A 46400-nucleotide genomic window follows, 5' to 3' on the forward strand; every position below is an offset into this window, starting at 1 on the left:
CTTTCTCCAACATTGGTGACCGCTTTTTACCAAAATCTCTCGTAACGGGCACCTCCCCGTTTTTTCTCGAAACCTCTCTTAACGGGAACCTTTCTTCACTATTGGTGACCGCTTTTTAGCAAAATCGCTCATGATGGGATCTTTCTCCCTAAACCTGACCGCTTTTAATGGAAACTACAAAAAGCGGGCACCAAGAGGGGTTCCAACGTTGCATACTTTCGTTTGATTAATAAGTGAACCTTCTGAACATCCCCTTGTTCTTAAAATACATCCCGCCTGTCCCCAACTAAAAACCCTCCACAAACACAAGAATCCGGCAGAATGAACGAATCGTTCTCTCTACCGGATTCATAAAAAAGGGGGTAATTGAACTATGGCATTATCAAACTTTGAACTATATTATTCAGGTCTTAGCATGTTAATCAAGGTTTATCTGAATTAGTACGCTTCTTCAACGCCTTTGATCATTGCTTTAATAGATTGTAGCCCTCCACCAGAAAGGTACCAGTAATCAGCATCCAAGTAGATAATTTTTCCGTCTTCATACGCTTTTGTCTTTTTCACAAGGTCATTTTCAATCGTTTCTTTGGCCGGTTCAGAGTCTTCTTCAATCGCAGCATTCCGGTCAATGACAAACAGAATATCTGGGTTGGTTTCTAAAATGTATTCGAATGAAATTCCCTGTCCATGTGGGGATACTTCAATATTTTCATCGGCTGCTTTAAATCCTAGAACATCATGGATCCAGCCAAATCTAGATTTAGGTCCGTAAGCACTCACTTTTCCTTCATTAGCCAAAACAATCAGCGCTTTTTTATCGATGGATTCCGCTTTTTCTTTTACACCTGCAATTTGATTGTCGACCTCTTCCAGTTCAGCTTTAACTTGGTCTTCCTTGCCGAAAATTTCACCAATCGTATTCATGTTCTTTTCAAAGGATTCCAGGTATTGATTAGTATCAACTCCCATGTATACAGTAGGAGCTATTTCTGCAAATTGGTCATACAATTCAGCCTGCCGTCCGGAAATGAAGATGACATCCGGCTTTAATTCATTGATAGCCTCAAAATCCGGCTCTTTCAAACTTCCAACGTTTGTATATTCATCTCCTGCATATTTTTCGAGGTAAGCAGGAATGGTCGCTTGTGGTACCCCGGTTACTTTGATTCCCAATTCATCCAATGTATCCAACACACCAAAATCGAAGACAACAACCTTTCCAGGATTTTTCTTGACTTTTGCTTCTCCATATTCATGCTTGATTGTTATCTCTTCCGCCTGCTTATTCGTGTCATTCTGCTCTTTCGCTCCGGATTTGCTTTCTTCTTTTGATCCACAAGCTGCAAAAACAGCTGCCATAGCTAAAAGCATAATGAATAAAGTCCACTTTTTCATTTGTCCATTCTCCTTTAATCCATTGAAATATGTAAAATGAAATCCATATAAGGAATGCCAGCAGAAAAAATATCTGCTGTTAAACCGCGTACCAGCAATCTCAGATCTATCTTATCAAGATAACATTTTCCAGATTCACCTACCCTGATTTAACGACAATGATAATCATTATCAGTTGAGCTCGTATTTATTATAACACCGCTTTCTCAAGTGTCAATAACTAATTGAGAATTTTTCTCATTTGTTTAATACAGAATTGTGATCACAAAACCCTCATAACCTAAACCTGCCGCCAATTATCGATAAGGGTACAATTGCTTCCTCCCAATCTTTGGCAATCTAATCCCAAACAATGACCTATTTTAGGTTATTCGGTTTTTTTATAATAATGTCACCTTATAAGTTCCTTACTAAAAAGTTTGTGACAAGGTTAGAAGCCGACAATGCTTTTCCCACCCTTGAACAGGGTCTGCCTGGTGATAAAGTCTTTCCCTGGATGGTTGAAGCTTCCTTCTTGCCATTAACTGTTCCAGGTATCACTTTTATAATTTTGAATAATCAGAAAACAACAACACAGGAAGTGGGGTAAAAACCCCACCTTCATATCCTTAGTCTATGTAGTAAATCAACACCATGGCTACCATCTCAATTAGTCAACATATAACTTATTCTTCAGAGTAACGTTCTGAGAGCTTCCTCTTATGAGAATGAAATACTTCTTCTAAAGAGATATTATATTTATTGGCAATAACCATTACGTTGCCTAATACGTCTCCTAACTCCTCTACCAATTCCTGTCTGTTTTCCTCAAATGATTCTGTTGCCTCGTCTGGTCTATCCCTACCGATTTCAAGGGCTCTTATAGCTCGTGCTACTTCTCCCGTTTCCTCTGCTAAAAAGCCGATTCGAATAAAAATGTCTAATTCAGACCAGCCCCTATTATCATAATAATCATTTACCCATTGTTGAAATTCAGCTACATCCAATTTTCTCACTCCTTAAATGCCGGTATGATAAAGTTTAACAAAGTATCGGGTTTTTTGTATAATGTAAACGCTGATTTCGCTAGGGGGAGATTATATGAAAAAGATAGCCATATTTTGAGGTTCCAGTAATGGAGCATCCAGTGTTTATATAGAAAACGCAAAAAAAATTGGTAAAGAACTAGCAAGGCGTAATATCACACTTGTTTATGGCGGAGCAAGTGTTGGCGTTATGGGGGCCGTTGCAAATTCCGTTTTAGAAGAAAACGGACAAGTCATTGGCGTTATAAATAAATGGAAGTATTAGAGATAGCATATTCCCAATGAACCAGTTCAATTCATCATCCGGAATCAAAGCGAACGCCAACAATCCCGATGTAAGTCCTACAATTATAGATATAAATGCCGCCCGGGTATTCAACGGGTACTATTCATGAAGGAAGGTGACCGGTTTGGGCTCAAGTTCGAAAAAACGGGTACTATTCGTGTGGAAAGGTGACCGGTTGGGGCACGTGTTTGAAAAAACGGGAACTAATCGTGAGGGAAGGTGACCGGTTGGGGCCCGTGTTCGAAAATACGGGAACTAATCGTGAGGAATGGTTCCCGGTTGGGGCCCGTGTTCGAAAATACGGGAACTAATCGTGTGGAAAGGTTACGGTTTGGGGCCGAGGTCGAAAAAACGGGTACTATTCGTGAAGAAGGTGACCGGTTTGGGCTCAAGTTCGAAAAAACGGGAACTAATCTTGAGGAAAGGTTACCGGTTCGGGCCGATGTTTGAAAAAACGGGTACTATTTATGAGGAAAGGTGACCGGTTGGGGCTCGAGGTCGAAAATACGGTAACTTATCGTAAAGGAAGATTCCCGTTTGGGGCCGGTGTTTGAAAAAACGGTAACTTATCGTGAAGGAAGGTTCCCATTTTGTGTCCCAGGTCGAAAAAACGGTAACTTATCGTGAAGGAAGATTCCCGTTTTGTGTCCTACAAATAAAAGAGTGAACCTGAGCAAGATAGCAGGCGGATGACAAATATTCAAGACAACACATAGAGCCCTTGGGAACATCGCCTAGATTTCCCAAGGGCTCATGAGTCTTATTCTACTATACGTTTAACAACTGTACTGAAGATGTGAGGGCAGGATTAACTGCCCTTTGAACCAGCATATCCCGGATCTTTGCCACCCCGGAAGTGGAATCCCCAAGTTAAGGGGTATATGTACCCGAAAACGGTAAGGCCCGAATTGATCCCCCAAACATCAATTATTTCACTTGGCCAGCTTTCCTTGTTTATAAGCCGCCTTGTATAGACCTTTATACTCTTTATACTTTTTAGGAACCCAGCTTGTCGAGAAGAACTTCTTACCTTTTTTGAACCCTGCTTTTCTAACTTCTGCAGCCTTTTTATTTGAGTCGAAGCCTTCCTTATACCATTTGGAATAGTCCTTATGATCCTTATACTGTTTTGGGATCTTCACACTATAATTAGTGTTTGCGGACTTTTTCCCTTCTTTTGTGATGGTTTTCTTTATACCAGCCTTATAGCCGTCATTGTAAGCTTCGACATATTGCTTTCTGTCTTTATTTCCAGGTTTAATTTCCTTCTTCTTTAATCCATGTTTTTTACCCAATTCATATTGTTCTTTTTTTATCTTTTTTACTCTTTCCTTATTCCCTTTCTTAAAGCCCTCTTCAAAAACACCTTGCCTTTTCTTGGGGACCTCTTTCAAATCCATTTTCTCTTGACTTAACCCTTGCTCATAACCTTGATCAAAGTACTCTTTTTGCTCTTCTTTTTCTTTCCATGCTGCTGCATAGCTCTTCTTAAAAGCTTTTGCATAATGAGGTGATTTACCTTTTATGTGCTTATCAGGATCTTTTTCTTCTTCATTCTCGAAGTCATCTTTCGCTTTCTCAGCACCTTCTTTTTCTCCCAACCCACGATCTTTTATCGCTTTTTGTCTAGCTTTTTGTCTAGCTTTCTCCTCTTCTTCCGCTCTTTTTCGCTCCAATTCCTCTTGTTTACGTTGTTCTTCTAATTTTTTTTGATCCACCTTTGGAGCTTGAGCAGGTGGTGGGGTCACCTTCTCGGTAGTTGCTGGAGCTGGAGGTGGGGTTTCCTTCTTCATAGCACCTCCACTTCCACCGGAGTTCCCTCCATTATGATAATGATACTCTCCATACTCCAATCCCCACTTTTCACAATTGGTCCTACAAGTATGACCTCCGTTTGCATCCGTTCTTCCAGGATGGGCACTGGACTGGCTTGGGATCAATAATAAGAAAATTAATAAGCCAAAAAATCCTATACAAACCTTTTTACCCATATTGTTTTTCTCCCCTTTCGCCATATATTCTGACATATTTCCTGGGAAAATGGGCCTGTTATTAGGGGAATTCGTTCGTCAAAAAATGACAAAATTCAATTTTGACGACTTTTTTTATATTAAAATTTAATTTTCCTCTAAATCTAATTAGAAATGGACTCAACGCCCGAAACACTATAACTTTGTGCATAATTCCGCTCGCACTTGTAACTATTTGGCAAATTGGATCATTAAGCATAAATTTAAAATGGCTACCGATCTTCCAACAGTAGATTATGTCCAGACCCGTACATGTCAACCTTTTAAAAAATGATATATTAATTACGGAGAACCTTATAAATTTTTATGAGATTAATTAAAGTAGATTGCTTTAGTAGACTAAAAAATAAGGGATAACTCATCTAACAAAACCAAACCGCAGCTAATCTAAATGAACTACTATCCAGCTATAAGCATTAACCTGAATTAAATTTTATTTATTTTCATTAAACCAAAAAAATCGGAGTATCATATGATACTCCGGCAAAATTTGATTATCCCACTTCCCTTTCTTCTACATCACAAGATTTTCTATCATATTCTACTTTATTGTTGCTCCCAAAAGTTTCATTTCTTAATGACTTGATGAATGAAACACACATCAACAAGACAACAACAGAAAATGGCAATCCTGCTACAGCTGAGACCGTTTGCAATGGCGTTAATCCTCCACTCAACAAGAGTGCAATAGCCACCCCGGCGATAACTACCCCCCACATAATTTTACTTTTGTTTGATGGATCCGTGTTTTCCTCACTATACATTCCAAGCACATATACAGTAGAATCTGCAGATGTAATAAAGAATATAATAAGGGAAACCATTGTCATGAAGATGAGAACCGGACTGAATGGGAACAGCTGCAAGAAATAAAATAACGCTGTATCCATATTTTCCAATATCCTGTTTGCCAGCTCGTTGTTACCTAAGTTTACAATATTGTATAGTGCACTTCCCCCAATGGTTGAATACCATATCATAGTGGCTAGACTCGGAATAAGCATGGCTCCGAAAATAAATTCCCGGATCGTCCGCCCTTTAGAAATTCGTGCAATAAAAAGACCGACGAAAACACCAAAGCTGATAGCCCAACCCCAGTAGAAAAAGTCCCAGCCTGCCTGCCATGTATAGTCATTAAGAAATGGCTCCAAATGAAAACTCATGCTAATGAAATTCTGCATATAATTGCCTGTAGTGTTTACAAGAATGCCAAGGATGTTGCGTGTCGGTCCGGCTATAAAAATAAACATCATAATCATCAGCGCCAACACGATATTAATATTGGACAACCACTTGATCCCACGTTTGATACCGGTACTGGCAGATATTATAAATAGCACGGTGAGAATTAAAATGAGTATGATTTGATTCGTAAAATTATTTTCTATTCCCCAGACATAATCAAATCCAGCACCCATTTGCTTGACGCCAAGCCCCAATGAGGTAGTAATACCACTTATTACCGCAAAGATAGCAAGTATATTAATAAATTTCCCGATTGGCCCGAAAGCTTTTTTTCCCAGCAAAGGTTCCAGACTTTCATTTATTAACGGCAATGTGTTCTTTCTATATTGAAAGTACGCCATGATTAAGCCGATAATGGCATAGGAGCCCCAGCTATGCAGCCCCCAGTGAAAAAAGGTATACTGCATTGCTGTTTTTGCTGATTCCTGTGTTTCCCCTGTGCCAAATGGCGGATCTATATACATAAGTACAGGCTCTGCTACACCCCAAAAGAACAAACTAATGGCCAATCCTGCGCTGTACAGCATGGCAATCCATGTAAACCGGTTAAATTCCGGTTTATCTGTATCCTTACCTAACCGAATATTTCCATATTTTGATAGAGCTACATATAAGCAAATGACGACAAATGTAAAAGCAGCGAGCATGTAGTACCAGCCAAAGTTCTCACTGATAAAGGTATTCAGAATATAACTAGCGGCCTGTCCCAATGTTTCAGGAGCAATGATCCCAAAGAGCACGAATATAAAAGTTAAAGTTAGTGCCCCTATGACCACAATATTTTTACCCATAAAACCCCTCCCTTTCTGCTATTCCTTTTCTTTCATTGCTGGTATAACCCATTCTTCTCCACGCTGTGTTGTCACATATTCCGGCCAACGGTAATGAATAGGCGGTTCATAATCACAAAGCGGAGCCTCCCACTTGCTTCCATTAATTCCTCCGCCAGTTCTCTCCTTAAACTCGTCCTGCGCCTTCTTTAATAATTCAGGCTGGGTAAGCAAATCAATGATGGTCATTCCAACCGTTTTGGATGCACTTACAATCATCGGATCGATACATTCCCGAATGCCTCCCAGCGCGTTCATCACCCAAGTTGGATAGGCATAGCCCGGTTTAGGAGACTTTAATGCTGGTCTTCCAATATACAATCTTACTGTAGGAGCATGCCAGCAGTATTCCGTATAATCGTCAGATGTGAAATGCTGCTGCCAAGCAGGTAATGACTCTCTTAGCTTCTTTTCCGCCTCTTCCGGCTCAATGAGTTGCTCTATTTCATCTATAAACGGCTTTTCCATCGGTTCAAAACCAAGTTTCTCCTGAATTTTTTGAGCAACCTTGATAGCCTGCTCATCAAACACAGGGGCACCGGCAATTTTTAGATTATTAAACGTTGTTTCTGCCATTGTGTGATTCGCCAATCCGGTCCGTGATTTCGTAATCCAGTTCCGCTTCCAGTTACAATGCGCAGCTTTTGCGGCACTTTCGGCATTCCGGTCAAGCACTTCCATGACTTTCTCGGCCATTTCAGTGTTGGGCACACGGATAAAATAGTAAATTTGCGCCATTTGCCCCGGAATATTATCTGCTGTTGCCTGTCCGGTGTTTAAAATGGTTTCGTTCATGGACCATCCCATTCCGTTAGAAAGCATGTGTTCCCGATACATTTTTGAAAGGGAGTACATGATTACAACCGCGTCGGTTGCACCGGGAGCTCGAGCTTCGGCATGAGATGCCGGGATTGGCGAGTCCGAACCGGACGACAGCCAGTTTTCTGGTTCATCGCAAGTAAACGTATACATAGCTGAGAATGCGACTGCACAATGGGTATCCCAACGTGCCGTGTTACATAGAGGCAGCATGTAGAAGGGATGAAAGCTGATTGCCGCATCTAGATCATCATAATATCCCTTCGCTGCGTGGATTGGCTTTGATCCTCTTAATTTCTCCGCAGGTTCACCAAAAAATTTCAACGTTCCTTTAATATCAAATTGTTCCATGACCGCTTTCGCTGCCAAAAATCCGCCAAGTGAGCCTACGCCTAATGCAGAATGCGGGTCTGTATGTCCTCCGGCATATTTACTCAATCCGTCTCGCGGCCGTTCAACCGTGTCAGCCGCCTGACAGTTTCCAGGAACAGCATCATACTCGGCATAACCGCCAATCACAGGTCCTTCCCCATTTTTCCAAGTGGCGCAGAAAGCAGTAGGCATGCCGCCACTGCCTTCTTCCACTTCGAATCCCTGTTCCCTTAACTGTTTTACATACCAAGCAGAAGATTTGTACTCCCTCCAGGCTGTTTCTCCATAATGCCAAATGGTTTGATTCCAGTCGGAGAGTGTATTTTTATTGTTCTCCACCCAATCCATTACTTGTTGTTTGTTTTTTGAAATCATTTGCTGACCACTCCCTCTTGCATTTCTTCTTTTGCGTATACTTTTTCTCCTGAAATCCAAGTTTCACAAACATCGATATTTTTTAATTCATTGATTTCAACTTCATATGGATCTTTTTCCAACACAACGAAATCCGCCAGCTTTCCTTCTTCGACGGAACCAATGATATTCTCTTTGTGAATCGCTTTTGCCGCTTCAATGGTATATCCCTTTAAAGCTTCAGTCAGTGAAATACGATGCTCTGCTCCAATGACATTACCTTGCAGCGTGTTGCGGGTAACAGCAGCATATACAGCAAGAATCGGATTTGGCGGTGCTACTGGTGCGTCTGATGAGAGAACAATCGGGATATTTTTCTCCTTGAACCAACCGTACGGTGAATAGTTAATGCCATGATCACCGACTGCCCTGACGACACCTTCCGCGAATTGGTAAACATGCTGTGGCTGCGGAACAGGCCAGATTTTAAGATCGGCCAGATCATTAATTTGTTCCTTGCTTGGCAGGCCGCAATGTTCGATCCGGTGCCGGATATCCTCTCTCAATAGCTGTTTCTGCGACTCTCTGACACTATCAATTACCACCTGAATGGCGCCGTCACCCTGTGCATGAGTAATCGTTTGAAAACCCTGTTTGTGCGCTTTAACAAACATCTCTTTAAACTCATCAGGTGAATGGTATAAGTATCCTTGGGTCCTTTTGCTGTCTGAATATCCAGAAGAAAGATAAGCTGTACCTGAATTAAGCGAGCCGTCCGCATAAAATTTTATCGACCCGATGGAGAGCTGGTCATCACCGAAGCCGGAACGGAAACCAAGGTCAATCAATTTATCTAAATAGGTTGATAGAAACGACATGATAATGCGCATCTTTAGCAAGCCGTTTTTCCGAGAACTTTCAAATGTTTCCAGCTCCTGCTTGGTCACTTGTGGATCGTTAATAGTCGTAACACCGGCTGCAAGACATTGCTCCTGCCCCACTTTCACAAGTGTTAACAAATTATCAGGAGTATCCGGCATGTGGATATTTGGCCCGTTATTGCCAATCACCACGCCGGCATTTTTGGCAAAAAAGTCGTTAGCGCTGTCATACAACTGTCCATTGGGCACTCCATTTTCATCTCTTCCAATAACCCCGCCTTCCGGATCTCCTGTATGTTCATCTACACCCAGTTGTTTAAGAAAATAATGGTTCACAACATTCGAGTGCCCACTGACATGCATGATTTGAACAGGAAAGTCGGTTGTGACCCGGTCCAGGTCATCTGCAGTGGGATAGCGCTTCTCGGCAAGGTTTCGCTGATCAAATCCAAATCCCCGGATAATGCCGCCATCTTTCAACGTATCTTTGAACTTGGAAAGCTCCATAACGATATCATCAATACTTTTTACTTTTGGATAGCTGAGATCAATCCATGTATGGCACATGCCAAGCATCATCAAATGGGCATGTGGATCAATGAAGCCCGGCATCAAGCAGCGGCCCTCTAAATCTATTTTTTCCACTTCATGTCCCGAAACCGCTTCTTCACACGCTTTCAATGAACCGGCAAAGATGATTTGATCCCCCCGGACTGCTACAGCTTCCACTTTTTCTTTCTCATCCATTGTTAAAATGGTTCCACCATAAAATATTTTAAATTCTTCGTGCATTCGTCAGTCCCCCTAGTTGTTTGGAATGAGTGTAATGATTGACTTCACATGTATATATTGCAATTAATATGCCAACACACACACCACAGCAAAATAAAGGGAACTCCTTGCATCATATCTTACTCTTTATTCAAAATTGTATAGAAAATAGTGGAATAACCTGTATATCCTATATAATATTTCTCTCTATACAAAATTGTATAACCTATACGAATGTGTATAATTGTAGTAATAATTAAGGTTGGGGGTATAGACGATGCCATTGGAGATAGGAGAGCGGTGGAAAGAAATTGTAGATGGACTCTATACGGATGTGATTATTACTGACAAAGAAGGAGTCATTGTATATGCGAACGAATCGACAGAGTACTGGTTCAATATGGAGAAAAGAGATATTATCGGAAATAGCGTATTTGAATTAGAAAAGAAAAAAATTTTTTACCCGTCCGTTGCAAGAATGGTATTAGAAAGCGGACAAAAACAAACCCTAATCCAACAAACAAGAAATGACAAGAAGCTGCTTGTAACCGGGAACATCATTTATGACAGCAAGCAAAATATTGAATATATTGTCTGCTATTCGCAAGATATTACAGAAATAGAAAAGCTGAAGTCTTATATCAAGAAAGTGGAAGGCGAACTGGAGAGCATCAAAAAAGAATTGCAATTCTACCAAAAACTTCAAATGGAAGATTCTCGCCTTGTTGCGAAAAGTCCTAAAATGCAAAAAGTATTATCGGTAATGGATCGTGTGGCCGATACTGATGCAACCGTACTTCTCACTGGGGAATCGGGTGTGGGAAAAAGCCTTCTGGCAGAACAGCTTCATAAGAAGAGTAATAGAAAGGGAGAGTTCGTGGCAATCAATTGCAGCAGCATCCCTGAATCTTTAATCGAGTCAGAGTTGTTTGGGTATAAGCCTGGGGCATTCACAGGCGCCAGCCAAAAAGGAAAAGTGGGCCTAGTGGAAAAAGCCCAAAATGGAACCCTTTTTCTTGATGAAATTGGTGAATTACCAATCAATGTACAAGCAAAATTATTGATGCTTATTCAAGAAAAGACGTTTTACCGAATCGGAGATTCGCAGCCAAGGGAAGTGAACTTCCGACTCGTGGCGGCAACCAATGTAAATCTGGAAGAACTCATCAAACAAGGAGCGTTTAGGAAGGATCTTTACTTTAGGCTATCCGTCATCCATATCTCCATTCCACCTTTAAGAGAAAGACAGGAAGATTTGCTGAACCTTTTAATGAATATGACCGAGAGGTTTAATAAACGATATGACAGGCATAAAGAATTAACTCATGAAACAATCGATTGCCTTCTTCGCTATTCCTGGCCCGGCAATGTACGTGAGCTCTCAAACATCGTCGAACGATTGGTATTAACAATTGAAGAAGATGTGTTACTGCCTGAACATCTTCCTGAAAATATAAATACAGGCCATCTGGCAGCACCATTAATTGGAATCGGCCATAAATCATTAAAAGAAATCGTGGAAGAGACAGAAATAAGGGTATTAAAGGATGCCCGTAAAAAATACATTAGCACAACAAAAATGGCCAAGATTTTAAAAGTCAGTCAGCCAACCATTGTGAGGAAGCTGAAAAAATACGGTTTATAGCTACCATTTACGTTTAGAAACGAACTTGAGATTAAAAGGATAAAACTTTGATGCCTTAAATTTCCTCCTTCTTAGAGCCCTCTTTGCAGACTCTCTTATAACACTTATCAAAAAACATATCGTCTTTGACAGCGTTATCTGATACAACCTAACTACTAAACCGTTTTAATAACAGAAAAACATCTATAACCTCCCCTCAAGCAAACGTTTCATTCTGCCTGCTTAAGGGAGAGGACCGAATCAATTGTTAAGTACGAAACTAAGATAGACCGCCAACATCCTATGTTTAGGCTACCACATCTTCATCAGTCTAAATTTTCTACGACTGTCGCAATACCCTGGCCAACCCCGATACACATAGTGGCGGCTCCGTATTTTACTCTTCTCCTTCTCATTTCATAGATCAACGTTGTAAGAATTCTGGCTCCGCTTGCCCCAAGCGGGTGCCCGTAGGCGATGGCTCCGCCGTTTACGTTGACAATATCCGGGTTCAGGTTAAGTTGTTTGATACATTCAAGGGACTGTGAAGCAAAGGCTTCGTTAAGCTCCACTAGACCCAAGTCTTCGACATTTAATCCGGCTCTATTCAACGCTTTTCTCATGGCGTAGATGGGGCCGAGTCCCATGACCGCAGGCTCTAATCCGGCGGTTGCTGAAACGACATATTTTGCCAATGGCTTAAGGTGATATTGCTCCGCTTTTTCTTTGCTCATTATCAATAGGACGGCTGCTCCGTCATTTATTCCAGATGCGTTACCGGCCGTCACCGTTCCGCCTGAAAAAAGTGGCCTTAGTTTGCTCAGCTTTTCTAAGGTCGTGTCGGGTCTCGGGTGTTCGTCTTTCTCTACATAAATGACGTTTCCCCGTCCATCTGAAACCGGCACGGGAACAATTTCCTCATCCAGTTTACCACTCTCCATTGCTTCTTTTGCTTTCATTTGGCTGTTAAAAGCAAATTCGTCCTGGGCTTTCCGCGAGATATTATAGCGTTTAGCTACGTTTTCCGCTGTCTGGGGCATGCTGCCCGTTCCAAATTTCTCGGCAATCGCTGGGTTTGGAAAACGCCAGCCAATCGTTGTATCTACCAATTCCATATTTCCTCTCGGAAACTCGACCTCAGGCTTCAACATGACAAACGGCGCTCTCGTCATACTCTCCGTTCCGCCGGCGATGAATACATCTCCTTCACCAACCAAAATTGCCCTAGCCGCGTAATTCACTGCATCCAGTCCGGAGCCGCAAAGGCGATTTAACGTTGTGCCGCCTGTTTCGATCGGAAGGCCGGCAATGAGGCTCGCCATTCTTCCGACATTACGGTTTTCTTCCCCGGCGCCATTTGCATTTCCCAAGACAACTTCTTCTATTTCCTCTGGATGCAGACCTGGATTTCTTTCCAACAATGCTTTAATGGCAATTGCTGCAAGATCATCAGGTCTGACCGTTTTTAATGCACCTTTGTATCTCCCTATTGGCGTTCGGACCGCATCGACAATATACACTTCTTGTGACACATTACTCCCCCTTAAAAGCGGCCTTTCTTTTTTCCAAAAAAGCGGCTGTTCCTTCTTTTTTATCCCCAGTGCTAAACAACACAGCCTGCAACGCTTTTTCCAACGCCAACCCCGCTGATAAATCAACGGTAGGACTTTCGTTAACCGCAATTTTGACCATTTTAATTGCTACTGGCGGTTTCCTTGCAATCTTTTCTGCGATCTCCATCACTTTGTCCATCAGCGAATTATCAGGTACGACATGGTTTAATAATCCGAGTCGCTGGGCTTCCTCAGCGGAGATGATATCTCCAGTAAAAATGAGTTCTTTCGCCTTGGCCAATCCAACGGTTTTTGCTAATTGCTGGGTTCCTCCGCCTGCGGGTAAAATCCCTAAATTAATTTCTGGCTGTCCGAACTTTGCTGACTCACAACCTATTCGAATATCGCAAGCGAGGGCAAGCTCACATCCTCCTCCCAAAGCGTAACCGTTTACCGCTGCAATAACCGGCTTTCCCGAACGATACACATTTAGCAGTACATCTTGTACGGCTAGTCCATAAATATCCAATGGCTTTCTGTCATGAATCCATTTAATATCCGCTCCGGCCACGAATGTTTTTTCGCGGCCTGTAATGATGATGACCCTAACGTTATCATCTAAATTTAACTCCTTGACTGCCTGATCAAGTTCAGCCCAACTGGCGGGATCCATTGCATTGCGCTTTTCAGGTCTTGAAATTTGAATGATGCCAATCTGATTGTCAATTGTTATATTCAGCGATGAATAATTCATTCTGTCACCCCAAGTTAATTATCTTTGTAGTCATATACACCTTTTCCGGTTTTTCTTCCAAGCCTGCCCGCCTTCACATACTTGATTAATAATGGGCTCGGACGAAAGCGCTCACCAAGTGTTTTATGAAGGTACTCCAAGTTATTCAATCTTGTATCAAGGCCAACAAGATCTCCTAATTTGAATGGTCCCATCGGGTAATTTAAACCAAGTTCTATTGCTTTGTCGATCTCCTCAGGCGTCCCTACACCTTCCATTAACATATTAAAAGCTTCATTGCCTACTAAACTGCTAATTCGGCTAGTAACAAATCCAGGAAATTCATTAATTCGTACTGTTTCTTTCCCCATTTTTTCGGCCACCCACTTCACGGTTGCAGCTGTCTCGTCGGTGGTCTCCAATCCTTTTACTATTTCTACTAGCTTCATTTTGGGAACCGGATTAAAAAAGTGCATTGCGATAACTTTCTCCGGCCTAGTCGTATAGGACCCGATTTCTGTTGGACTCATCGTTGATGTATTTGTTGCAAGAATCGTCTCCGGCCGTGTGTATTGATCCAGATTCTCAAAGACACTCTGTTTAATTTTTTGTAGTTCTGGAACCGCCTCGATCACAAAGTCTGCCTTTTCTGCACTCGCTTTCAAATCCGTTGTAAACTCGATCCGTTTTAAGGCTGCTTCTGCTTCGTCTGCCGTCAGCTTGTTTCTCTCCACGCCCTTTGACAGGGTATCTTCAATCGTTTTTTTGGATTTCTCCAGGCTCTCTTCCTGAATATCCTGAATCGTGGTTTGGAAGCCGCCAACACCACTGACATAACCGATCCCGCTTCCCATTAATCCTGAGCCTACTACGAGTAAGTTTTTGATTTCCATGTGTATCACGCCTCTTCAGTCGAATTCTAAATTATTTTTGAAAGATTGGATTTTCTAGTATCAACTTACCTATATACCTTCCTTCTTCCATAAATTCATGAGCTGTTTTCGCATCTGCAATAGAAAATATTTTGCCAATATGAGGGAAGAGATTTTTTCTTTGTAAGAATGCCACTACTTCAACGAAGTCTTTCAAATCTCCCATCCATGAACCGGTAATCGTGATTTGCTTACCAAAAATCAGACGCAAATCGACTTCTGTCATCGGCCCTGTCGTTACGCCGCAAAAAGCGAGCCTCCCTCCTCTGGCAAGCATTTGTAAACTGGTTGAAAATGTTTTTCTGCCAACATGATCCAAGACAATATCAGCCCCGCTTTTCCCGGTTAACTCACGGACTTTTCTTGGAATGTCTTCATCTCTTGTCATAAAATCAAATGTTTCAAATCCGTTCTTCTTTAAAAAGTCGATTTTACTTTGTTCTCCGACAATGCCAATTGCCTTCGCTCCGATACCTTTTGCGATTGACAGGGCAGCATAACCCAATCCTCCGGAGGCACCCCATATGACGGCGGTGTCATTAGCGGTCAGCTTTCCTTTCGTCACAAGGGCGTTCCATGCCGTTACGTAAGCAACAGGTACACCCGCCCATTGCTTGGTAAACTGATCGGGTATCTTTATGGCGCGCTTTTCTTCCGTCACTACATATTCTGCGTATCCACCGTCTATATGGTAGCCAAGAATTTGAAAACGCCGGCATAAAGTTTCTCTCCCGTTAATACAGGATGGGCAAGTACCGCAACCTTTCCCGGGGTATAAAACAACAAAATCACCTTTTTGGAGATATTTTACTTCGGTGCCGGTTTCAGTGACCCTTCCAACGACATCGCTCCCCGGAATGCGGGGCAATGTTAATTTATCACCCGTTCCACCTTTTCGCAGCCAAATATCCAGATGATTCATGCCGCAATATTCCACATTTACCAAAACCTCATTCGGCTTTATTTCAGGAACATCCGCCTCTTTCTTAAATAACAATTCTTCCGGCCCACCGTGGCTCTCCAGAACAATACCTGTCATTTTCTGTTCTCCCATGCTTATCGTCCTTCCTCCTATCGGCGATCTTCGAATCGTTTGAGCTTAGCCCGTATGCCATGTCCGGTTAATGGCTGTAACTCATCTTCATCAACAATGCTGACATTGATTTTTACGCCTACTTTTCTCTTTAAAAGCTCTTCCAGTTCTTTTTTTAGTAAGAAATAATCACTGCTCGCATGTTTTGCCTCTGCTATAACAGTCATTTCATCCCTTGCAGGAGAGCCGACTCTTTCTACATAGCAAAAGTACTCGCCGTTTACCTTCGGGTTTTCTTTAATGTATTCGCCGATCGCTTCAGGCCATATATTAATTCCTCTTAGCTTAATCATGTTATCGCTTCTGCCCTGGAAATAGTCAATCTTTTTATGCCAGCTACCGCAAGCACACTGTTTAACTTTATAACTTGCAGAAATATCTTGAATGTTGTAGCGGATTTGCTGGGTGCTTGTCTTGTACAAAGCCGTAACGACTATGTTTCCTCTATGCCCAGGAGGCAGCACTTCACCTGTTTCGAAATCGACAATTTCCACGATGAAAGCATCCTCAAATACGTGAAGGCCGTCCTCTGCTTCACATTCAGCTGCCACATACTGCACTTCGTGGAATGCATACGAATCGTAAACCGGGCAACCCCATACTTTCTTCACTTCTTCTTTCGGCCCAAAAGCTGACAGCGTTTTGATATTCAAGTCGACTTTCGGATCAAGGCCCATTTTCTTGGCTGTATTTCCGATATGAATTAAATAATCGGAAGTAGCCAAGATAGACGAAGCACCAAATGTTTTAACAAACTCCACTTGCTTCTCTGTCGGTGTCACTGCCCCTGTTCCTGTAGTAATTGGTGTGCAGCCGAGCCACTGCCAAAGCCCATGGTCCATAATCCAAGCTGCATTGTGTGTGGAGTATGCCCAAGAGTTCATGACTGCATCGCCGGGACGTATGCCATGCATATAAAACGTTCTCGCACTTAATATTGCGCCTATCTCTCTATCCCAGGCGGAGTAGATTGTTGGTCTCGGCGAACCTGTCGTTCCACCGCTTGTATAAAAACGGAGCGGCGTATGCTTGCCGTCTTCAAAATGATATTTTTGATAATCCCCAAACGGTGGGTCTAGATTGATGCTGTCTCTGATGTCATCGATCGTGTATGATGGGATTTTAGAAATATCATCTAGACTTTTTACATCTTTCGGAGAAAAATCACGCTTGGCCCATAACCGTTGGAAAAACGGAATCTCCGAACCTTTTGCCAGCGTCTCCTTTAATCTTTTTAATTGCGTTTCTTCAATTTTTTCCCGGCTCCACTTCCATGTGCCTTCCATAAACTCTAATGGTGGTTCATATTCTGTTACCAATTTTTCGAAGTCTACAGATTTATAATAGTAAGGAATTTTTGTCTCAACGTTCATTTTCCGTCTCCTTTATAATGTCAATATGTTTTATTCGGCAGAATATTCTGTAATTATTTACAGTGGCAAGAACGTTAAACCAATCGCCCAAATGACACCTACTGCAAGCAGGATAGGTAAGCAATAACCAAGAAAATCTCTTACTGTCAATCGAGTACCTACTGCAAGAATCGGAAAATACAACAATGCCCAAAATGGCTGAACCAAGTTTGTCCAAATATCTCCATACGTGATCGAAAGAATAGCTCTCGGAATTTCTACGCCAAGCTCCTCAGCTGCAGGAATGATAAATGCCGCCGTTGCTGTAAATTGTGATCCTGCAGAAGGGACAAACATGTTAATCACACCAGATATGAGGAACGTAAATAATGGAAATGTAGTTTCATTAGCAACACTAACAATCATCTGTGTAACTTTATCTGCCAAGCCTGATTGAATGAGTATTGCCGCTATACCTCCGTAAATAGGAAACTGCAATGCGATACTACTAGTTGCTGTAATATTTTTTGAAAAAGAATCCATGTAGGTCATGGGGTTTTTATGCACTAAAAATCCTAAAATGATTGCTATAAATGCCACCGAATTTAAATTCAAACCATCGATGCCATTTATCGCAAAGAAATAAAACAAATAGACTACACCTAACAGACCGATAATCAAGATGGCTGGACGAAAGTTATTGATTTTATCCGAAATAGATCCTTTCTGTACAAGGATGTCCTCGGTATTTTCCGCTGTTTCGATTGCAGCTGCAGTTTCACCTTCATGTTTAATGGCCAGGTCATGAAAAGTCACAATATCCTTCTTATTTTTTCCAATAACGTAAAAGATGGTGGTAGTTACAGCTACAATAGCTATTGCAGTTACCATATTTAAAGTTGAAAATGTAGTTGCCTGTAACGGATAAATCCCGCCTAAAATATCTGTAAAATTACCTTCAGTTGCCACAAACAATGGAATTGTTCCTGAAATTCCGGTTAATGAGATTGTAAAGGAGGCGTAAGATACCGCAGATAAAAGTCGGTAGTCCACTCCCTTAACGTTTTGGCCAATAGACCTTGCAAATAGAGCTGTAATTATCGGACCAATATACCAGCCAATAAAGGATGTAACTGCACCCACAATACTTACTGAAACATAGGCAGAAGTCGGTCTTTTTACCATGCTCGACATTTTTTTAATGATCCTTTGCATGACTGGTGTATCAACAAGGACCAATGCAGCAGCATAGGTAATAATTAACTGAAATGCAAAGGTGAATAGCATTGGTACACCTTCAAACCAATATCCTAAAATTGAGATAGGGCCTGAATCAGTGAACAAAACCGCAAACAACATAGCCAACAATGTCAAAACTAAAGCAAATATAAATGCGTCCGGAAAATATCTGCTATACCAATCTGCTACTCTTTCAGATAGACTTTTTCTCAAATCCGTTTCCCCCTTTTCTGACCCAAAATGTAAACGCTTACTAATAGAGTTCAGGTCTTTCAAAAAAGGAAAAAGACCTGAACCTTTCATTTTACATCAGTCATTTACGCCAATGGAGAACCGCAAACACCACAATGCTTAAAGTGCTCAGGAATGTCTTTTGCTCCACACTCGGAACACTCAAGCATTGGTGCTCCCCATAGATGCTCATAGGAGTCTCCTGTTGCCAAGCGGTTTCTAAGCATCTCATAATCAGGCATACGCTTTTGGTTAAATGCTCTCATCGCTTCGTGCGTCTCAAACGCGCCTGTATGAACAGTCAGCCAATCTCTCGCATGACCAACAGTCAAATCAAGGGACATCTTCTTCCAGAAGTTTGTCTGTTCTTTCGTATAACGTACACACTCCGGCAGCTTATTAAGAAGTTTCTTCGCCATTTCATTCACTGCATCATCAAGCTGCTCATAAGGGACAACTTGGTTTACAAGTCCCCAATCAAGTGCTTTTTCCGGACTGATTTCTTCGTTAAGCCACAAAATTTCTCTTGCACGGCGGTCACCCACCATAATCGGCAACCACTGAGTGGCTCCACCAGCTGCAACGCTTCCATGAGAGTTTCCAACTTGTCTAATGTATGCATGGTCAGCCATAATAGCCAAATCACAGTTCATATTAAACTCGTTTCCTCCACCAACGGCCATTCCATTTAATTTCGCGATTGTTGGCTTCCCAATATCTAGTAATCTCTTATGGGCTTCAATAAACTGCCCCATCCATTTCCAATAATTATGCGGGCGATCTAAAATTTCAGCGTTTTGTTCTTTCATATCGGCACCTGTACAGAAAGCTTTATCTCCTGCCCCCGTTAAAACAACGACTCCTACCTCGTCATCCCATGATGCATATTCGAACACTCTGCACATTTCTCTTAAAGTGCGGAAGTTCAGGCAGTTATACACCTTAGGACGATTTATCGTAACCGTTGCGATTCCATCTTTTTTCTCATACTTAACAAATTTGAGATCTAATTCCTCTGGCTGTGGTGGATTCAAGAAATGTTCCATTTAACATACCTCCTAAAATATTGTCTACTAGAATTATCGCAAGAAGCGTGCCAACATGCCAAACGCCAAGAATAGAGCGTTTTCAATAATAAATTTATATTAGTCGTTCATAAAATGAACGGTATTGTTTAACTAATGAACGAATCTAACTATTTTGAAGTTTATTTTACTGCTTGTTTTTGATGATGCAGTAAATATTTGTTATAATTTTTCTTAAACTTCTTTGTAATAAAATATTTTTAAAAATTTTCATATATAATACAGAAAATATGCAGGGAAAAAGAGGTGTCTGTAATGATTGGCGTCATCGCACCCTACTCTAAATTCAAAGGAGAAGTCGAAATAACCGCAAAAAGGTTAAACATTCCAATCGTTGCTGAGGTCGGCGCATTGAATTCAGGCTTAAGAAAAGCAAAAAATATGATCAAAACTCACAAAGTAAAGGTCATTATTGCAAGAGCTTCAACGGCTGACTACTTAAGAGAAAAACTGGATATACCGATCATCAAAATTGAAATTACCAATTTTGATGTCATAAAAACATTGAAAAGTACAGATATTACAGAGAGTTTTGTCGTATTATTGAACCATTTTACTGACCAGAATCGGATAGATATTCAAACAATCAGCGAAATAATGAATATCCAATTAGATGTAAAATACTTCGGGAATGAGCGTGATATCACCCGCCATCTCAATACCCTCGCCTCTCAAAATGACTTACAATCCATTGTCGGAACAGCTGAATGTGTCGCTGCAACCGCGGGTAGAAAAGGGATGCAATCTTTGGTTGTCTATACGCAGGAGGAATCGATCACGGAAGCATTGCTCCGGTCAAAAGAAGCGATGGAAAACTTACTAAAGGAAGAAATCAAGCAACGGCATTTGGAAACGATCATTTCCCATGCGTTTGATGGGGTGATATCGACGAACCAGGATGGTTATATTACTGTTTGTAACGATGTCGCAGCCAACTATATCGGTATTTTTGAAAACGAAATCATTCAACGTTATTACAAAAGCATTCATATCCCTCTATTAAAAAAGCTTTTTGGCGACGGCCAAAATATTACAAAACATATCATCAATAATGGAAACCAAAAGTTTGTTTTAAACCGCAATCATTTAGGTGAAGAAAGCTATGTTATTACCTTCCAAGAAGTCGAGACTCTCGTTGAATCAGATTCCAATATCCGAAGTAAATTGTATAACCGCGGATTTTTTGCCAAGTATCATTTTGAGGACATCATCCATAAAAGCAAGGAAATGAAACAAACGGTTTCTTTAGCAAAAGCTTACTCGAAATCAGAAGGAAATATTTTAATTTACGGCGAGAGCGGGACAGGAAAAGAATTATTCGCACAAAGCATTCATAATGAAAGCTTCAGATCAAAGGGACCTTTTGTGGCTATAAATTGTGCGGCCCTTCCGGAAAATCTGTTGGAGAGTGAGTTATTCGGCTATGATGAAGGGGCTTTTACCGGAGCAAAGAAGGGCGGGAAACCCGGACTATTTGAAATGGCCCATAAAGGAACGATTTTCCTCGATGAGATTGGAGAAGTTTCCCTATCCTTACAAGCACGTCTGCTAAGGGTACTACAAGAAAAGGAAGTTATGAGAATTGGAGGAGAGAAAATTATACCAGTCGATGTGCGAGTCATCGCCGCAACAAATAAGAACTTAAAGGATAGTGTCGAGAAACAAAAGTTTAGAGAGGACCTATATTACCGACTAAACATTTTGTATATCCACATCCCCCCTCTAAGAAAAAGAATAGAAGATATAGAGTTGCTTATAGACGCATTATTCGCCAAATATGGCGGTCAACCGGAATTTATTACAGATAAAATGAAAGAAGACTTTAAGAGATACAACTGGCCAGGAAATATTAGAGAACTAGAGAATTTTATTGAACGAATCATCACAATTAAACAACATCTCCATGAAGATGTTCCCCTCACCGTCATCAAACATGCCTTCCAACCGAATTTAGCGGAAGAAGCTGCAATGGATGATTATATTCGGGTAAAGGTTGGCAGTTTACAAGAAATGGAAACTGAAATCTACGAGCAGCTTCTTAACAAATTTGATGGAAACAAAACACTCGTTGCAAATAAGTTGGGCATCAGCCGAACAACCCTCTGGAAGAAGGTCAAAGAGGTGACTTAGGGTAAATGCCTCAGCCCGGACTAATCGGACTGAGGCAGTTTTAAATATTCAGGAATAATCACTGTCCTTATAAACAAGCTTTAGGAAGATTACAATATCATGTACTTATTCAACTTTCATACCAGAGAATTGGATCTACACCCTTGAAATATTCGCCTTTTCATATCCCCCATACGTAACTCTTACATGCCTTTGACACTCATTGAATAAGGTATCACTTGGTGTATTTATTTTGAACAAAAAAATAGCAAGCTGAGAAAAAAATTGCTCTTCCCCGCCTGCCTTTTATAACCCTAATAGTCCTATAAAGACGATTCTACAGGTTTACCTTCCTCATCATATACATAAAATCCTCTCCCTGTTTTTCTACCAAGATTTCCGGATTCGACCATCTTTTTCAAAAGAGGAGCAGGGCGATACTTTGAATCACTAAATCCTTCATACAAACCTTCCATAGTAGCCAGCAGAACGTCCAATCCTACAAAGTCAGCCAATGCGATAGGACCCATTCTATGATTAGCTCCCAGTTTCATGGCTTGGTCTACATCCTCAGGTTTCACGCCTTCCATCAAACAGAAAATCGCTTCATTGATCATGGGTACAAGAATCCGGTTAACTAAAAATCCCGGATAATCTTTACATTCAACCGGCTCCTTTTTTATGTCCCTGACAAATTGACTAGCAGTTTCATAAGTTTGTTTGTCAGTAAGTAATGAAGGTATCACTTCTACCAGTTTCATTACAGGCGCCGGGTAAAAAAAGTGCAGGCCTATCACTTTTTCCGGTCTTTTGGTAGCCGATCCGATGGCTGCTATGGAAAGGCCAGAAGTGTTAGAAGCAATAATGGCATCCTTCGCTGCATGCACTTCTATCTGACGGAATACTTGTTTCTTAAGATCCAAATTTTCCGGAACAGCTTCTATAATAAATGGAGCTTCCCGAATTTCTTCCATATCTGTCGTCCCCGATATCCGGGCTAACGTTTCATCCATGTACTCTTTTGTGCATTTTCCTTTTTTGACTTTTTTGCTTAAATTGTTTGATATGATTTCAAGGCTGTTATGTACCCTGCCTGAATCCACTTCCACTAAGCATACTTTTTTGCCGGCTTCCGCAATCACTTGTGCAATCCCAGATCCCATCAATCCTCCGCCAATCACCGCAACCGTTTTCATTCAAACAGATCCTCCTTCATTTATGATGAAACAAATAAATCGCACTCAACATCAAACAAAGAGCTATTCCCTTTTTCATGTCCAATGGAATTTTTGGAGCGCCAAACAATCCAAAATGATCAATCAGAGAGCTGATCAAGAGTTGGCCTGTTATCACTGCCACGAAAGACATTGAAACACCTATTCTCGGAACAGCAACTACAATAGTGGCTAAATAAAACGCACCTAAAATGCCGCCTGTCAATTGGTGTTTGGGTACCTCGGATACTGCAAGAATATTGCCTTTCCCCCAGAATACAACCATAAAAAACAATGCAGCTGTACCGATACAAAAAGAAATAAAGGTGGCTTCAATTGATCCCACCTTTTTTCCAAGACCACCGTTAATAGCTGCCTGCATTCCAACTGCAAGGCCGCCGGCTAAAGTTAGCAATAAATAAAACCATTTCATCTTTCCGCCTCCTCTTTCAAGAAGAGCAGCCCCTCGCCGATCCCAATAAAGAGCGTACAAGGAGGGGCCACTGGGCTGAACGAATTACTTTACTCTTTCAAAGAGAGCTGATATTCCTTGTCCACCGCCGATGCACATCGTAACGATTCCTTTATCCAAGTTGGACCTCTGCATTTCATACAAAAGTTTCACCGTCAAAATGGTACCGGTAGCACCTACAGGATGTCCCAAACTAATGGCACCGCCATTCACGTTGACCTTGGCAGGATCAATATCCAAATCTCTCACAACTGCGCACGCCTGTGAAGCGAATGCTTCATTCACCTCAAAAATATCGATTGATTTTAAATCCACGTTCAACTTTTTGGCCAGTTTTTCTGTCGACAGCTTTGGGGCATACCCCATTACATCCGGACTGTTTCCTGCTACGGCATATCCTTTTATGGCCAAAATCGGTTGAATTCCAAGCTCTTTTGCCTTCTCTCTTGACATCAATACTACGGCAGCCGCTCCATCATTGATCCCTGAAGAATTGGCAGCTGTCACAGACCCGCCTTCTTTAAAGGCAGGTTTCATTTTTGCCAGCTTTTCCATTGTCAGGCCTTCTCTAGGATGTTCGTCCGTATCCACAACGGTTACATTGCCTTTTCTATCTGTCACTTTGATCGGCACGATTTCATCCTTGAATACCCCTTCTTTGATGGCCCTTATCGCTTTTTCCTGGCTGTCAATAGAAAACTCATCTTGCTGCTCTCTTGTCACTTCATACTTATCAGCAACATTTTCAGCCGTAATCCCGTTATGATAAGGTCCGCCAGGCCATGTCAAAATCGTTAAAAGCCCATCTTCCAATACACCATTCCCCATTTTATATCCAAAACGGGAACCCTTGTCATAATACGGAAGCTGAGACATATTTTCGGTCCCGCACGCAATCACGACATCGGCATTTCCTGTTTGGATTTCAAGCATTCCGTCTACAATGGCCTGTAATCCCGATCCGCATTGTCTATTCACGGAGTAAGCAGTTGTTTCTTCGGGTAAATCAGATTTCAACGATACGACCCTGCCAATAAATCCGTTCTCTGCAATCTGTCCAACATTTCCGACAATCAGCTCATCAACCACATGTGAGTCAATGCCTGCTCTTTTGACTGCCTCTTTAACAGCATATGCCGCCAAATCAGTTGGATGAATATCCTTTAAACTGCCGCCGAATCTTCCAATGGGTGTTCTTGCACCAGATACAATTACTACTTCTTTCAAGTTGCTCATTGTACAACACTCCTTCTTTCTGCTTGATTAAAGAACCATTCCTCCGCCAACATTAATGACTTCACCAGTAATATAAGAGGCTTCATCTGATGCCAGGAAAGCAATCATGTTCGCTACATCAGAAGGGCTTCCCGCTCTTCCCATTGGAATTTTAGAGACCATAATATCCCATACTTTTTCAGGGACTCCTCTTGTCATGTCGGTATCAATGAAACCTGGGCAAATGGCATTGCATGTAACATTTTTCTTCGCCAATTCACGCGCGGCCGTTTTCATAAGGCCCACAACACCAGCTTTTGAAGCAGCATAGTTGGCTTGTCCATAGTTGCCAAGCCAGCTCGCTGAAGAAATGGAAATAATTCTCCCGTATTCTTTTTCGCGCATAATTTTGGCTGCTTCCTGTGTGCAGAAGAAAGTACCCGTCAAATTCACATCAATCACCTGCTGCCACTGTTCGGCAGTCATTTTATGGAGAGTCACATCTCTATTGATTCCGGCATTATTTACTAAAATATCAACCGTTCCGAAAGTTTCCAATGCGTACTTGAACAGCCCCTGTACTTCTTCCTGTTTTGCTATATTGGCAGTATAGTATGAAGCATTATACCCTTGTTCTGTAAACTCTTGTACTGCAGATTTGCAGCTTTCCTCATTCATATCTACCACAATCACATTTGCGCCTTCTTTTCCAAGCTTCTCAGCGATACCTTTTCCCAGTCCCCTGGCGGCACCTGTTACAATCGCCACTTTATTTTCTAATCTTCCCATTTCTTCTGCCTCCTTCATTACGCTACTCTTTTGTCATGAAATCTCTTAATCCGAATGGACCGTCTTTAAAGAGTTCGACATCCATAACTTTCAAATCCCGACTGACAATCGGCTCAAAGTCCATCATATCAAGCACATCTTTTTGCAAATCCACTCCGGGAGCAATTTCAATTAACATGACTCCTTCTTTGACCAGCTTGAAAACAGCCCGCTCTGTAACAAAAATTACTTGCTGCCCTTTCTCCCTTGCCAATTTTCCGTTGAAGGAGATTTGAGAGACTTTTGACACCATTTTTTTGATTGAGCCTTCCTGCTCGATGTTGATTTGGTTATTCTCAAAGTTGATTTTGGCACCACGGGTGCTGAATGTAGCACAAAAAACAACTTTTTTGGCATTTTGTGTAATGTCAATGAATCCGCCTGACCCCGTACATAATGGGCCCATCTTAGTCGCATTGACATTCCCTTCCCTGTCCAGTTCGCCAGCACCCATAAAAGTGACATCAACGCCCGTTCCATTATAGTAATCCATTTGCTGATCGTGGCTGATCATCGCGTATACATTTTGTCCGATTCCAAAATCGATGCCGCCCGCTTGAACTCCTCCGTAAATCCCGGACTCCACGGTAATCATCATCTCATCAGATATACCTTCTTCATTTGCGATATTCCCAATGACATCATTCGGTATGCCGGTTCCAAGATTGATGATGTCCCCTTTTTTGATTTCGTACATTGCTCTTCTGCCAATGAATTTTCGGATGTTCAATTCCAACGGCTTGATTGATGTCTGGGGAACTCTCAGACTTCCGGAATAAGAAGGGTCAAAGTACCAAGAGGACGTTTGTCTGTGATCCTCAAAAGGGTTTTCACATTCCACCACTACATCCACAAACACACCCGGAACCACAACATCTTTAGGATTTAACGTTCCTGTCTGGGCAACTCTTTTGACTTGGGCAATCACTTTTCCCCCAAACCTTTTTGTCGCCAGCACAGCAGGCAAAACCTCCAGTTTCATTGCTTCCTCTTCCATCGTGATATTGCCCATTTCATCCGCCGTTGTACCGCGAATGATACATACATCCAATGGAATTTTTTTATAGAACATATACTCTTCATTGTCATATTCTATAATTTCGGACAGATCCTCCAATGGCTCCGTACGATTATTCATCTTGCCGCCTTCCACCCTTGGATCGATAAAGGTCCCCAATCCCACTTTACTCATCTTTCCCGGAAGGCCGCAGGCCATTGACCTGTATAATTGAGCCATCTGCCCCTGCGGCAGACAATAAGCTTCCACTTTATTGTTGGCAATCATGTCCATCCATCTCGGCTGCAATCCCCAATGTGAGCCTATGATTCTTTTAACCAATCCTTCATGGGCAAAATGCTGAATTCCATCTTTGCGATCACTTTGCCCTGCGGAGTGAACAAGCGTGATATCTTTCGGATGCCCTGTTTCCAGATATCTGGTCTCAATCGCCTTTAAGACCGCTTCTGCGGCACCTACCAGCGTCATTCCGACCGTCGTGACTGTCTCGCCATCCTTTATCAGACCAGCAGCTTCTTCCGCCTTCATAAACTGTGCTTTCAAGTCATCTCTCTCCTTTAAGCCTTGTGAGGCGTTCCCTTATACCTTTTTTATCCACTTTCCCGTTAGGCGTTTTATCGACTTCCTCCACAAAGAAAAACTCAACAGGAATTTCATAACTTGCCAACCGGCTTTTTAAGCAGGACCGTATATCATCCTCCTCTACAAGATAACCGGCTTTTACTGAAACAACAGCGACCGGAACCTCTCCATACTTTTGATCTTTCCTTCCGACAACTGCCACTTCATGAATGCCATCAATCTTTCGTATTTCATTCTCGATGTCATAACTGAATATTTTTTCGCCGCCGCGATTGATCATGTCTTTTTTTCTATCTACAATAAAAAGATATCCGGCCTCGTTCACATAACCGATGTCGCCAGTCTTCAGCCATTTATCCGCGGATATTAAATCGGTCTCCCGCTTGTAATATTCTTCAACGACATTGGTTCCTTTTAAGTAGATTTCTCCAATGTCTCCATCTTTCACTTCCTCACCGGACTCATCCACTATTTTTAAACATAGACCCGGAATGGGAATACCGGAAGATCCAATATACTCGCTTTCAGATGCATCTTCTGGAAATATAGTGGCAGGAGAAGTGGTTTCTGATAGTCCGTAAATCGTGCGGAAAGACATTTGAGGCAGCCACTTCTTTAACTCGGCAATCATTTCACCAGGCATATTTCCACTTCCGCATCCTAAAGTTTTGAGAGTCGGAAGGTTCGGAAATTCATTTTTCTTTTCTAATAAAAGTGCAAAAACCGTAGGTGATGCATGATAAAAAGTGATGCTGTATTTCTCGATATACGTCAATAGCCGGGCTGCATCAAAAAACTTGTGCAAATAAACCGTTCCTTTACATTGCAGGAACAAGCACAATGTGGCTGCAAGCCCGGTAATATTATAAATTGGTATGGATAGAACGGTAGAATCGCTTTCTCCCAAGTTTAATATTTTCCTATATGAAATGACGGCATGTTGTAAATTGAAATTCCTGATAACAACTCCTTTGCTGAATGAAGTTGTTCCGGAAGTAAACATTATAATCGCCGTATCTTCCAATAAACCGCCATCCGTTGTTTCTGTATAATGGTATGGAATGTCACGCCATGATGGCTTGGTAAAAACAAAAACATGCTTGCCTTCATTTTTAAACTTTTCCATCCAAGGTTGAAATGTTTCATCAACAATAAGCAGATCACAATCACTCTTGGAGATTAAAGAATCAATGGCCGACTCTTTATATTTTGTTGGAAATGGAACGATGACCGCCCCCAATTTTTGAGCCGCTAAAAATGAGATCACAAACTCCATGGAATTATATAAAAGTAATCCGATGTGGCTCCCTTTTCGTATGTGATACTTTTCAGCAAAGTAAGCAGACAATCGATCTGTCAGAACCAACATGTCTTGATAGGAGTACGATTTTCCATCGATATCAATGATTCCAACTTTATTAGGGCATTCTTCCGCATTATCTTTGAGAACTTGGTACATATTGCTTTTCATGTCATTAAACGTATGATATTCTCTGTTATTCAATTTTCTAACCATCATTTCATCAGTTAAGCCTTTGCCCCAATAATCATTTCCCTTTATCAACGTATCCACCTCCAATCAATATTTGATCATGCAAGATGCAGCTTGGAACGCTCCCCTGGAGAGGAGCGTTCCAAGAACTAATAGGCCAGCCGTAATGGATGATAGTCTGTTCTGCCGGTGTTCAGATCCTCATGCAGTGTAGTCAAAATCTCTACAAACTGGTCTCTATTCCTTTTAAGTTCCTCCGGCGACATTGACATGGAAGCGACCACCATCCTTTTGGTTTCCTTGGAATAGAAGAATACCTGGAGTACTTTTACCAATTCGTCTTTTCCAAAAATCCGGTAAATGCTATGGTTTGCGACAAACTCGTTCTCCAATAAGCATCCCTCGGTTCCATTCATCTGGATTTTGGATTTGCTCACTATTTTGTACCGATCTTTACGGCGGCTTCTTTTTTCCTTCCACTTAAATTGTTTTTCCAGTTCTTCCACATATTCTTCAAGCGTGATATCATCCACCATTTTCGCCCAGCGAATGGATAAAGAAGCTTTGGCTTTCTGTGATCCCTTTACTTTATCAACCTTAATTAATCCTTCATCGAACGTGAACTTACTGTTTGGATTGACAAATACTTGCCAATCCACCGGATGGTTGATACGGATGCCATAAATGTTTAACGGTACACTATTAATCATTTTTAGCGACCTTTCTATTGTTTAATGATGATAAAGATGCATCCACAGCCGAATTGATTTCTGTACCGGAATTAATGATTGAGTCTATACGCACGATATATTTGTTGATAATTTCTTCCGGCGCTTTTGTCACAAGGCTGACCACAATATAGGCAGCAGTATTGGCAAGCAATGCCCATACTAGTGCGGAGAAGCCCAATGGCGGTGTTACAAAGAATGTGAAAATCGTTGTAACAACCAACCCTAAGATGGTTCCTGCAAAAGCACCTTCTTTTGTTCCTCTCTTCCAGAATAATCCACCTACAGTAGCAGGGAGAATCTGTGCAAAGAACGGAGAAGACAGCTTATAGGCATAATCAACAATATATGCCGGTCTTAACGCAACAACAAATAATGTCAGAATCATTAAGATCACCAAAAGAACACGCCCAAAGTAAACAACTCTCTTCGGATCCACCGTTTTTCCCTTCAACTCATAGGCATGACGGACAAATACATCGCGGGATCCAATGGCACTCGCTGATAAAAGCATGGAGTCTGCTGTTGAAACACCAAATGCGAATAGACACAGCAAAGATATGAAAGAAATAATAGGCGGTGCATACTCAGTCGACAAAATCGAGATAATGTTGTCTGTATCGGCAAAGCCAGGGCCTACGATGGCCGGCGCAAGAATGGCACCAATAAGAACAATAAAGAAATAAACAAATACGTAAGCCACTGGAAGTGACCAGGACATGAATCTGAAAGTTTCTTTATTTGCCGCAATATAAGTTCTCATGAAGATATGAGGCCAAACGACTGTTGCCACTGCACCTGTAAGCACATTTGACAAGGTTCCCTGCCAATTGAATGTCCCATTTGGACCAGGGTGGGATAAAATAGCTGCCGTTTCCGGACTTTTCATCATGATATCCACTGCCTGTGCAAGCCCTCCATCCGGGAAATAAGCCATCGTCAAGTAGACAACCAATGTGATCAACGTACCGGCGCCTAAAATAAAATGGAACGTATCCATCCATGCGACAGATTTCATACCGCCGCCAATGATATGCAAGGATACAACAATTGTGGCGAGACCTACTGCAACAATATAAGGAACCAAACCATCCGTGGTTACAACTGTCGCGTCTCCGATGGCAATCAACTGCATGGCTACATATGGGACAATGAATAGGATTAGAATGGCCGCAACCAACAAACCATATAGTTCGGACCCATAGCGTGATCTCAAATAATCAACAGGTGTCAGAAAACCATATTCTTTACCAAGAATCCATAAACGGTAACCGATAAGTACGAATAGCAGTCCTGCAACCATTCCACCTGTATTGGAAAAGTATCCTATACCTTCACGGTAGATGGCCGCCGGTACACCATAGAATGCCAAAGCGGAAAATACGGAAATGGCGGTAGTCGCTAATAATACGAACGGATTTACTCCTCTGTCTGCTGTAAAAAACGCTTCGGAAGACTTACTGGTCTCTTTAAAAGAACTGAAGCCCTGTAAAATCAATGCACCAGCATAGATTAAGATTCCTATGACGATGAGTACACTTGGATTCATACCTTTGCCTCCTTATCTCCTCATTTATAATCCACATGCGATTGTGTTTTGAAAAAAGCATTATAATAGATAGCCCAAACGGTTGCTGCAACTAGCGGCAAACCAAATAGTAAGAACATTTGAAGAGGCATCCACCCGAATAATAACGGATTCGGCATGTATGGAATCAGCATCCAATCAAAAGTAAAATAGGCTACATTAAATAGGATAAAAAGAACTTTGGCTTTTTTACTCATACTTTTTCCTCCTTCATCTTCCTAAGAACTTTCTTAAGAGATAAGCCCGCATAACCTTTTCTCCGGCATCTTCAGTCAGTTTTTCTACGTTTTTCATCGCCTCTTGTATTTTCATTGGTTTGTTAATGATATCGATAACCAGATCAATGCCATGTTTATATACTTGGTTGGCTTGATCTCCCTCAGACCCTACAACGGCTACAACAGGAACTTTGAAAGCATTGGCAATCTTTGCAACCCCAATAGGTGCTTTACCTTGTACTGATTGAAAATCCATTTTCCCTTCCCCTGTAATGACCAGGTCTGCACTCTCCACATATTCCCTTAAACGGATTATTTCCAATATTTTTTCGATACCGGAATTCACTTCAGCATTGCAAAATGCCATTAACCCTGCGCCAAGACCGCCAGCAGCACCAGAACCCACCACATCGATGAAGGTTCTGCCAAGCTTTTCCTCGAGTTTTTCACCGTATGATCTTAACAGAGAATCAAGTTCTTGAATTTCCTCGCTCGAAGAAGCACCTTTTTGAGGCCCATATACAAAGGATGCTCCGTTTTCCCCACATAAAGGGTTGGTCACATCAGAAAGCACGGTTATTTTAGTATGGGCGAGTCTTTTATCCAGACCAGCCAAATCGATATATTGGATTTTTTCTAACGCTCTTGCTCCAAACGGAATTTCAAGGTTATCAGCATCTTTGAATGATCCCCCTAAGGCTTGCGCCATTCCAACCCCGCCATCATTCGTTGCACTGCCTCCTATACCGATTAAGATTTCCTTCACATCGAAGTCCAAGGCGGCCTTAATCAGTTCTCCGGTACCATATGTGGTCGTGATAAAAGGATTTTTGTCTTCCTCCTTGATCAATGTAAGTCCTGACGCCTCCGCCATTTCTATAACAGCAATCCGGTCATTGATGATTCCGAATTTTGCTTTTACTTTTTCTCCCAAAGGGCCAGTTACTTCTCTTTCTACATATCTCCCTTCCAGTGTGGAAGTGAGCGCCTCCACAGTTCCTTCTCCTCCATCTGCTAATGGCAGCTTTACGATATTTGCACCTGGTGTAACTCTTCTAATCCCTTTCTCGATGAAGCCAGCAACTTCCAAAGAAGATGCACTTCCCTTAAAAGAATCAGTCGCGATAACAATATTCATTTATTGCACCCTCTCAAGCTGTAAAAAAAGAAAACGTTTTCCGAAAACGTATTTAAATCAATTATAGAAGGTTATCATGATCCTATCTATGTCTCTAAAAACGATTTTTTTATAAATGAAAGAAGCCAAATTTGTTACAGGTAACAAATTTGGCTTCTCTATTTATGGCTTTTATATAACAAAAATGCGATTTTCAGCATTAAAAAATCTTGGTAATTCCTCATATCAAACCCTGTTTTCTCGTACAATCGATTCAACTTATACTGTAGTGTGTTTTTGTGAATAAAGAGTACATCAGAAATCTTTTTAATGGACCCGTTATGCGTATCGAATAGAGAAATAATCTTTTCATACTCTTTTAAGTCTTTATGATTCAAGGAGCCGATCACTTGATGGACAAATGTATCGGATATTTCTTTTGAAACCTCTTCAAGAATCAACTCTATCCCCAAGTCATTATAATGGACAATCCCATCATCACTTGAGACGTCAGCCCAGCTTTGCGAAATACATGCCTGTTCATATGATTGTTTCACATGTAATATATCCTGCACTACAGCTCCGACACCAATTTTTATATTAAGATTCAGCTTGTTCTCTACTTCATTTGTAATATTGAATAAAATCTGATTCAATTCTTGTTGGGGCAATTCACGAAGGATAATGACAATATTGTTGTAGATTTGGGCAATCAGATTGTCATAGTATTTCACTAATCTCTCGTGAAAAATTTGGAAGATCTGTTCTGTCTTATCGATGATCATATCATCATCTTCCATTTTAGCCACAACTGCTATCCTTGGAACACTTGTGTCCACATTAGAAATATTAAGTCTTTTTAAGATGTCCTGCTTCTCTTCCTCACTGGCAGCTATAAGTAACTGTTCCACCATCATACGCTGTGTTTCCTTCTGTTGACTGATCACCCTGTTTGCATAGGCATCCTTGATCAATAACTCTGTCATCCGTTTAATAATCTTTCCGTATCCCTCCACTTCCTCTCTCTCACCCGTGATCCCAATAACGCCTACAATTTCACTTTCAAAATATACCGGCATGTTTATTCCTTCTTTTGCTCCGGCAAATTCCCCATCAAATTCAATGACTAAATCGCTTTTCGTTTCTACTACTTTCTTGCCGCCTTCATGTAAAGTACCTATTCGATCTTCATTAGTGCTTGCTATGATAAAACCATCGGTATTAATATAATTAATATTCTGCCCGATAATCTCCTTCATTTCCGTTACAATGGTTTGTGCCAGGTCCATGGAAATTTCCATAGAATCCACCTTCTATCCCATAATATATGTATCTTCTATTATAACATTTCCCCAGCCGAGGCGTTCGGCATATCTACGAGCCAAAAGGAATGGCCACTGACACTTTATAAAAGACTTCTATCTAACAGCGTTCCTGCGAATCCAATTAAGCTACTCTCAATATCGATAACCTCCCTCCTTGAAATCTTCTTTCGATTCCTCTTAGATTCTATGCCAATCACCCTCATTCATAATTCCCGCCTTCTTGCCCTTGGATCCTACCTCAGCCGCCCCCAATTGCCACTTCTCATACTAAAATTTATCGGGCTATGAATCTCAAATAAGTGAACTATAAGAAAAATAAAAAACCCGAAGCATTTAATACTTCGGTAATAAACTGGAATATACGCATTTATCTGTATGCTTATCGATAAAAAATTTTTATGAGCACATACCTATTAGAGGGTGCCAAGTTCTAAGATCATATGACAATTGAATGCTACCTGAATCTATAAGCTGTATGTTTAAAAGTTGAGTCCTATATCCTAGCTGCTCTTTTGGAATCCTTCATCGCGATTCTTTTCAGGATTTATTAGCATGAAGAATTCATGGCTTCTATTCATATCTTCTTTTGTTGTTGTCATAAGAGTAACTGCTATTCCAAACAGAAGAGAGATTACGGCACCAATTGGGCTGACAAAATAGGTTGGGAAACCATTAGCTAAAGCAATAGTGCAATATATCAATCCTGCAAACATTGAAGCGATTGCAGCTGTTGCATTGTACCTTCTCCAATAGAGAGACGTCAAAATAGGAACTGCAACCATTCCTGTAAAGATAGAGAGGTATAGCAGTGAATTTTGGATATTACCAACAAAAATGATTCCAAAAATTAATGTAGAGACAGCTATCGCCACTAACCCAATTCTACTTGCATTGATATAGTATTTTTCGCTCTTATCTTTTGCGAAATATCTCTTGAGTAGGTCATTAACTACGATCGAAACGGCCGAATTCCAAACAGCCACAACTGTACTGATCCCCACTAACAACAGTGTCACTAGAAGTAAACCTTGAATGATAGGGTGACTGTAATTTGCCACTAACAATGGTAACGCTTGTTCTGGTTCACTTAAATTGGGCATAGCTACTTTTGCAAGCATGGTAGAAACTGCCACAAATCCATACAGAAGTACAATAAATGTTGTATTAAATAGCATCGCCTTATAGGCAATATTCTCATTTTTAGCCGAGAAGACTCTTTGGCCATACCAAGGGGCTGCTATATAAAGAAACGTTATTTGTAATCCCCAAGTCAGCGCAATTGGAAAGTTAACCTCTGTATCCCAAACAGGTTTCAGAGATAAAAGTTTCGGTTCATAAACTTGGCTTAGGTTAGAAAGCCCGCCTGCTGCATCTAAGCCAATAAAGAAAATAGCAGGAATACCAATTAGTATCATAATAAAAGCAACAACGTCTATGCCAATAGCTGTTATCAAACCTCCTGTTATTGCTAAAAGTAAACAAATCGTGACAATAACCACAGAAAATGTTATCGGATTTACACCTAACAACACGTGTCCAATTACTGATATACCAGCTAAATACGCAGCTGGGGCCAACCAAGTATAAAACAGAGTAATGAATGTGGATATTACACGTATTGCTTCAGAAAACTTTTCATTAGAAAACCTTCTGTCAAAAAATTGAGGTATGGTGGATATATTTAGTTTTCTATATTTTTTTGCTACTGTGAAAGCATATACTAAAAAAACCACAATAAAGATTAAAGAAGTGTACCAAACCCCAACGGTTCCGAATGCATAGGCCACTGAAGCACCGCCTATTAACGTTGCTGTATTAAACTCAGCTGCTACTAATGTTGCTGTTAAAGCGAACAACCCGGTCTTTTTTCCTGCCAGATTGTAATCTTGATAATTGTTTATCCTTTTATAAGATGAGTATGCGACGTATCCCAAGATCAATAGGAATAACATTAAAATTAAATATTTTATCCCCATGCAAGCCTCCGATTTTATAATATTTTGAATTATCAGGATTTTATATCCGTATGGGTGACAAATGTTGTAATGATCCAATGGGGAAACAAATTAGTTTCCACCACTGGATTGAATAATACAATTAATTCAAATTGATCCAAACGCTCTTTACTTCCGTATAATTGTTTAGTGCATACGAACCCATTTCCCTACCAAATCCAGATTCCTTATAACCACCAAAAGGTGAGGCGGGGTCTGTTACATTATAACAGTTTACCCAAACCGATCCAGCTTTTAGGCGATTAGCAACATAGTGGGCATGTTTAACATTCTCAGTCCATAAACCAGCTGCAAGTCCAAAATTTGAGTTATTTGCCCTATCAATAACTTCATCTAAATCTTCATATGGCATGGCAACAACTACCGGTCCAAAAATTTCTTCTCTTGCTATGGCCATTTCCTCTTTTACATCAGTGAATATAGTAGGCTCCACAAAGTAACCTCTATCTGAATGTCCTCCACCGCAAAGCATAGTAGCTCCTTCTTCATTTCCCTTGTTTATATATTGAACTACGCGATTTTGCTGTTCTTTAGAGACAAGCGGCCCCATCTCTGTGTCAGGGGATATACCGCTTCCCTGTTTTACATTTTGAGCGAAGTTCATTAAATCAGACACTACACTATCAAATGTTTTCTTTTGAATATAAACTCTGGATCCCGCACTGCAAACTTCACCTTGGTTAGCCATTATGCCTGAGAAAACCCCAGGTGCAGCTTTAGACAGGTCAGCATCTGGCAAAATAATATTCGGAGATTTTCCACCTAATTCAAGAGTGACACGTTTCATTGTATCCGCTGCTTTTTTCATAATCGCTTTACCAACGTTTGTTGAACCTGTAAAAGCAATTTTGTCCACATGAGGGTGTTGAACTAACGCGTCTCCTGCAGTCTCTCCAAAACCGGGTATAATATTTATAACTCCCTCTGGAAAGCCGGCCTCTGCTGCCAACTGGGCAAGGTAAAGCGCTGATAACGGCGTTTGTTCTGCCGGTTTCAATACCACCGTACAGCCTGTGGCTAGTGCAGGGGCGATTTTCCATGCAGCCATCATAAGCGGAAAGTTCCACGGGATGATTTGCCCAACTACGCCAACAGGTTCATGGCGTGTATAGTTAAAATAATTTCCTGAAACCGGGATTGTCTGTCCAACAATTTTAGTTGTCCAACCCGCAAAGTACTCAAATTGACCTACCGCATTTGGAATATCATTCCCTAAGACTTCATTTATGGGCTTGCCATTATCGAGAGAATCAATTTCAGCCAACTCTTGTTTATTATTGTCTATTAATTGAGCAAGTCGATACATCAATCTTCCTCGTTCTGCACCGCTCATTTTAGACCAAGGGCCTTCTTCAAATGCTTTTTTTGCAGCAATCACGGCTTTATCAACATCCTCAGCCTGAGCTTCATTTACATATGCCAAAACTTCACCATTCGCCGGATTATAGGTTTCAAACGTTTTACCTGATTGTGAATCTACAAATTCGCCATTTATAAACAATTTCTTGGTACCCTTTAAAAAATCTACTACCTTATTTGAAAGTTCAATAGTTTGAGTCATTCCAAAACCTCCTATCAAAAATTACAAGCGCGATAAATCATATAGCTGATTCTAAAATATTATATATGTCCTGCCTGGTTGCTTTTCGTGGATTTGGTGCCATATAAAGCTCATCGTTGAATGCAATATCCGTTAAAACTTCTATGTTTTCCTTATCCACACCAATCGCACTAAGTTTCTCAGGAATACCGACTTCTTTTGTTAAAGTTCTAACTTTTTCAACCGCCGCTTTTGCCGCATCCTCCACTGACAGGCCCCAAGTGTTTACACGTAAAGCTTCACCAACTTGCGCAAACTTATAAGGGTCTGCAATCCAATTAAACTCCAATACATATGGGAGAAGAATGGCATTCACTATTCCATGGGGAGCGTCGTACTGAGCACCAATCGCGTGTGAAATCCCATGAACCAAGCCCAGACCGCCGTTTGCCATTCCAATACCTGTAGACGTACTAGCTTGAACCATCTTATTCATTGCCTCTATGTTATCTGTATTCGCTGTAGCTTCAAGAATGGAGGACCCAATAACCCGTACTGCGTGTAAATTTAATGCATCTGTAATAACCGAGCCATTTCTAGAAACATACCCTTCAATAGCATGTGTTAATGCATCCATCCCCGTTGATGCTACCAGTGCCCCCGGCATACCTCTTAATAGCTCACCGTCTAAAAAGGCTACGGCAGGAAACAACGTTTGCCCAAAAACAAGTTTTTTAGTTTTTAGCTCTGTATTATCTTCCGTTATCACTGCTGCATGCCCTCCCTCACTTCCGGTCCCAACCGTGGTGGGAATCGCAAACAGTGGGGTCGGATCATTCTTATAGATATCGAACCCGAAATAATCTGCAATAGAGCCGCCATTTGTAAATAATACTGAAAGTGCTTTAGCACTGTCTATTACACTTCCGCCTCCTACAGCCAAGATACTTTTAATGCCTCTGTCTTTGAATAAATTGTATGCTTCATCAGTAGCCGTTACAGTTGGGTTTGGTTTAACCTCATCATAAACGATTGTTTCCACATTAGTAGACTTCAATATTGTTTCTACCTTTTCAAGTATCCCAGAATTTTTTATTCCTTTGTCTGTTACTATCAGCATTGTATTGCAGTCATTCTGATTTATTTCATATTTCAGTTGTTCTACACAACCGGAACCAGTTACCAATTTTGTTTTCGCTAGGAATTCCGTTAATTTGTTTGCACTCATGTTAATTCCTCCCTCAAATTTGGCTGAGCCTTCCTCAGGTATACTTTTTCAAAGAGATTCATGACACAAATTGCCTACTTGTAAGGTCCCCGTTAAGCACTAAAGTCAATTAGGCAATCACCTCCTTAAATTGAAATCTTTTGGCTAATTCAGCGTAATAAGAGATGGAGCGAATATAGCTATTCAAGTCAACATATTCATCAGGCTGATGAGCCAGCTTTTCATTCCCCGGCCCGTAAATGATAATCGGTATCTTCAAACTGGGAGAGTAGACAGACGCATCTGTATAATAGTTTGCCCCCCACTCTTCAACGCTGACTTTATTTAGATCCTTATTGGTTTTTAAAGCTATATGTACAAACGGATCATCTTTTTCATTTTCAAGTGCTGGCAAATTATTGATAACATTCAGTTCAGCTTGAAAGTGATCTATTTCAGTTTCCAAGTCTTTAAGTATAGCTTCCATTTCCTTAATTATCTCTGAATGCTCAATCTCCGGAATTGTCCGTATATCCAATGTTAACTTGCATTGGTCAGGAACTACGTTTGTTTTTACACCTCCATCAATAGTACTAATTGTGAGTGTCGGTTCTCCCAATAAAGGATGTTCTTTTTCATAAGAAAATGTAAACCTCTTTAATCTTTCAATAAGCTCGCTCATATGTACGATTGCATTGATTCCCTCACCTGGCATGGAGCCGTGGGCTGTCTTACCGAATAGTTTAATTTCAAGCCACAACGCACCTTTGTGGGCCGTGAAAACCTTTCCATTGCTAGGTTCACCAATCACCATCGCTCCTGCGTTTTTCAATACATCTTCGTCAACCATTAACGAAGCTCCTATACAATCAACTTCCTCGCCTGCCGTTCCAACAAAAAACTACATCATGTTCAAGCATGTCATTTCTTTCTTTCAAAAGAATCATTGCCTCAATCAATGCGGCCACACCGCTTTTCATGTCACAAGCACCTCGTCCATACATCTTTTCATCTACTATCTCAGCTGAAAAAGGATGGTATTTCCATAAATTATCGCCTACCGGCACAGTATCGAGGTGTCCACTGAATATGAGCGAAGGCTTTTTTGGATTCCTCCCTTTCAAACGAACAACGATATTTGCCCTCCCTTTTGAAAACGCTTTAATTTCTGTGGATAAACCAGCCTTGCTAGCATGTTCGGATATTGCATTTGCAACGGCAAATTCATTCCCCGGAGGGTTAACACTTTTTATACTGATCAACTTTCGTAAAAAATGAATTGCTCTTTCTTGATTAACCATGAGATCTACCGCCTGTTTTAATATTTTGAAAATGAATCTCCTGATAGAAACAACCATCTGATAGTCAATTGGTTGTAATTGTTTACAATACTACCATGTGATTATTTGGAGATGGGTACAAATAATGATTAAACCATTTGTACATACGAACAAGAATATGTAAAATTTTATGCATAGAGTAAATTTTTAAAATTCATTTTGGCGACATTCTCAAAGCAGACACTGAAAATATATTTTTGAAGCAGGGTGATGATGTGAAATGGATATAAACGATGTCATACAATTAAATGTACTCAAAAATACAGAAATCCTTGCCGGAGAAAAAGGTCTAAAAAATATTGTCTTAAATACCACAATAATTGATGCACCCGATGGCTATAAATGGTGTGCCAGTGGCGATTTTATCATAACAACCGGATATCCATTCACAAGAAATATGCATTGGGAAGAAGGTATTACAAAGTTATTAGAACTTCTTGTAGAAAAAAATTGTTCCGGTTTGGGGATAAAATTAGGACGTTATATCCCAGGGCTGCCTAAAGCTGCCATTTCTTTTGCAAATGAGAATAACTTTCCCGTCCTTTCACTACCGAATAAGGTTTCTTGGTCAGAAATTATCATGCCCATCGTAACCAGGATAAACAAACAGCATCAAAGCGAATTAAAAATGAATCACACTGTTTACGAAATGTTTCATAATCACCTTAAAAAGCAAGGCAAATTAAAAGACCTTGCTCATTTACTTAATAAGATATTAGACATTCCAGTTACTATCTATATCAGAAACACCAATGAAAAAATTGATGTGCAGGAGTCTTACTTTTCAAAGGAAGAGATCGAGAATATTATATCGGCATTCTCCTGTGATCAAGAAAAACCTATACAGAGATTAAATTGGCAACAAAAAATCTTTACCGTTAGGTGGATATACAGTTCAAACCGGTTAGAAGGTGGAGTTTTCTTATGGGAAAAGCATTGCCGCCTTCACACATGGCAAAAAGCAGCCATTGAGCAGACGGCTGTAATATCTGCTTTGGAAATTGAGAGAATGAGAACGGTATCCTCAGTGTTTCAAAGGTTTAGAAATGATTTTTTGTCCATGTTATTATCAGAAAAAGTGGAATCACGTGATACCTTATCAAGACGTGCAGAAGAGGTAAATTGGCATTTGAAGGATCACTATAATGTAGTATTGCTAGATTTTGATACAAAAAGACAGCAACCGGTTAACAATCCAAATAACATATCTATCTGGCAACGGAAAGAAAACATTTTAGAAATGCTGGAGTATGAATTAAAGTGGGTTCTTCCTGAAGCACTCATAGGTTTTGATAAGAATAATATATTCACTTTATTAATTCCAAATAAATATAATCAAAACGAACTTGTAAATAACTTAACCAAACTGGTAAAAAAGATAAATATAAACTTTTATGGTGGGATTGGACGACTTAATAATGTTGAAAAATTATCTGTCAGCTATAATGAAGCCTTACTGGCCATAAAAGTTGCCTACGCAAACATCCCCGGTGATACTCAAAACAAAATAGGCCAGTTATATATCCAAAGCTTTTCAGAATTGAACGTAGAACGCATCTTATTTTCCAGCAACCCCCATTATGAAGCAAAAAAGCTTGTAGAAGATTGCTTAGAAAAAATTATCAAGTACGATAATGAAAAGAACAGTGAATTATTACATACTTTAAAAACATTCTTAGCTAACAACGCAAACTTTGACCATACGGCTGATGCTTTATATATCCATAAAAATACGGTTAGATATCGCCTAAAGATGATTGAGGAATTAACTCAACTGGATCCTAAAAATATCAAGGACCAACTTCTTTTCCAAATGTCATTAGTGGCTTTTAATATATTGGACTCTACTTCCAACACAATGAGATAAGTTAAGCGATTTCCGCTTGTTTATTGGAAACAAATCATAGAATAGGATAGAAAAGTGTAAAAAACAACCTTTGCAGGAAAAAAAGATGTTTTGCTTGAATGTATTTGTATCAAATGTAAAGGGGTTTATAGGATGAAGCAGCGGCATGAAATATTGTTTAAGCAGTTGGAATCGTATCGACGTTTAGTTCTGGGCGTCCTGGAAGATGTTTCAGAGGAAAAAGCTGAGATCATACCAAAGGGGTTCAACAATAATATCCGCTGGAATTTAGGCCATCTATATCTTGACCAATATTTATGGATCCAGGCTGCAACGAAAGAAGAGACGGTTGTACCAAAAGAATTCAATCAATGGTTTGGATTTGGGACATCCCCGCAGGATTTCACAAGTGAAACTCCTTCCTTTGTTGAATTAAAAGATCTTCTGGAAAAGCAGCCCCATGAAATTAAAAATGAGTACGGCCATAGATTGGAAGAGGAATTCCCACCAACAGAAATGGGGATGCATACGATCGAACAAGTTTTAACTCGCACGATTTTTCATGAGGGAATGCATTTGCAAACCATTTTGGATATTAAGAAAGTAATGGCGGAGAACATGGAAGCTAAGCCCATCAAATAGAGTGACGTATCTTTAAAAGGTAAAAAGATACTAGGTGTAGAAATAATTAAGCTGGTTAAAGTTCAATTATTATCATGTAAACGTAGTTATTTATAGGTCACTTGAAGTTTGAAATTTGTAACTCTTTCGATGGAGCAGTAGAGAGAAAGCTTTTAAACTCTCTCTTAAAGCTCGGTATGAGGGAATAATTGGTTCCTGACCAGCCATCCACTTTGCTTCCAATTTTTGTATGGTTCGTGCTGTATCAGATCGGATGATGTAGTAAAAAAGCCTTTTCCTCCCTATGTTAAAATAACTGTTTGTCATTTAAACACTTAAAAGTACGGCCTATAAAAAATGGTCAAAGACTTAGTAGTAAATAAAAAAGAGAAGACAGTCTCTCGGGCACGTTTCATACCTGAAAGATGTCTTCTCTTTTACTTTAATTGTTGTTGGATTTTTTTCTTCTTAGTGCCAATAATCCTCCTACCAGGATTGCGAGTATACCAATTAAACCATAATTAAATAGGTTTGTAGCGGTATTCGGCAGCTTTTTGCCATCTCCTTTAGCTGTATCAGAAGGAGGTGTTTTCACTCCCGGATTGTCATTCTGGTCCGGAGTCGGTGCTGGATCCTTTGGTTCTTTCGGCTCCTCTGGAGTTGGTGTCGGATCCTTTGGATCTTTTGGCTCCTCTGGAGTCGGTTCCGGATCCTTTGGCTCCACCTCGATTTTCGCTTCCGGATGATTTGGATCTGGTACATTATCACCACTTACCTCGGCAATATTTTTAATCGATTCTCCAAATTGACCGGATTGAAGTTTCGCTTTAAATGTAACGGTACGCCATTCGGTGTCCTTTACATCTCCGAAGGTTGCGGTGATGGTACCATCTTTGAAATCGCCTGAACCCTTATGGCTCACTTCCAAACTGCCGTCCACATATTCCAGTCCTGCTGGCAGTTTGTCGGCAATCGTCAGGTTTTCTACCAAACTATCAGATTCTTTGTTGCGAGCTTTGATGGTATAGACAACCGTGTCGCCCACTTCGAACTTCTCTTTGTCTTTTTCCAGGTTGGCAGCCAATTTTTCAGACTCAAGAACAGAGTTCCTTGGGTACACTTGTACCACTTCTTCCGGTTTATCCGGTGTGTCGATATTGTCTCCTTCGACAACGGCAACGTTTTTAATATCCTTGCCTGCTTGGCCAGACTTGACGGTTACCAGGAATTCCACTGTATGCCAGTCTATATCTTTGATGTCGCCAAATTGACCAGCGATGCGGCCATCAGCTGCATAGCCTTTGTCTTTGTCTTTGGCATCTGTGACAGATTCACCGTCTACTTTCAGGCTGCCTGCCACATACTCCAGGCCTTTCGGAAGTTCATCCGAAATAACGAGATTTGTTACAAGACTGTTTTCTTCAGTGTTTCTTGCTTTAATCGAGTAGCGAATAGTGTCGCCTACTTCCGCATGGTCCTTATCTTTGTTGCCTTCCGCTTTGGCTTCCAGCTTCGCAGATTTCTCGGATGTGAGAACAGGATCCTTCGGATCAACGGTCACTTTCTCTCCTGGCTTATCTGGCTCATCTACATTATCCCCACCAACGGTTGCGATATTTTCGATGGCTTTGCCAGACTGGCCGAACTTGATTTTCGCTTCGAAGGTAACGGTACGCCATTCCGTATCGGTTACATCACCTAAGGTCGCGGTAATCTTGCCATCTTTGAACTCGCCTTTGCCTTCATGGCTCACTTTCAGGCTGTCAGCTACATACTCGAGGCCTTCTGGAAGGGTATCTGCAACTGTCATGTTTTTCACTAAACTATCGGATACCGTGTTGCGAGCTTGGATTGTGTAAACAATCGTGTCACCCACTTCGTATTTCTCTTTGCCTTTTTCAGCGTTTTCTGCCGACTTTTTAGATTCAAGCTTCGGCGTTTTTGGATCAACGGTCACTTTCTTTCCTGGCTTATCTGGCTCATCTACATTATCCCCACCAACGGTCGCGATATTTTCGATCGCTTTGCCAGATTGGCCGGACTTGATTTTTGCTTCAAAGGTGACGGTGCGCCATTCGGTATCAGTTACATCACCGAAAGTTGCTGTAATCTTGCCTTCTTTGACGTCGCCTGTGCCTTCATGACTTACCTTCAAGCTGTCGGCTACGTACTCGAGTCCTTCTGGCAGTTTATCTGTAATCGATAGGTTTTTAACTAAACTATCGGATACCGTGTTGCGCGCTTGGATCGTGTAAACAATCGTATCGCCTACTTCGTATTTCTCTTTGCCTTTTTCAGCGTTTTCTGCTGATTTTTTAGATTCAAGCTTCGGCGTTTTTGGATCGACAGTCACTTTCTCTCCTGGCTTATCTGGCTCCTCGACATTATCTCCATCAACGGTCGCGATATTTTCGATCGCTTTGCCAGACTGGCCGGACTTAATTTTTGCTTCAAAGGTGACGGTGCGCCATTCTGTGTCTTTGACATCGCCAAATGCCGCAGTGATCTTGCCATCTTTGAACTCGCCTTTGCCTTCATGGCTCACTTTCAGGCTGTCGGCTACATATTCGAGTCCTTCTGGAAGGGTATCTGATATCGTCATGTTTTCAACTAGACTATCCGATACTTTGTTGCGTGATTTGATTGTGTAAACAATCGTATCGCCTACTTCAAATTTCTCTTTTCCTTTTTCAGCGTTTTCTGCTGATTTCTCAGATTCAAACACCGAATGGCGTGGATAAATTTGAACTTCCTCTTCTGGCTTGTCAGGTTCGCCGACATTGTCTCCGTCGACAACCGCAATGTTTTGAATGTATTTGCCTGCTTGGCCGGATTTGACGCTTACCAGGAATTCCACTGTATGCCAGTTTGTATCCTTGATGTCGCCAAATTGGCCGGTAATGCTGCCATCAACTGCATGGCCTTTGTCATTGTCTTTGGCATCTGTGACAGATTCGCCGTCTACTTTCAGGCTGCCTTCGACATACTCGAGACCTTCCGGAATGTCATCGGAAATCACCAAGTTTTTCACCAGGCTGTCTTCAATCGTGTTTTGGGTCTTGATTGTATAGAGCAGTGTATCGCCCACCTCTGGATGATCTTTATCTTTGTTGCCTTCCGCTTTGGCTTCCAGCTTCGCAGATTTCTCGGATTTGAGAACAGGATTCTTCGGATCAACGGTCACTTTCTCTGTTGGCTCATCTGGCTTATCGATATTATCACCCGTTACTTTAGCGGTGTTTTCGATTTCTTTGCCAGATTGACCGGACTTGATTTTCGCTTCGAAGGTAACGGTACGCCATTCCGTATCAGTCACATCGCCGAAGGTCGCTGTAATCTTGCCGTCTTTGAACTCGCCTTTGCCTTCATGGCTTACTTCTAAGCTGCCTTCTACAAACTCCAGTCCTGCTGGAAGTGTATCCTCAATTGCCAAGTTTTTCACTAAACTATCAGATACAGTGTTACGTGTTTGGATTGTATAAACAATCGTGTCGCCCACTTCAAACTTCTCTTTGTCTTTTTCAGCGTTTTCTGCTGTTTTTTTAGATTCAAGCTGCGGATCTTTTGGATCCACTGTCGTTTCATTTTCTGGCTCATCCGGCTCATCAATGTTGTCTCCGCCAACATTAGCTACGTTACTGATCTTTTTGCCTGACTGGCCGGACTTGATTTTCGCTTCGAAGGTAACGGTACGCCATTCCGTATCAATCACATCGCCGAAGGTCGCCGTGATCTTGCCATCCTTGACTTCGCCTTTACCTTCATGACTTACTTCTAAGCTGCCTTCTACAAACTCGAGTCCTTCTGGAAGGGTATCTTCAATCGTCAGGTTTTTCACTAAACTATCGGATACCGTGTTGCGCGTTTGGATTGTGTAAACAATCGTGTCGCCCACTTCGAATTTCTCTTTTCCTTCTTCAGCGTTGACCGCTGTTTTGTCTGATTCGAGCTTTGGATCTTTCGGATCCACTTTGATCGGAACTTCTGGGTGGGTTGGTGGGACTTCTTCACCTTCCACCGTCGCAATGTTTTTCAGTTCCTTGCCGGATTGTCCAGACTGGATCTTGGCATGGAA

33 protein-coding genes and 2 pseudogenes are annotated in these 46400 nt (G+C 41.1%); 5 read left to right on the forward strand and 30 right to left on the reverse strand.

Annotation, left to right across the window (positions count from 1 at the left end):
* Nucleotides 1-438 precede the first annotated feature (438 nt).
* Both C509_RS0117420 and C509_RS0117425 read right to left on the reverse strand, forming a co-directional pair.
* Entirely contained in the window at nucleotides 439-1395 is a 957-nt protein-coding gene (locus tag C509_RS0117420) for a siderophore ABC transporter substrate-binding protein (RefSeq protein WP_018708217.1), read from the reverse strand.
* 665 nt (nucleotides 1396-2060) lie between these two features.
* Nucleotides 2061-2381, reverse strand: a complete 321-nt coding sequence (locus C509_RS0117425) for a MazG nucleotide pyrophosphohydrolase domain-containing protein (RefSeq protein ID WP_018708218.1) — start codon at nucleotides 2379-2381, stop codon at nucleotides 2061-2063.
* 148 nt (nucleotides 2382-2529) lie between these two features.
* Between C509_RS0117425 and C509_RS26600 the strand changes: the two are divergent.
* A pseudogene (locus C509_RS26600) lies at nucleotides 2530-2667 on the forward strand (SLOG cluster 4 domain-containing protein); the annotation flags it as partial.
* Between the two features lie 971 nt (nucleotides 2668-3638).
* Here C509_RS26600 and C509_RS0117435 read toward each other — a convergent pair.
* The 4 genes from C509_RS0117435 to C509_RS0117450 all read right to left on the reverse strand — a co-directional run bounded on the left by C509_RS0117435 (nucleotide 3639) and on the right by C509_RS0117450 (nucleotide 10029).
* Nucleotides 3639-4697 (reverse strand): YHYH domain-containing protein, encoded by a 1059-nt coding sequence (locus C509_RS0117435; RefSeq protein WP_018708220.1) that lies wholly within the window; start codon nucleotides 4695-4697, stop codon nucleotides 3639-3641.
* A gap of 533 nt (nucleotides 4698-5230) precedes the next feature.
* Entirely contained in the window at nucleotides 5231-6772 is a 1542-nt protein-coding gene (locus C509_RS0117440) for a BCCT family transporter (RefSeq protein WP_018708221.1), read from the reverse strand.
* Nucleotides 6773-6790: 18 nt separating this feature from the next.
* Nucleotides 6791-8377 carry a zinc-binding metallopeptidase family protein gene (locus tag C509_RS0117445; protein ID WP_018708222.1) on the reverse strand — a complete coding sequence of 529 codons (1587 nt, stop codon included), beginning with the start codon at nucleotides 8375-8377 and terminating at the stop codon, nucleotides 6791-6793.
* Nucleotides 8374-10029: an amidohydrolase gene (locus C509_RS0117450; RefSeq protein WP_018708223.1), complete on the reverse strand. Its 1656-nt coding sequence runs from the start codon at nucleotides 10027-10029 to the stop codon at nucleotides 8374-8376. Before C509_RS0117450 ends, C509_RS0117445 begins: the two co-directional genes overlap by 4 nt.
* A 256-nt stretch (nucleotides 10030-10285) precedes the next feature.
* Between C509_RS0117450 and C509_RS0117455 the strand changes: the two genes are divergently transcribed.
* Complete coding sequence (locus tag C509_RS0117455; protein ID WP_018708224.1) at nucleotides 10286-11653, forward strand: sigma-54 interaction domain-containing protein; 1368 nt, start codon at nucleotides 10286-10288, stop codon at nucleotides 11651-11653.
* Between the two features lie 305 nt (nucleotides 11654-11958).
* Here C509_RS0117455 and C509_RS0117460 read toward each other — a convergent pair whose 3' ends face one another.
* The 7 genes from C509_RS0117460 to C509_RS24180 form a co-directional block, all read right to left on the reverse strand.
* Entirely contained in the window at nucleotides 11959-13164 is a 1206-nt protein-coding gene (locus C509_RS0117460; protein WP_018708225.1) for a thiolase family protein, read from the reverse strand.
* A gap of 1 nt (nucleotide 13165) precedes the next feature.
* Entirely contained in the window at nucleotides 13166-13939 is a 774-nt protein-coding gene (locus tag C509_RS0117465; RefSeq protein WP_018708226.1) for an enoyl-CoA hydratase/isomerase family protein, read from the reverse strand.
* 14 nt (nucleotides 13940-13953) lie between these two features.
* Nucleotides 13954-14811, reverse strand: coding sequence for a 3-hydroxyacyl-CoA dehydrogenase (locus tag C509_RS0117470; RefSeq protein WP_018708227.1), 858 nt, complete (start codon nucleotides 14809-14811; stop codon nucleotides 13954-13956).
* A gap of 31 nt (nucleotides 14812-14842) precedes the next feature.
* Nucleotides 14843-15904 (reverse strand): alcohol dehydrogenase catalytic domain-containing protein, encoded by a 1062-nt coding sequence (locus C509_RS0117475; protein ID WP_018708228.1) that lies wholly within the window; start codon nucleotides 15902-15904, stop codon nucleotides 14843-14845.
* Nucleotides 15905-15921: 17 nt separating this feature from the next.
* Nucleotides 15922-17316, reverse strand: a complete 1395-nt coding sequence (locus C509_RS0117480; RefSeq protein ID WP_018708229.1) for a phenylacetate--CoA ligase family protein — start codon at nucleotides 17314-17316, stop codon at nucleotides 15922-15924.
* A gap of 57 nt (nucleotides 17317-17373) precedes the next feature.
* Nucleotides 17374-18747, reverse strand: coding sequence for a TIGR00366 family protein (locus C509_RS0117485; protein ID WP_018708230.1), 1374 nt, complete (start codon nucleotides 18745-18747; stop codon nucleotides 17374-17376).
* 104 nt (nucleotides 18748-18851) lie between these two features.
* Nucleotides 18852-19811, reverse strand: coding sequence for an enoyl-CoA hydratase/isomerase family protein (locus C509_RS24180; RefSeq protein ID WP_018708231.1), 960 nt, complete (start codon nucleotides 19809-19811; stop codon nucleotides 18852-18854).
* Between the two features lie 294 nt (nucleotides 19812-20105).
* Here C509_RS24180 and C509_RS0117495 point away from each other — a divergent pair, with 294 nt between their 5' ends.
* Nucleotides 20106-21980 carry a sigma 54-interacting transcriptional regulator gene (locus tag C509_RS0117495; RefSeq protein WP_018708232.1) on the forward strand — a complete coding sequence of 625 codons (1875 nt, stop codon included), beginning with the start codon at nucleotides 20106-20108 and terminating at the stop codon, nucleotides 21978-21980.
* A gap of 302 nt (nucleotides 21981-22282) precedes the next feature.
* On the opposite strand, the gene C509_RS0117500 is transcribed toward C509_RS0117495, so the two are convergent.
* The 16 genes from C509_RS0117500 to C509_RS27080 form a co-directional block, all read right to left on the reverse strand.
* Nucleotides 22283-23155, reverse strand: coding sequence for a 3-hydroxyacyl-CoA dehydrogenase family protein (locus tag C509_RS0117500; protein ID WP_018708233.1), 873 nt, complete (start codon nucleotides 23153-23155; stop codon nucleotides 22283-22285).
* 16 nt (nucleotides 23156-23171) lie between these two features.
* Nucleotides 23172-23606: a DMT family transporter gene (locus C509_RS0117505; protein WP_018708234.1), complete on the reverse strand. Its 435-nt coding sequence runs from the start codon at nucleotides 23604-23606 to the stop codon at nucleotides 23172-23174.
* Nucleotides 23607-23690: 84 nt separating this feature from the next.
* A complete protein-coding gene (locus tag C509_RS0117510; RefSeq protein WP_018708235.1) occupies nucleotides 23691-24881 on the reverse strand; it encodes a thiolase family protein in 1191 nt (396 codons plus the stop codon).
* Nucleotides 24882-24908: 27 nt separating this feature from the next.
* Nucleotides 24909-25649, reverse strand: a complete 741-nt coding sequence (fabG, locus tag C509_RS0117515; protein ID WP_018708236.1) for a 3-oxoacyl-ACP reductase FabG — start codon at nucleotides 25647-25649, stop codon at nucleotides 24909-24911.
* Nucleotides 25650-25671: 22 nt separating this feature from the next.
* The gene (locus tag C509_RS0117520; protein WP_018708237.1) at nucleotides 25672-27249 is read right to left on the reverse strand and encodes an acyl CoA:acetate/3-ketoacid CoA transferase; all 1578 of its coding nucleotides are present in this window, start codon (nucleotides 27247-27249) and stop codon (nucleotides 25672-25674) included.
* A 1-nt stretch (nucleotide 27250) separates the two neighbouring features.
* Nucleotides 27251-28852 (reverse strand): class I adenylate-forming enzyme family protein, encoded by a 1602-nt coding sequence (locus tag C509_RS0117525; RefSeq protein WP_018708238.1) that lies wholly within the window; start codon nucleotides 28850-28852, stop codon nucleotides 27251-27253.
* A gap of 77 nt (nucleotides 28853-28929) precedes the next feature.
* Complete coding sequence (locus C509_RS0117530) at nucleotides 28930-29490, reverse strand: hypothetical protein (protein WP_018708239.1); 561 nt, start codon at nucleotides 29488-29490, stop codon at nucleotides 28930-28932.
* On the reverse strand, nucleotides 29483-31057 hold the full coding sequence (locus C509_RS0117535) for a sodium:solute symporter family protein (RefSeq protein WP_018708240.1): 1575 nt from the start codon (nucleotides 31055-31057) through the stop codon (nucleotides 29483-29485). Before C509_RS0117535 ends, C509_RS0117530 begins: the two co-directional genes overlap by 8 nt.
* A 20-nt stretch (nucleotides 31058-31077) precedes the next feature.
* Complete coding sequence (locus C509_RS0117540; RefSeq protein ID WP_018708241.1) at nucleotides 31078-31293, reverse strand: hypothetical protein; 216 nt, start codon at nucleotides 31291-31293, stop codon at nucleotides 31078-31080.
* A 13-nt stretch (nucleotides 31294-31306) separates the two neighbouring features.
* Nucleotides 31307-32452: a glycerate kinase gene (locus tag C509_RS0117545; RefSeq protein WP_018708242.1), complete on the reverse strand. Its 1146-nt coding sequence runs from the start codon at nucleotides 32450-32452 to the stop codon at nucleotides 31307-31309.
* A gap of 158 nt (nucleotides 32453-32610) precedes the next feature.
* The gene (locus tag C509_RS0117550) at nucleotides 32611-33732 is read right to left on the reverse strand and encodes a CdaR family transcriptional regulator (protein WP_018708243.1); all 1122 of its coding nucleotides are present in this window, start codon (nucleotides 33730-33732) and stop codon (nucleotides 32611-32613) included.
* 524 nt (nucleotides 33733-34256) lie between these two features.
* Nucleotides 34257-35732 carry a sodium:solute symporter family protein gene (locus tag C509_RS0117555; RefSeq protein WP_018708244.1) on the reverse strand — a complete coding sequence of 492 codons (1476 nt, stop codon included), beginning with the start codon at nucleotides 35730-35732 and terminating at the stop codon, nucleotides 34257-34259.
* A 121-nt stretch (nucleotides 35733-35853) separates the two neighbouring features.
* On the reverse strand, nucleotides 35854-37332 hold the full coding sequence (locus C509_RS0117560) for an aldehyde dehydrogenase family protein (protein ID WP_018708245.1): 1479 nt from the start codon (nucleotides 37330-37332) through the stop codon (nucleotides 35854-35856).
* Nucleotides 37333-37369: 37 nt separating this feature from the next.
* On the reverse strand, nucleotides 37370-38539 hold the full coding sequence (locus tag C509_RS0117565) for an iron-containing alcohol dehydrogenase (RefSeq protein ID WP_018708246.1): 1170 nt from the start codon (nucleotides 38537-38539) through the stop codon (nucleotides 37370-37372).
* 109 nt (nucleotides 38540-38648) lie between these two features.
* Entirely contained in the window at nucleotides 38649-39368 is a 720-nt protein-coding gene (locus C509_RS27075; RefSeq protein WP_051088723.1) for a M20/M25/M40 family metallo-hydrolase, read from the reverse strand.
* 19 nt (nucleotides 39369-39387) lie between these two features.
* Nucleotides 39388-39819: a M20 family metallopeptidase gene (locus tag C509_RS27080; RefSeq protein WP_051088724.1), complete on the reverse strand. Its 432-nt coding sequence runs from the start codon at nucleotides 39817-39819 to the stop codon at nucleotides 39388-39390.
* A 259-nt stretch (nucleotides 39820-40078) separates the two neighbouring features.
* On the opposite strand from C509_RS27080, the gene C509_RS0117575 reads away from it, so the two are divergent.
* Together C509_RS0117575 and C509_RS0117580 are read left to right on the forward strand one after the other, a co-directional pair.
* The gene (locus tag C509_RS0117575) at nucleotides 40079-41725 is read left to right on the forward strand and encodes a PucR family transcriptional regulator (protein WP_018708247.1); all 1647 of its coding nucleotides are present in this window, start codon (nucleotides 40079-40081) and stop codon (nucleotides 41723-41725) included.
* Between the two features lie 132 nt (nucleotides 41726-41857).
* Nucleotides 41858-42346: a DinB family protein gene (locus C509_RS0117580; protein WP_018708248.1), complete on the forward strand. Its 489-nt coding sequence runs from the start codon at nucleotides 41858-41860 to the stop codon at nucleotides 42344-42346.
* A 439-nt stretch (nucleotides 42347-42785) separates the two neighbouring features.
* Here C509_RS0117580 and C509_RS24190 read toward each other — a convergent pair.
* Nucleotides 42786-46256 (reverse strand): annotated as a pseudogene (locus C509_RS24190) (isopeptide-forming domain-containing fimbrial protein); the annotation flags it as partial.
* Nucleotides 46257-46400 lie beyond the last annotated feature (144 nt).

The organism is Siminovitchia fordii DSM 16014 = CIP 108821, assembly GCF_000374565.1.
GTDB classification, from domain to species: domain Bacteria; phylum Bacillota; class Bacilli; order Bacillales; family Bacillaceae_C; genus Siminovitchia; species Siminovitchia fordii.

Bases quoted from the DNA above. Each gene is read 5' to 3' on its own strand.
- C509_RS0117420 (WP_018708217.1), bottom strand. From the start codon at position 1,395: ATGAAAAAGTGGACTTTATTCATTATGCTTTTAGCTATGGCAGCTGTT.
- C509_RS0117540 (WP_018708241.1), bottom strand. From the start codon at position 31,293: ATGAGTAAAAAAGCCAAAGTTCTTTTTATCCTATTTAATGTAGCCTAT.
- C509_RS0117535 (WP_018708240.1), bottom strand. From the start codon at position 31,057: ATGAATCCAAGTGTACTCATCGTCATAGGAATCTTAATCTATGCTGGT.
- C509_RS0117545 (WP_018708242.1), bottom strand. From the start codon at position 32,452: ATGAATATTGTTATCGCGACTGATTCTTTTAAGGGAAGTGCATCTTCT.
- C509_RS0117580 (WP_018708248.1), top strand. From the start codon at position 41,858: ATGAAGCAGCGGCATGAAATATTGTTTAAGCAGTTGGAATCGTATCGA.
- C509_RS0117500 (WP_018708233.1), bottom strand. From the start codon at position 23,155: ATGAAAACGGTTGCGGTGATTGGCGGAGGATTGATGGGATCTGGGATT.
- C509_RS0117440 (WP_018708221.1), bottom strand. From the start codon at position 6,772: ATGGGTAAAAATATTGTGGTCATAGGGGCACTAACTTTAACTTTTATA.
- C509_RS0117510 (WP_018708235.1), bottom strand. From the start codon at position 24,881: ATGAGCAACTTGAAAGAAGTAGTAATTGTATCTGGTGCAAGAACACCC.
- C509_RS0117435 (WP_018708220.1), bottom strand. From the start codon at position 4,697: ATGGGTAAAAAGGTTTGTATAGGATTTTTTGGCTTATTAATTTTCTTA.
- C509_RS0117455 (WP_018708224.1), top strand. From the start codon at position 10,286: ATGCCATTGGAGATAGGAGAGCGGTGGAAAGAAATTGTAGATGGACTC.
- C509_RS0117470 (WP_018708227.1), bottom strand. From the start codon at position 14,811: ATGGAAATCAAAAACTTACTCGTAGTAGGCTCAGGATTAATGGGAAGC.
- C509_RS0117565 (WP_018708246.1), bottom strand. From the start codon at position 38,539: ATGAGTGCAAACAAATTAACGGAATTCCTAGCGAAAACAAAATTGGTA.
- fabG (WP_018708236.1), bottom strand. From the start codon at position 25,649: ATGGGAAGATTAGAAAATAAAGTGGCGATTGTAACAGGTGCCGCCAGG.
- C509_RS0117495 (WP_018708232.1), top strand. From the start codon at position 20,106: ATGATTGGCGTCATCGCACCCTACTCTAAATTCAAAGGAGAAGTCGAA.
- C509_RS24180 (WP_018708231.1), bottom strand. From the start codon at position 19,811: ATGGAACATTTCTTGAATCCACCACAGCCAGAGGAATTAGATCTCAAA.
- C509_RS0117550 (WP_018708243.1), bottom strand. From the start codon at position 33,732: ATGGAAATTTCCATGGACCTGGCACAAACCATTGTAACGGAAATGAAG.
- C509_RS0117480 (WP_018708229.1), bottom strand. From the start codon at position 17,316: ATGAACGTTGAGACAAAAATTCCTTACTATTATAAATCTGTAGACTTC.
- C509_RS0117555 (WP_018708244.1), bottom strand. From the start codon at position 35,732: ATGGGGATAAAATATTTAATTTTAATGTTATTCCTATTGATCTTGGGA.
- C509_RS0117450 (WP_018708223.1), bottom strand. From the start codon at position 10,029: ATGCACGAAGAATTTAAAATATTTTATGGTGGAACCATTTTAACAATG.
- C509_RS0117445 (WP_018708222.1), bottom strand. From the start codon at position 8,377: ATGATTTCAAAAAACAAACAACAAGTAATGGATTGGGTGGAGAACAAT.
- C509_RS0117465 (WP_018708226.1), bottom strand. From the start codon at position 13,939: ATGAATTATTCATCGCTGAATATAACAATTGACAATCAGATTGGCATC.
- C509_RS0117475 (WP_018708228.1), bottom strand. From the start codon at position 15,904: ATGGGAGAACAGAAAATGACAGGTATTGTTCTGGAGAGCCACGGTGGG.
- C509_RS0117505 (WP_018708234.1), bottom strand. From the start codon at position 23,606: ATGAAATGGTTTTATTTATTGCTAACTTTAGCCGGCGGCCTTGCAGTT.
- C509_RS0117560 (WP_018708245.1), bottom strand. From the start codon at position 37,332: ATGACTCAAACTATTGAACTTTCAAATAAGGTAGTAGATTTTTTAAAG.
- C509_RS27075 (WP_051088723.1), bottom strand. From the start codon at position 39,368: ATGGTTGACGAAGATGTATTGAAAAACGCAGGAGCGATGGTGATTGGT.
- C509_RS27080 (WP_051088724.1), bottom strand. From the start codon at position 39,819: ATGGTTAATCAAGAAAGAGCAATTCATTTTTTACGAAAGTTGATCAGT.
- C509_RS0117575 (WP_018708247.1), top strand. From the start codon at position 40,079: ATGGATATAAACGATGTCATACAATTAAATGTACTCAAAAATACAGAA.
- C509_RS0117530 (WP_018708239.1), bottom strand. From the start codon at position 29,490: ATGATTAATAGTGTACCGTTAAACATTTATGGCATCCGTATCAACCAT.